The sequence below is a fragment of the Edaphobacter dinghuensis genome (assembly GCF_014640335.1).
In the GTDB taxonomy this organism is placed as follows: domain Bacteria; phylum Acidobacteriota; class Terriglobia; order Terriglobales; family Acidobacteriaceae; genus Edaphobacter; species Edaphobacter dinghuensis.
Window position 1 is genome coordinate 1,267,686 of the sequence record NZ_BMGT01000002.1, and the last position, 57,671, is coordinate 1,325,356.

General features: G+C 56.4%; 55 protein-coding genes and 1 tRNA gene (2 of these 56 cut by a window edge). 28 read left to right on the plus strand and 28 right to left on the minus strand.

Features of this window, described 5'->3' with window-relative positions:
* Positions 1-713, plus strand: partial view of an adenosylhomocysteinase gene (gene ahcY, locus IEW09_RS10940; RefSeq protein WP_188554160.1) — the final stretch only. The gene continues 724 nt to the left of window position 1, outside the view; the window shows 713 of its 1,437 coding nt (coding positions 725-1,437); its start codon lies off the left edge, out of view; its stop codon occupies positions 711-713.
* A gap of 88 nt (positions 714-801) precedes the next feature.
* Here the strand turns inward: ahcY and IEW09_RS10945 are convergent, their stop codons facing one another.
* Positions 802-1,545 (minus strand): DUF4397 domain-containing protein, encoded by a 744-nt coding sequence (locus tag IEW09_RS10945; RefSeq protein ID WP_188554161.1) that lies wholly within the window; start codon positions 1,543-1,545, stop codon positions 802-804.
* A gap of 128 nt (positions 1,546-1,673) precedes the next feature.
* Entirely contained in the window at positions 1,674-1,997 is a 324-nt protein-coding gene (locus IEW09_RS10950; RefSeq protein WP_188554162.1) for a ComEA family DNA-binding protein, read from the minus strand.
* A gap of 211 nt (positions 1,998-2,208) precedes the next feature.
* Between IEW09_RS10950 and IEW09_RS10955 the strand changes: the two genes are divergently transcribed.
* From IEW09_RS10955 to IEW09_RS11010, 12 genes are all read left to right on the plus strand, one after another.
* Positions 2,209-3,855 carry a phospholipase C gene (locus IEW09_RS10955; RefSeq protein ID WP_229739240.1) on the plus strand — a complete coding sequence of 549 codons (1,647 nt, stop codon included), beginning with the start codon at positions 2,209-2,211 and terminating at the stop codon, positions 3,853-3,855.
* Positions 3,852-5,477, plus strand: coding sequence for a multicopper oxidase family protein (locus tag IEW09_RS10960; RefSeq protein WP_229739241.1), 1,626 nt, complete (start codon positions 3,852-3,854; stop codon positions 5,475-5,477). The genes IEW09_RS10955 and IEW09_RS10960 overlap by 4 nt, the downstream gene beginning before the upstream one ends.
* 236 nt (positions 5,478-5,713) lie before the next feature.
* Positions 5,714-6,052 carry a phosphoribosyl-AMP cyclohydrolase gene (gene hisI / locus IEW09_RS10965; protein ID WP_158910147.1) on the plus strand — a complete coding sequence of 113 codons (339 nt, stop codon included), beginning with the start codon at positions 5,714-5,716 and terminating at the stop codon, positions 6,050-6,052.
* Positions 6,052-6,933 carry an ATP phosphoribosyltransferase gene (hisG, locus tag IEW09_RS10970; RefSeq protein ID WP_188554163.1) on the plus strand — a complete coding sequence of 294 codons (882 nt, stop codon included), beginning with the start codon at positions 6,052-6,054 and terminating at the stop codon, positions 6,931-6,933. Before hisI ends, hisG begins: the two co-directional genes overlap by 1 nt.
* Positions 6,934-6,994: 61 nt before the next feature.
* A complete protein-coding gene (gene hisD / locus IEW09_RS10975) occupies positions 6,995-8,254 on the plus strand; it encodes a histidinol dehydrogenase (RefSeq protein WP_188554164.1) in 1,260 nt (419 codons plus the stop codon).
* Positions 8,251-9,381, plus strand: coding sequence for a histidinol-phosphate transaminase (hisC, locus tag IEW09_RS10980; protein ID WP_188554165.1), 1,131 nt, complete (start codon positions 8,251-8,253; stop codon positions 9,379-9,381). The genes hisD and hisC overlap by 4 nt, the downstream gene beginning before the upstream one ends.
* Positions 9,381-9,989, plus strand: coding sequence for an imidazoleglycerol-phosphate dehydratase HisB (gene hisB / locus IEW09_RS10985; RefSeq protein WP_188554166.1), 609 nt, complete (start codon positions 9,381-9,383; stop codon positions 9,987-9,989). The genes hisC and hisB overlap by 1 nt, the downstream gene beginning before the upstream one ends.
* Positions 9,986-10,594 carry an imidazole glycerol phosphate synthase subunit HisH gene (gene hisH, locus IEW09_RS10990; RefSeq protein ID WP_188554167.1) on the plus strand — a complete coding sequence of 203 codons (609 nt, stop codon included), beginning with the start codon at positions 9,986-9,988 and terminating at the stop codon, positions 10,592-10,594. Before hisB ends, hisH begins: the two co-directional genes overlap by 4 nt.
* A 2-nt stretch (positions 10,595-10,596) precedes the next feature.
* Positions 10,597-10,878: a biotin/lipoyl-containing protein gene (locus IEW09_RS10995; protein ID WP_188554168.1), complete on the plus strand. Its 282-nt coding sequence runs from the start codon at positions 10,597-10,599 to the stop codon at positions 10,876-10,878.
* Complete coding sequence (gene hisF / locus IEW09_RS11000; RefSeq protein WP_188554169.1) at positions 10,879-11,649, plus strand: imidazole glycerol phosphate synthase subunit HisF; 771 nt, start codon at positions 10,879-10,881, stop codon at positions 11,647-11,649.
* A 112-nt stretch (positions 11,650-11,761) separates the two neighbouring features.
* Positions 11,762-12,436 (plus strand): 1-(5-phosphoribosyl)-5-[(5-phosphoribosylamino)methylideneamino]imidazole-4-carboxamide isomerase, encoded by a 675-nt coding sequence (locus tag IEW09_RS11005; RefSeq protein ID WP_188554170.1) that lies wholly within the window; start codon positions 11,762-11,764, stop codon positions 12,434-12,436.
* A 62-nt stretch (positions 12,437-12,498) separates the two neighbouring features.
* Positions 12,499-13,632, plus strand: a complete 1,134-nt coding sequence (locus tag IEW09_RS11010) for a lactonase family protein (protein WP_229739242.1) — start codon at positions 12,499-12,501, stop codon at positions 13,630-13,632.
* An 83-nt stretch (positions 13,633-13,715) separates the two neighbouring features.
* Here IEW09_RS11010 and IEW09_RS11015 read toward each other — a convergent pair whose 3' ends face one another.
* On the minus strand, positions 13,716-14,753 hold the full coding sequence (locus IEW09_RS11015; RefSeq protein WP_188554172.1) for a VWA domain-containing protein: 1,038 nt from the start codon (positions 14,751-14,753) through the stop codon (positions 13,716-13,718).
* Positions 14,754-14,984: 231 nt separating this feature from the next.
* Here IEW09_RS11015 and IEW09_RS11020 point away from each other — a divergent pair, with 231 nt between their 5' ends.
* Together IEW09_RS11020 and IEW09_RS11025 are read left to right on the plus strand one after the other, a co-directional pair.
* The gene (locus IEW09_RS11020; RefSeq protein WP_188554173.1) at positions 14,985-16,277 is read left to right on the plus strand and encodes a VWA domain-containing protein; all 1,293 of its coding nucleotides are present in this window, start codon (positions 14,985-14,987) and stop codon (positions 16,275-16,277) included.
* A gap of 10 nt (positions 16,278-16,287) precedes the next feature.
* Positions 16,288-17,166, plus strand: coding sequence for an EamA family transporter (locus tag IEW09_RS11025; RefSeq protein ID WP_229739243.1), 879 nt, complete (start codon positions 16,288-16,290; stop codon positions 17,164-17,166).
* Between the two features lie 172 nt (positions 17,167-17,338).
* On the opposite strand, the gene IEW09_RS11030 is transcribed toward IEW09_RS11025, so the two are convergent.
* Together IEW09_RS11030 and tatA are read right to left on the minus strand one after the other, a co-directional pair.
* On the minus strand, positions 17,339-18,145 hold the full coding sequence (locus IEW09_RS11030) for a polyphosphate kinase 2 family protein (RefSeq protein WP_188554174.1): 807 nt from the start codon (positions 18,143-18,145) through the stop codon (positions 17,339-17,341).
* A gap of 79 nt (positions 18,146-18,224) precedes the next feature.
* On the minus strand, positions 18,225-18,437 hold the full coding sequence (gene tatA / locus IEW09_RS11035) for a twin-arginine translocase TatA/TatE family subunit (protein WP_188554175.1): 213 nt from the start codon (positions 18,435-18,437) through the stop codon (positions 18,225-18,227).
* Positions 18,438-18,627: 190 nt separating this feature from the next.
* On the opposite strand from tatA, the gene IEW09_RS11040 reads away from it, so the two are divergent.
* On the plus strand, positions 18,628-19,326 hold the full coding sequence (locus IEW09_RS11040; protein WP_229739244.1) for a hypothetical protein: 699 nt from the start codon (positions 18,628-18,630) through the stop codon (positions 19,324-19,326).
* A gap of 99 nt (positions 19,327-19,425) precedes the next feature.
* Here IEW09_RS11040 and glgC read toward each other — a convergent pair whose 3' ends face one another.
* From glgC to IEW09_RS11055, 3 genes are all read right to left on the minus strand, one after another.
* Positions 19,426-20,718, minus strand: a complete 1,293-nt coding sequence (glgC, locus tag IEW09_RS11045; RefSeq protein WP_263369129.1) for a glucose-1-phosphate adenylyltransferase — start codon at positions 20,716-20,718, stop codon at positions 19,426-19,428.
* Positions 20,719-20,897: 179 nt separating this feature from the next.
* Positions 20,898-21,233 carry a hypothetical protein gene (locus IEW09_RS11050; protein WP_308420547.1) on the minus strand — a complete coding sequence of 112 codons (336 nt, stop codon included), beginning with the start codon at positions 21,231-21,233 and terminating at the stop codon, positions 20,898-20,900.
* Between the two features lie 133 nt (positions 21,234-21,366).
* Positions 21,367-21,510: a hypothetical protein gene (locus IEW09_RS11055; RefSeq protein WP_188554177.1), complete on the minus strand. Its 144-nt coding sequence runs from the start codon at positions 21,508-21,510 to the stop codon at positions 21,367-21,369.
* Positions 21,511-21,635: 125 nt separating this feature from the next.
* Between IEW09_RS11055 and IEW09_RS11060 the strand changes: the two genes are divergently transcribed.
* From IEW09_RS11060 to IEW09_RS11105, 10 genes are all read left to right on the plus strand, one after another.
* Entirely contained in the window at positions 21,636-22,346 is a 711-nt protein-coding gene (locus tag IEW09_RS11060) for a DJ-1/PfpI family protein (RefSeq protein ID WP_229739245.1), read from the plus strand.
* Between the two features lie 54 nt (positions 22,347-22,400).
* Positions 22,401-22,943 carry a hypothetical protein gene (locus IEW09_RS11065; RefSeq protein WP_188554178.1) on the plus strand — a complete coding sequence of 181 codons (543 nt, stop codon included), beginning with the start codon at positions 22,401-22,403 and terminating at the stop codon, positions 22,941-22,943.
* 31 nt (positions 22,944-22,974) lie between these two features.
* The gene (locus IEW09_RS11070) at positions 22,975-24,576 is read left to right on the plus strand and encodes an acyl-CoA mutase large subunit family protein (protein ID WP_188554179.1); all 1,602 of its coding nucleotides are present in this window, start codon (positions 22,975-22,977) and stop codon (positions 24,574-24,576) included.
* A 107-nt stretch (positions 24,577-24,683) separates the two neighbouring features.
* Positions 24,684-25,814, plus strand: coding sequence for a glycine cleavage system aminomethyltransferase GcvT (gene gcvT, locus IEW09_RS11075; RefSeq protein ID WP_188554180.1), 1,131 nt, complete (start codon positions 24,684-24,686; stop codon positions 25,812-25,814).
* A 41-nt stretch (positions 25,815-25,855) separates the two neighbouring features.
* Positions 25,856-26,146: a muconolactone Delta-isomerase family protein gene (locus IEW09_RS11080; RefSeq protein ID WP_188554181.1), complete on the plus strand. Its 291-nt coding sequence runs from the start codon at positions 25,856-25,858 to the stop codon at positions 26,144-26,146.
* A gap of 69 nt (positions 26,147-26,215) precedes the next feature.
* Positions 26,216-26,605 carry a glycine cleavage system protein GcvH gene (gene gcvH, locus IEW09_RS11085; protein ID WP_188554182.1) on the plus strand — a complete coding sequence of 130 codons (390 nt, stop codon included), beginning with the start codon at positions 26,216-26,218 and terminating at the stop codon, positions 26,603-26,605.
* Between the two features lie 2 nt (positions 26,606-26,607).
* Positions 26,608-27,945 carry an aminomethyl-transferring glycine dehydrogenase subunit GcvPA gene (gene gcvPA, locus IEW09_RS11090; protein ID WP_188554183.1) on the plus strand — a complete coding sequence of 446 codons (1,338 nt, stop codon included), beginning with the start codon at positions 26,608-26,610 and terminating at the stop codon, positions 27,943-27,945.
* Between the two features lie 2 nt (positions 27,946-27,947).
* Entirely contained in the window at positions 27,948-28,292 is a 345-nt protein-coding gene (locus IEW09_RS11095; RefSeq protein WP_188554184.1) for a hypothetical protein, read from the plus strand.
* 2 nt (positions 28,293-28,294) lie between these two features.
* Positions 28,295-29,842, plus strand: a complete 1,548-nt coding sequence (gcvPB, locus tag IEW09_RS11100; RefSeq protein WP_188554185.1) for an aminomethyl-transferring glycine dehydrogenase subunit GcvPB — start codon at positions 28,295-28,297, stop codon at positions 29,840-29,842.
* Positions 29,843-30,109, plus strand: coding sequence for a hypothetical protein (locus tag IEW09_RS11105; protein ID WP_188554186.1), 267 nt, complete (start codon positions 29,843-29,845; stop codon positions 30,107-30,109).
* Between the two features lie 2 nt (positions 30,110-30,111).
* Here IEW09_RS11105 and IEW09_RS11110 read toward each other — a convergent pair whose 3' ends face one another.
* Complete coding sequence (locus IEW09_RS11110; RefSeq protein ID WP_229739246.1) at positions 30,112-30,756, minus strand: DUF2911 domain-containing protein; 645 nt, start codon at positions 30,754-30,756, stop codon at positions 30,112-30,114.
* A gap of 23 nt (positions 30,757-30,779) precedes the next feature.
* Here IEW09_RS11110 and IEW09_RS11115 point away from each other — a divergent pair.
* Positions 30,780-30,856, plus strand: a tRNA-Arg gene (locus IEW09_RS11115).
* A 247-nt stretch (positions 30,857-31,103) separates the two neighbouring features.
* Here the strand turns inward: IEW09_RS11115 and IEW09_RS11120 are convergent.
* From IEW09_RS11120 to rfbF, 14 genes are all read right to left on the minus strand, one after another.
* Positions 31,104-34,970: an outer membrane beta-barrel protein gene (locus tag IEW09_RS11120; RefSeq protein WP_188554187.1), complete on the minus strand. Its 3,867-nt coding sequence runs from the start codon at positions 34,968-34,970 to the stop codon at positions 31,104-31,106.
* A 184-nt stretch (positions 34,971-35,154) separates the two neighbouring features.
* Entirely contained in the window at positions 35,155-36,867 is a 1,713-nt protein-coding gene (locus IEW09_RS11125; protein WP_188554188.1) for a multiheme c-type cytochrome, read from the minus strand.
* A gap of 40 nt (positions 36,868-36,907) precedes the next feature.
* On the minus strand, positions 36,908-37,309 hold the full coding sequence (locus IEW09_RS11130; RefSeq protein ID WP_188554189.1) for a DUF2237 family protein: 402 nt from the start codon (positions 37,307-37,309) through the stop codon (positions 36,908-36,910).
* 8 nt (positions 37,310-37,317) lie between these two features.
* The gene (gene rocD / locus IEW09_RS11135) at positions 37,318-38,559 is read right to left on the minus strand and encodes an ornithine--oxo-acid transaminase (RefSeq protein ID WP_188554190.1); all 1,242 of its coding nucleotides are present in this window, start codon (positions 38,557-38,559) and stop codon (positions 37,318-37,320) included.
* Between the two features lie 136 nt (positions 38,560-38,695).
* Positions 38,696-39,829 carry an alkaline phosphatase family protein gene (locus IEW09_RS11140; RefSeq protein WP_188554191.1) on the minus strand — a complete coding sequence of 378 codons (1,134 nt, stop codon included), beginning with the start codon at positions 39,827-39,829 and terminating at the stop codon, positions 38,696-38,698.
* 75 nt (positions 39,830-39,904) lie between these two features.
* On the minus strand, positions 39,905-41,542 hold the full coding sequence (locus IEW09_RS11145; protein WP_188554192.1) for an ABC-F family ATP-binding cassette domain-containing protein: 1,638 nt from the start codon (positions 41,540-41,542) through the stop codon (positions 39,905-39,907).
* A 60-nt stretch (positions 41,543-41,602) separates the two neighbouring features.
* Complete coding sequence (locus IEW09_RS11150) at positions 41,603-42,118, minus strand: VIT1/CCC1 transporter family protein (protein WP_188554193.1); 516 nt, start codon at positions 42,116-42,118, stop codon at positions 41,603-41,605.
* A 91-nt stretch (positions 42,119-42,209) separates the two neighbouring features.
* Complete coding sequence (locus IEW09_RS11155; RefSeq protein WP_188554194.1) at positions 42,210-43,718, minus strand: DEAD/DEAH box helicase; 1,509 nt, start codon at positions 43,716-43,718, stop codon at positions 42,210-42,212.
* Positions 43,719-44,030: 312 nt separating this feature from the next.
* Positions 44,031-45,092, minus strand: coding sequence for an NAD-dependent epimerase/dehydratase family protein (locus IEW09_RS11160; RefSeq protein WP_188554195.1), 1,062 nt, complete (start codon positions 45,090-45,092; stop codon positions 44,031-44,033).
* A gap of 93 nt (positions 45,093-45,185) precedes the next feature.
* Positions 45,186-46,211, minus strand: coding sequence for an N-acetylneuraminate synthase family protein (locus tag IEW09_RS11165; protein WP_229739247.1), 1,026 nt, complete (start codon positions 46,209-46,211; stop codon positions 45,186-45,188).
* Between the two features lie 70 nt (positions 46,212-46,281).
* Positions 46,282-47,001 (minus strand): HAD family hydrolase, encoded by a 720-nt coding sequence (locus IEW09_RS11170; protein ID WP_188554196.1) that lies wholly within the window; start codon positions 46,999-47,001, stop codon positions 46,282-46,284.
* Between the two features lie 7 nt (positions 47,002-47,008).
* The gene (locus IEW09_RS11175; RefSeq protein WP_188554197.1) at positions 47,009-48,811 is read right to left on the minus strand and encodes a thiamine pyrophosphate-binding protein; all 1,803 of its coding nucleotides are present in this window, start codon (positions 48,809-48,811) and stop codon (positions 47,009-47,011) included.
* An 11-nt stretch (positions 48,812-48,822) separates the two neighbouring features.
* The gene (gene rfbG, locus IEW09_RS11180; protein ID WP_188554198.1) at positions 48,823-49,944 is read right to left on the minus strand and encodes a CDP-glucose 4,6-dehydratase; all 1,122 of its coding nucleotides are present in this window, start codon (positions 49,942-49,944) and stop codon (positions 48,823-48,825) included.
* On the minus strand, positions 49,929-50,699 hold the full coding sequence (gene rfbF / locus IEW09_RS11185) for a glucose-1-phosphate cytidylyltransferase (protein WP_188554199.1): 771 nt from the start codon (positions 50,697-50,699) through the stop codon (positions 49,929-49,931). Before rfbF ends, rfbG begins: the two co-directional genes overlap by 16 nt.
* A gap of 257 nt (positions 50,700-50,956) precedes the next feature.
* Here rfbF and rfbH point away from each other — a divergent pair, with 257 nt between their 5' ends.
* Entirely contained in the window at positions 50,957-52,294 is a 1,338-nt protein-coding gene (gene rfbH, locus IEW09_RS11190) for a lipopolysaccharide biosynthesis protein RfbH (RefSeq protein ID WP_188554200.1), read from the plus strand.
* Positions 52,295-52,341: 47 nt separating this feature from the next.
* Here the strand turns inward: rfbH and IEW09_RS11195 are convergent, their stop codons facing one another.
* The 5 genes from IEW09_RS11195 to scpB all read right to left on the minus strand — a co-directional run.
* Positions 52,342-53,358, minus strand: a complete 1,017-nt coding sequence (locus IEW09_RS11195; protein ID WP_188554201.1) for a glycosyltransferase family 2 protein — start codon at positions 53,356-53,358, stop codon at positions 52,342-52,344.
* Positions 53,351-54,760, minus strand: coding sequence for a polysaccharide biosynthesis protein (locus IEW09_RS11200; RefSeq protein WP_188554202.1), 1,410 nt, complete (start codon positions 54,758-54,760; stop codon positions 53,351-53,353). The genes IEW09_RS11195 and IEW09_RS11200 overlap by 8 nt, the downstream gene beginning before the upstream one ends.
* A 259-nt stretch (positions 54,761-55,019) precedes the next feature.
* Positions 55,020-55,496 (minus strand): peptide-methionine (S)-S-oxide reductase MsrA, encoded by a 477-nt coding sequence (gene msrA, locus IEW09_RS11205; protein ID WP_188554203.1) that lies wholly within the window; start codon positions 55,494-55,496, stop codon positions 55,020-55,022.
* 277 nt (positions 55,497-55,773) lie between these two features.
* A complete protein-coding gene (locus IEW09_RS11210; RefSeq protein ID WP_188554204.1) occupies positions 55,774-56,712 on the minus strand; it encodes a pseudouridine synthase in 939 nt (312 codons plus the stop codon).
* A gap of 158 nt (positions 56,713-56,870) precedes the next feature.
* Positions 56,871-57,671, minus strand: the 3' portion of a protein-coding gene (scpB, locus tag IEW09_RS11215; RefSeq protein WP_188554205.1) for an SMC-Scp complex subunit ScpB. The gene runs 228 nt beyond the window's last position; only the last 801 of its 1,029 coding nucleotides appear in the window; its start codon lies beyond the right edge, outside the window; the stop codon is at positions 56,871-56,873.

Genomic DNA, 57,671 nt, shown 5'->3' on the forward strand with positions numbered 1-57,671 from the left:
AGTCGCTGGTTGACGGCATCAAGCGCGCAACCGACGTGATGGTTGCGGGTAAGACGGCTGTGATCTGCGGTTACGGCGATGTCGGCAAGGGCTCTGCGGCTTCGTTGCGCGGTCTGGGTGCGCGCGTGATCGTCACCGAGATCGATCCGATCAACGCGCTGCAGGCAGCGATGGAAGGATATGAGGTCACGACGCTCGAAGAGACGTTGGGCCGCGGCGACATCTATGTCACCTGCACCGGCAACGTCGACATCATCACCTTCGAGCACATGCAGCAGATGAAGGACCAGGCGATCGTCTGCAACATCGGCCACTTCGACAACGAGATCCAGATGGACCAGCTGAACAGCGCCAAGGGCGTGAACAGACTGAACATCAAGCCTCAGGTCGACAAGTACACCTTCCCCAGCGGCAACAGCATCTTTGTGCTGGCCGAGGGACGTCTGGTGAACCTCGGCTGCGCGACGGGTCACCCGAGCTTCGTGATGAGCAACAGCTTCTCGAACCAGACGCTGGCTGCGCTCGATCTCTGGAAGAACAAGGACACCTACAAGCCGGGCGTTTACATTCTGCCGAAGAAGCTGGACGAAGAAGTAGCGCGTCTGCATCTGGAAAAGATCGGCGTGAAGCTGACGACGCTTTCGCCAAAGCAAGCGGAGTATCTTGGCGTCTCGCCGGATGGGCCTTATAAGGCGGAGCAGTACCGGTACTAAAACATAAGCCGAAATGGAAAAGGCCGCGGAGATCACTCTGCGGCCTTTTTCTGTTGAAGGATTTCGGGTAAATGAGCCGCGAATCTAACTAGCTCGCGCTTGGCGGATCGTAGTCGTCCGCCGTGATGATCTGCAGATGATAGCCGTTGATCTGCCGCTGATCGATAAGAATCATGGTGCGTGCAGAGCCGTCGGCGTAGGAGACCTGGGTGCCTGCATAAGCTGCCGGTGTGGTGCCGATGGAAGGAGACCCGGCAGGCAGCATAACCAGTGTGTAGGTACCCGCCGGGGCGTTCAGGTATCCCGTGTTGCTGCCTAAGCTGACGTTGGCCGCAATGGGCCTTACATCGGCAAGGGTTTGCCCCGAAGGCAAAAGATAGATATCGACTGCGCCCGAGCGCGGAGCTTGGCCGATGAAGCGAAGCGCGATCTGACCAGCGGGTGCGGGCTGACTCTGGTCCTTGAGCGTGAGCGACTGCGGACCCGCGGCAGTATCTCCAATGAGAACGGTGTACTGCGTCGAGGGCAGGAAGGTATTTTTGGCTGAAGAGATGACCTGCGCGGTTCCAGTGGAGTTAGCGGCGATGGTGTACGTGCCGGGCGTGACAGGCACATAGGAAGTAATCGTTCCGAAACCGAGGCTGTAGGCGAGCACATCGTGGCTCTGATAGATGTCGAGGTTAGGAGCGTCCGGAGAGACATCGACGATGCGAACCTGCGAGCTGGACAGAGCGCTGATGAGTCCCTGGCAACCGGAGAGTAGACCGAGGCTCAAGGCCAGGACGGCGAACTGCGCGGCCTGTCGGGCGGATTGAGGGATTTCAAAAGACATTCGCCGTCACTTCAGGGAGAGCTTTTTAATATTAAGGCATCTGCGACAGAATGGACATTCGCGATGAGTAATAAAAACCCATGTCCCGGAGCGAGACATGGGTTTCAATTCTGATCGATCGCCTGAGGCTACTTCTTGGGCTTGCTGGCGATGATCTGGTCCTTGATCTTGTTATAGGTAGCCGAAGGGAGGATGCCGCGAGTGACGAGCTGATTTTTAGCGGTGTAAGGACGCCCATCGATGATGCGCTTCGCATAAGCATCACCGATTCCGTTGAAGGCTTTGAGCTGATCGGGAGTGGCGGTGTTGATGTCGAGCTTGTCGCCGGTTGCAGCGCTGGCCGATGCTGCGGCCTTTGGCGGCGCGGCGAAGGGTGCTGCCGAGGCCATGACCGGCGCAGATAACAGGAGCGCCAATGCGATGGTGAAGGGAGAGCGGAAGAGTTTGAACATTGTGAACGAGACCTCCTGAGATGTGTGCGTGCGATGCAAGAGTAGATGAGCAGAGGCGATTGGTCAAAGGAAAATACAACCGCCAATGAACTGAGATCGAAAAAAATATCTACGCGTATAGCTGAAGATAATAGAGGTCCATGATTGATCAAATCGTGAAGACAAAGTTAGCGCTATCTGAAAGACTACTAGTCAAAAGCCGGAGGATGAATTGAGGATTTTGACTGTTTGCTCGTTTGGGGCTGCGCTACTGGCCCTGGGATGGATGGGTCATGGCTTTGCACAGGCTCGCCGCACCGATATACAGACTACGGCGACGCCTATCAAACATGTAGTCGTCATCTTTGGCGAGAACATCTCGTTCGACCACTACTTCGGGACTTATCCTCATGCATTGAATCCTGCCGGCGAACCGGAGTTTCATGCGAAGCCGGAAACTCCCTCGGTGAACGGACTGACGAAGACGCTACTCGAACACAATCCAAACTTCATCAACACCAAGGTGAACGGCAAGGACGCGACCGCGCCGTTCCGGCTGTCGCGCGCGCAGGCAGCCACCGCCGATGAGAACCATGACTACACCGCCGAGCAGCGCGCCTTCCACTCCGGGCTTCTCGATTCCTTTCCGCGCTACACAGGTATCCTCGGATCGCCGAAGTCGAGAGTGCGACTCGGCAGCGAAAAAGTAGAAGGCGCCAAGGAGTATGCGTTCCAGACCAAGGGCCTTGTGATGGGCTATTTCGATGGCAACACTGTAACGGCGATGTGGAACTACGCACAACGCTACGCGCTGAACGACAACTCGTACGGCACGACGTTTGGGCCTTCGACGCTGGGCGCAATTGAATTGATCTCGGGACAGACCAACGGTGTGACCGACAAGATTAACGCCGGCAATACGGTGATCGAGGGCGGTGACGGCACGTTCACCGAGATCGGTGATGGCGATCCCATTGGCGATATCTGCTCGTCACCGTCAGGCTCCTTGCTGCACTTCAGCGGCAACAACATCGGCACCATGCTCTCGAAGAAAGATGTAACGTGGGGATGGTTCGAAGGCGGCTTCGACCTCACGAAGAAGAATCCCAACGGAACGACGGGTTGCCGCCGCAGCACTTATTCCAACGTAGTAAAGGTGACGGACCTCGATTACAGCCCGCATCACGAGCCCTTTCAGTACTACAAAGAGACGGCGAACCTCAAGCATGTAAGACCGACCTCAGTGCAGATGATCGGACACAACGGCGATGCGGCGAACCATCAATACGACACGGACGACTTCTTCGATGCGGTAAAGGCTGGGAATTTTCCAGCGGTAAGTTTTCTGAAGGCTCCGGCTTATCAGGATGGCCATGCGGGTTACTCCGATCCGTTGGATGAGCAGGCATTCGATGTAAAGGTCATCAACTTTCTTCAGCAGCAATCTGACTGGAAGAGTACGGTAGTAATTCTGGCGTACGACGACTCCGATGGTTGGTATGACCATCAGATGGGCCCGATCGTAAACCAGTCGACGACGCGGGCCGATGCGCTGACCGGGCCGGGACAGTGCGGCGATGGCTCGACTGCGTTGCCAGGACCACATACAGCACATGCACAGGGACGCTGCGGCTATGGGCCGCGGCTACCGCTGCTCGTCGTCTCGCCCTACGCAAAACAGAATTACGTCGACCACAGTCTGACCGACCAGACCTCTGTGCTTCGCTTTATCGAAGATAACTGGCTGGGTGGCGAGCGCGTTGGCGGCGGCTCGTTCGACTCGATTGCAGGGCCGATGACGGGGATGTTCGACTTTGCGCATCCTGATGCGCGGCGCTATCTCCTCGATGACGCGACGGGAGTTGTGGTGAAGCAGTGACGATTACCCGGAGGAGATTTCTGGAGCAGGCCGGAGTCTTTGCAACCGGCCTGCTGCTGACTGAGACCGGCTCTGCGATGGCTCACATGGAAGCCGCGATGAGCGACACCGTGCTGGGGCCGGGAGAGCTGACTCCGTTTGTAGACGCCCTTCCGTTGCCTCCGGTTGCGAAGAGCACGGGAACGCGGGCAAATCCGGAACGCAAGGACGAACAGATTCCTTATTACAGGATCGCCATGCGCGAGATGCATGTGAAGGTGCATCGCGATCTGCCTGCAACGCGAGTGTGGGGATTCAACGACAGCTCGCCGGGGCCTGTATTCGAGACGCGCAGCGGAGAGCCGCTCCTTGTGGAATGGGCGAATGAGCTTCCGCTGAAGCACTTTTTACCAATTGACTACACGCTGCACGGCGCAGGCAAAGATGTTCCCGAGGTACGCAGCGTCGTTCATCTGCATGGAGGAAGAACACCACCCGAGAGCGACGGATATCCCGAAGACTGGTTTGTGCCGGGAAAATCTGCGGTCAATTTCTATCCCAACCGGCAGGATGCGACGGCGTTGTTCTATCACGACCATGCGATGGGAATTAATCGCCTGAATGTCTACGCAGGTTTGCAGGGGATGTTCCTGATTCGCGATGCAGTGGAGGACGCGTTGAATCTGCCCAGCGGTAAGTATGAGGTGCCTCTGGTGATCTACGACCGCTTTCTGCGCAAAGATGGACAACTCGAGTATCCGGTCTCGCCGATACCGGGCAAACCGTGGGTGCCAGAGGTATTCGGCAACGTCGTTCTGGTCAACGGCAAGGCGATGCCGTATCTCGAAGTAGAACCGCGCAAGTACCGGCTGCGAATTCTGAATGGATCGAATGCACGGTTTTATCGGCTGGCATTTGAGGATGAGCACGAGTTTCACGTGATCGGCTCCGATCAGGGACTGCTCGAAAGCCCTGTAGCGTTGCAACGGTTGCAGCTTGCTCCGGCAGAACGCGCCGATGTGATTGTGGACTTCAGCAAATATGCGGGCAAGCGAATGCAGCTTGCGAGCGACTCGCTTCCGGTCATGCAGTTCCGCGTGACTACTCAAGGCGCTCCCGATACAAGCGTATTGCCTGCAAAGCTGCGTGCGGTCGAACGAATCAAAGAGAAGGCCGCAGTCAAGACGCGCCTGCTGACACTCGATGAGCATCTGAATCTCGCCGATCAGTCCATGGACATGATGCTGAACAATACTCCGTGGCATGCACCGATTACGGAGAAGCCGGTGATCGATACAACGGAGATCTGGGAGTTTGTGAATCTCACCGAGGACACGCATCCCATTCACATCCATCTGGTGCGATTCCAAATTCTCGATCGGCAGAGGATCGATACCAATGCGTTCTTCGATAGCAGGTCGCTGGAGTTTATCGGAGATGTGGAACCCGCATCCGGGATTGAAACCGGATGGAAGGACACCGTACGCGCCGATGCCGGCACACTGACACGGATCATTGTGCCCTTCAAGGGATACACGGGCCGCTACGTGTGGCACTGTCATCTGTTGGAGCACGAGGACAACGAGATGATGCGACCGTATGAAATTTTGGCCACAGAACCGCAAAAGCAGGCAAATGATTGACAAGCGAGATCATCGCAGCTACCTTTAAAAGCAATGAGCGTTCGTCTGCAGCATCACGGCCATCACCATCATCATGCGCAAAGCGTGTTGGCGGCTGTGTCCGGTGTGGCGAAGTAACGAACGCATACTAAGGATTGGAAAGGCCCGCTAACGCGCATATCGCGAGCGGGCCTTTTTGCTGCCCGCTTGCCCGATGGCATGTTGGATGACCGAAGAAAGTGATCAAGGAGATGGCAATGGAAGCAGTAAAGATCGATTTTGCGAAGATGGACGGCCTGGTCCCGGGCATCGTGCAGGATGCGAAGACGGGCGAGATGCTGATGCTCGGCTTCTTGAACGAAGTGAGCTACGCGAAGACGCTGGAGACAGGTTTTGTGACCTTCTGGAGCCGGACGCGCAGCAAGCTTTGGATGAAGGGCGAGACCAGCGGCAACCGGCTGAAGGTCATCTCCGCCGCAACGGATTGCGACAACGATGCTCTGCTCTTCAAGGTAGAGGTCGAGGGCGATGGTCTGGTCTGTCACGAGGGCACGGTGAGCTGCTTCACCAAAAATATTGAAACGGAGAAGGCGTAATGTCTGGAGCGAAGAAGCTGAAGCTGGGAATTCCCAAGGGCAGTCTGCAGGATGCGACGATTGCGTTGTTTGAGCGGGCAGGTTGGAGGATCTTCGCCAATGGACGAAGCTACTTCCCTTCCATCGACGATGCCGAGATTGAGTGCATGCTGGTGCGTGCGCAGGAGATGGCACGATACGTCGAGCACGGCGCGCTCGATGCCGGACTGACCGGCAACGACTGGGTTCTCGAAAACGAGACCGATGTGGAGTACGTCACCAGCCTCACCTACAGCAAGCAGAGCCGGCAGAAGGTGAAGTGGGTGCTCGCAGTTCCCGAGGACTCTCCCTTCCAGAAACCCGAAGATCTCGCAGGCAAGATCATCGCCACCGAGCTGGTCGAGTTCACCAAGCGCTACTTCGCCAACAAGAACATTCCCGTAAAGGTGGAGTTTAGCTGGGGCGCGACTGAAGTGAAGCCGCCCACGCTGGCCGATGCCATCGTCGAAGTGACCGAGACGGGAAGCTCGTTGCGTGCGAACCGTCTGCGGATCATCGAGACGCTGATGGAAAGTGAGACGCAGCTCATCGCCAACAAGAATGCGTACAAGGACGACTGGAAGCGCGAGAAGATCGGCAATATCTCTCTTATGCTGAACGCCGCGATTGCCGCCCAGGGCCGCGTTGGTCTGATGCTCAACGCTCGCAAGGATTCGTTGAAGGCAGTGGTCGGTGTGCTGCCCGCATTGAATTCTCCGACGATCTCGCAGCTCAGCGACGAGGGATGGATTGCGCTGAATACGATTCTCGATGAGGCCGAGGTTCGGGATGTGATCCCCAAGCTTAAGGCTGCCGGTGCTACTGGAATCGTGGAGTATCCGTTGAGCAAGGTTGTTCTGTAACGATGGCTTTTCTCGTCCGGCTCTCCATCGAGGGCCGGACGCTGGTACTCGGAGTTCATGAATGAAGCTGGTGCGAACATTTGGACGGAGCAAAGCTGCTGCGGCTGCTCTGATAGAGACGCTGGAGCAACGCGGAGCCTCGAACACAGCGAAGGTAGAGCCGGTAGTGCGGCGGATTCTTGCAGACGTTCGCAAAGGCGGCGATGCTGCGCTGCGAAAATATGCCGCCAAGTTTGATGGGTTGACGAAGAGACAATCTCTGCGGGTCTCATCTGAAGAGATGCAGGCGGCCTGGGATGAGACTGCACCGGAGCTGCAAGCTGCCATGATGGTCGCGCGCGGCAACATTCTTGCGTTTGCCGAGGCGCAGAAACCGTCGGAATGGACGATTGCCCCTTCTGACGGTGTAAAGACCGGGCAGATCGTTCGGCCGCTGGGAAGCGTGGGTTGCTATGTACCGGGTGGGCGGTATCCTCTGCCTTCCACGCTACTGATGACGGTAACTCCAGCACAGGTAGCAGGAGTGGAGCGAATCGTCGTATGTTCGCCTAAGCCTGCGCGGGAGACGATGGCTGCGGCATGGCTTGCCGGAGTAACTGAGTTTTATCGCGTTGGCGGAGCACAGGCGATCGCCGCGATGGCCTACGGCACCGAGGCGATTACTCGCGTCGACAAGATTGTGGGGCCGGGAAATTTATTTGTAACCGCCGCCAAGACAATTGTTTCGAACGAGTGCGGCATCGATATGCCCGCCGGCCCGACCGAGATTGTCGTGACCAGCGAGACCGGAGATGCCTCTGGAATCGCAGCAGACCTCGTAGCACAGGCAGAGCATGATCCAGAGGCTTTGCCTATCCTGATTACAAGCAATGAAGCGCTGGCAAAGAACGTTGCCGGCGAAGTAAAGCTGCAAGCTGCGAAGAACAAGATTGCGAAACAATCACTGGCAGCCCAGGGAGCAATATTTGTAACTTCAACTGTTGCAGAGGCACAAGAGCTGACCAACCGCCTTGCTCCTGAGCATCTGACGGTTGATGCAGCGGCAGACCTGAAGTGGGTTCGCAATGCAGGAAGTGTCTTTGTAGGCGCCTACGCTCCGCAATCAATGGGCGATTACGTCTCGGGACCCAACCATGTGCTGCCAACAGGACGCGTCGGACGTGTACGCGGCGGCTTGAGCGTCATGGACTTCGTCAAGGTAATCACCGTGCAGGAGTACACGCGCAAAGGTCTACGAAAGATTGGCCCCCACGCTATTGCGCTGGCCGAAGCAGAAGGCCTGGTTGGTCACGCAGAGAGTGTTCGAGTGAGGATGCGATGAAGGTTGCTACGGAAGTAAAACCGCGCAGAGCTGTGCTCGAGATGCCGGAGTATCATCCTCCGCTGGCAGGACGTGACGCACTGCGACTGGACTTCAACGAGAACACCTTTGCACCATCGCCAAAGGTGATGGAACGGCTGCGCGAGATAACAGCAGAAGGATTGACCAAATATCCTGAACGCGAGCCGGGAGAGAGGATCGCGGCAAAACACTTTGGACTTAACCCTGACGAAGTATTGCTGACCAATGGCGTGGACGAAGCGATCCACCTGGTATGCTGCGCGTTTCTCGAAGAGGGCGACGAGGCCCTGATCTGTACGCCCGGCTTCTTTATGTACGACGTCAGCATAATGATGATGACTCCCAACCTGCGCAAGGTGCAGGCGGACGAGGCGTTACAGTTCCCCTTTGAAAAATTTCTCGCCGCAATTACCGAGCGGACAAAGCTGATCATTGTCTCTTCGCCAAATAATCCAACAGGCGCTGTCGTAAGCCGGGAGCATCTGCTTGCAATCGCTAAGGCAGCCCCTCAAGCCGTGCTGATGGTCGATGAGGCTTACTACCACTTCCACGGCGAGACGACGATAGGCGACCTACGCGCTGTGCCGAACCTGCTTGTAGCGCGGACGTTCTCGAAGGCTTATGGGCTGGCTAATCTTCGCATTGGAATGCTGGCAGGCAACACGGCGCTAATGAAGTATGTGCGCAAGGTCAGCTCGCCTTACAACGTGAATGGCGTGGCGCTCGATTGCCTGACTGTGGCACTAGCCGATGAGGACTATCTTGCATGGTACGTCGAGCAGGTACGCGTTGGGCGCGATCGCATGATGCGCGGCCTCGATGAGTTGGGAGTTCCCTATTTTTCAAGCCACGCGAACTTCGTACTGATGAAGATCGGGCCGAAGCATAAGGAGCTGGTTACAGCGATGCGCAGCCACGGCATCCTGCTGCGCGATCGTTCCGCCGATCCGGGGTGCAATGGCTTTGTGCGCATCACGATTGGAATCGAAGAGCACGTCCGGCTTGGATTGGCGGCGCTGCGGTCGTCGCTTGAAGAGATTGGATGGAAGCCCACGGATGTGCGAACAGTACAGCAGAGCAGCGAAGGCGAAAGGGAGTTTGAGTAATGGCTAAGAGTTTAAGCAAGGTTCGAATAGGAACGGTGAAGCGCGACACGACAGAGACGCAGATTGCGCTGAAGCTCGTCGTCGACGGGCAAGGCGTCTATAAAGTCTCGACTGGAATACGCTTCTTCGATCACATGCTCGAACTGTTTACGCGGCATGGCGGCTTCGATCTCACGCTGAAGTGCACCGGCGATCTGGATGTCGACCAGCACCACACTGTCGAGGACGTCGGCATTGCATTGGGCGAAGCCTTCAATAAGGCTCTCGGCGATAAGAAGGGCATCATGCGCGCCGGATACTTTGTAATGGCGATGGACGAGACACTCGCGGTTGCCGCTGTCGACCTTAGCGGCCGTGTCGCTTACGTCGTCGACGACAAGGTGAAGGTGCGGCTGGTCGGCGACTTCCAGAGCGAGTTGCTGGCAGACTTCTTCGACGGCTTTGCACGCGGCGCCAAGGCAAATGTCCACGTCAAGACAATGTACGGCCGCTCGAACCATCACAAGATCGAGGCAATCTTCAAAGCATTCGCACGAGCACTGCGTGGAGCCTGCTCACGCGACGAGCGCATGCGCGAGATGCTGCCTTCAACAAAGGGACTGCTGTGATCGCTGTCATTGATTACAAAGCGGGAAATCTTACCAGTGTGGTGAAGGCGCTGACATATCTTGGCGCTGAAACGCAGGTGACTCAAGATCCCAAAGTGGTGCGTTCTGCATCGAAGGTTGTGTTGCCGGGCGTAGGACATTTCCAGGCCACGCAGTTGCTGACCGATCTCGGACTGACCGAAGCTGTGCGCGAGAGTGTAGCAAAGGGCACATGGTTCCTTGGAGTTTGCGTTGGGCTGCAATGGCTGTTTGAAGGCTCGACCGAAGCGCCTGATGTGGCCGGTCTCGGACATTTCGCCGGCATGTGCGAGCGCTTCCCTGCTTCGTTCGAAGGCAGTGAGTTGAAGTCACCGCACGTAGGCTGGAATTCACTCGAGGACGTGCGGCAGGACTCGAAGCTACTGCGCGGCGTGCAGGTTAGAGGGTTTGTCTATTACACCCACTCCTGGCGTGCGCCTGTAGTAAATAGCACCGCTGCAGTTACAAGTTATGGCGGGCCTTTCACAGGCGCGGTAGAGCGTGACAACGTCATGGGTGTGCAGTTTCATCCAGAAAAGTCGAGCAGCGTGGGCTTACAGGTTTTGAAGAACTTCGTGGAGCTATAGCCATGCCATTTATCTATGAGTTGAAGATCGCAGCCAATGAGCCTTCTTACACCTTCGTGCAGCAGTTGGTACCCGCCGGATCGTTGGTAGGCACAGGGCAAGCTGTATGCACTGTGACCGATGGCGCAATGGACTTCCACGTGCCCGCACCGAAACAGGGGCTGCTTGTGGAGTGGTTCGTCGAACATGGGGCCGTGATTGAGAACATGGATTCGCTGGCCCGCATCGTCTGCGAAGGCACTGAGGTTGTAGTTCCGGCGGCTGTGCCGGTGAGGTTGGGATAGATGCTGACGAAACGAATTATTGCCTGCCTCGATGTACGCGGCGGCCGCGTGGTGAAGGGTATTCAGTTTGTAGACATCATCGACGCCGGAGACCCGGCAGAGTTGGCACATCGCCATGCGGCGGCGGGTGCAGACGAGATTGTGCTGCTCGACATTACAGCTACGCATGAAGGACGCGGGACCCTGCTCGATACTGTGAAGCGAACAGCTGCATCACTATTTGTTCCGTTTACTGTCGGCGGCGGCATTCGCAGTGCAGAAGATGCGGCGGCGGTCTTCGATGCGGGTGCCGACAAGGTGAGCATCAACTCCTCTGCTATTGCCCGGCCGGAGTTGATCGGCGAGATCGGCGGCAGCTTCGGAGCGCAGGCAGTCATCGTAGCCATCGATGCTCGTCGCGGCACGGCAGGAGTAGAAGACGCAGAAGTTTATGTGAGTGGTGGCCGAAAGCCCACAGGTCGAAAGGTTGTGGATTGGGCTCGCGAGGCTGAGCAACGCGGTGCGGGAGAGATTCTGTTGACCAGCATGGACACTGATGGCATGCGTAATGGATTCGATTGCGAACTGACTGCGCGCGTAAGCGAAGCAGTGCAGATTCCGGTGATTGCCTCAGGTGGCGCAGGCTCGGCAGCCCACTTTGCCGAGGTCTTCGGCAGAGGCAAAGCCGACGCTGCCTTAGCTGCCAGCATCTTTCATTTTGGAGTTACTGATTCACGAGAGTTGAAAGCAGAGTTGCAACAAGCCGGAGTCTCTGTGCGGCTGCCCTGCTAAAAGCTGAACAGTGATGACACCTATTTAGAACAAACAGCAGTAAGTGCAACCACAGGTCCTTTGACTCGCTCTTCGCGCTCGGATGACATTTTAATAAGGGGATGAAAATCGCATGTTGATACCTTCGATTGATTTGATGGGCGGTCGTATTGTCCAGTTGGTGCAGGGCGAAAAGTTGAAGCTCGCCTTCGATGACTTTGAGTACTGGATCGAGCGCTTCTCGAAGTATCCCGTAGTGCAGTTGATCGACCTCGACGCTGCGATGCGGCAAGGAAATAATCGTGAGCTGATCGAGATGATCTGCAAGCGACTGCCCTGCCAGGTGGGTGGCGGCTTGAAGACCGCTGAAGATGGTCAGGCACTGCTCGATGCTGGCGCAAAGCGAGTGATCTACGGTTCAAGCCTGTTTGGCGCGTCGGGAGTCAACAAAGAGTTCGCCGCCGGGCTAAAGAAAGCTTTGGGTGAAGATGCTCTCGTATTCAGCGTGGACACTAAAGGCGGCAAGGTTGCCGTGAAGGGCTGGAAGGACTCCGTCGATCTAACGCCGGAAGAAGCAGTGACGTGGCTCGAGGATTACTGCGCTGCATTCCTCTACACGCACGTCGATACCGAAGGAACGATGACGGGCTTCCCCATGGACGTCGCCGCCGTACTGCGCGCCACAACAGGCCGCCAGCTCATCGTCGCCGGTGGCATCAAGGAGCGCGCTGAAGTCGACGCTCTCGATGCAATGGGCGTCGATGCCGTAGCAGGCATGGCGGTGTACTCAGGCGCGATGGAAGCATAGACTTTCCGGGTGGCACAATATCAAGGAGTACGTGAATGCAGGGAATGACGAGGCGGAGGTTTATGAAGAGTTCGGCAGCAGCTACATTGGCAGCAAGTGCTTCACTGGCAAGCGCAAACGGCGGCAACAAGAGCGAACTATTGCTGGTGGGAACGCAGACGACAGGCACGAGCAAGGGAATCTACTCGTACTCGTTTGACGAGGCGACAGGCGAGCTGAAGCAGACCGGGCTCGCCGCAGAGCTCGAAACTCCAAGCTTCATGGCACTCGCGCCGGGTGGCCAGAGATTGTTCGCCGTCAGCGAGGTCGATCACTTCGACGGCAAGGAAGGCGGCGGCGTCACTGGATTTACGCTCGACCGGCACAACGGACATCTCACCAAGATCAACGGCGTCTCCACGGTGAGGACTGGCCCCTGCCATGTCGCCGTCGATCACACCGGCCACTGTGTCTTCGTGGCCAACTATACGGGCAGCAGTGCAGGCAGCTTCCATGTAAGCGATGACGGACATCTGAGCGAAGCCGTAAGCTTCTTCGACTACGTAGGCCACGGCCCAAACGCCGAGCGGCAGGAGAAGGCTCACGCCCATCGCGTCACCGTATCTCCCGACAACCGTTTTCTGCTGATCAACGATCTCGGCCTCGACGAAATTCACATCTACAAGCTCGATGCAAAGACAGCGAAGCTGACACCGAACGAGCCTGCCGCGTGGAAGTCTGCTCCCGGCGCTGGCCCTCGCGCGCTTCGTTTCCACCCTAACAACAAATGGGTGTACTGCGTCACCGAGCTCACCTCAACCGTTGTCGTCCTGCACTGGAACGCAGAGGCAGGCACGCTCGAGGCGATTCAGACAGTTGAACTTCTGCCTGCCGGATATACCGGTCCCACGCGCGCCTGCGATATCGTCATCAATCGCAAGGGCGACTTTGCCTATGTCGCGAACCGCGATAACGACTTCATGGCGTCGTTTACGGTCTCTCCGACAGATGGCAAGCTGACGATGATCGAGCGGACCTCGTGCGGTGGCAAGACTCCGCGGCACATCGCGCTCAGCCCCAACGAGCGCTGGCTGCTGGTGGCGAACCAGGACTCGAACAACATCTCCGTCTTCGCACGCGACGCAAAGACAGGCAAGCTGGCAAACTCCGGCAAGAGCTTCGAGCTGGCTGCGCCCCAGTGCCTGGTCTTCGCATAAAAACAAAACTACGCAGAGGCTGCAATAAAGAACCCACGGACAATCCGTGGGTTCTTCGCTTCTGAAACGCGGCGCGAACTAATCTACTCGTCGTTGCCCATCGAATCGGCAAGCGCGTAGTAGCCTTTGCGAGCCTGTACCTTCTGCCCCTTCTGACAAGTGATGTTGAGCGTGCGGAACGTGCCATCGACCTTTAGATTTGTCGGCGTGTAGCTGGCCAGATACTGCGTGCGCAGCTCATCCTGAATCTGGTCAAACGCATCTTCAAGCTTCTTGCCGTTGTTGCCGACGTTGATGACGCGGCCGCCGGTCTCTCTCGCCAGACGGTCCATCGCTGCGGCGCCGGTATCCGCTAGGTTGATTCCAAAGCCGCCACCATAAAATCCACGGTCGGCAATAAGGATGACGTAGATGATTGTGTTCGACTTCTGGGCCGCCTCAATCGAAGACTTCAGCGTCTCCTGGCTTCCCTGGTCGCCGCCGTCCGTGAGCATAACGAGCACCTTGCGTCCGGCCTCTTGCCGCAGCTTGTCGTGAGCCGCAAGATAGACCGCATCGTACAGCAGCGTGCCACGCGGTGTGCCATTGCCAGTCACCGAACCCGTACCAGCCCCCGTGTTGATGGTGGCCTTATCGATGGCGCGCCTCAGCTCCCGCGGATCGTTGGTGTAATCGGAGAGAAGATCGACGTTGATATCGAACGAGATCAGGAAAGCCTCGTCCTTGGGCGTCAGCACATCCTTGAGAAATTCAGCGCCCGACTGCTGCTCCAGCGGAAGAACATTCTGCTGGCTGCCGCTGGTGTCGAGCAGAATGCCGATCGTGAGCGGCAGCTTCTTCTCCTGCGTGAAGTTCTTGATCGTCTGGGGAACCTTGTCCTCAGCGATCTGGCAGTCGTCCTTATGCAGGTTCGTGATGAAGCCGTCCTTATCACGGACGGAGAAATAAACGTTGACAAGGTTGACGTTGACCTTCAGAGTCTCGACGTCCTGATCTTCGCGGGGTTGGGGGGCGGCAGTGCTGGCCGGGGGAGGCCCGTCCGGGGAAGGCGCCTCCTGCGCGTGGACGGGGAGGCAAAGACCGATAGACAGAGCAGCGGCAAGCAAGACCAAAGGACGCATAACTTATTAGACGACGAAGATTCCATGGAGTCAGCGGAAAAATGCCGCCTCCGGGGGTAAAGGCACAACGTCGGGGGTAGGTCGAGCGTCCAACCAAAAGGTTTGGATACGGGGATGGCGGCGCGAGGAGCGCGCTGGTAGTCTGGTAGTTGGCCGGGTTAGTGTCCGGGCTGAAAGATATGGGGGTCGTTCTTGGTGAAGTACAGCATATTGGCGGGGGCTGTGGCATGCATGATGCTGGCACAGCAGGCACAGCAGACGGCAGCACAGGACAAGGCACCGCAGACAGTCGCGCAGCAGCAGGCGATTCCCGATGCCCCCAAGCCACAGCAACCGTCGCCGTTCGACGCGGTTGCGCCGGGCAAGGGCACGCCTGCCGACCTCTCAACATCTTCCAACGATGATTCAGACGCGCCGCCCACCAGCCTGCCGCAGACCGCTGCGGACAAGGCCGCGCAGGGACCTCCGCCTGAGCAGCCCGCCGCAGGACAGGGCCCTGCGGCCTTTACCCTGCACGTCCAGACAAACTTCGTCGAAGTCCCCTTCACTGTTAAGGATTCCAAAGGCCGTCTGGTACCGGGGCTGACCTGGCGCGATGTCCACGTCTACGAGAATGGCCTGCGTCAGCAGATGGCGCTCTTCACCACCGACGCCTTCCCGCTTTCGGTTGCGCTGGTCATCGACCAGAGCATGAGCTACGACGATATGACCAAGGTCAACAACGCACTCGAGGCGTTGCCGGGAGCCTTTGCGGCCTATGACGAGGTCGCGGTCTTTACCTACAACAACGGGCCAAGGATGCAGACAGACTTTACCTCCGCGCAGAGCGCCCGTCTCAGCGCTGTGATCGAGCGGTCGAAGTCGACTGGGCGCGAAGGCGCAATGGCCTACACCAGCGGCCCGCTCTCGCAGAACATCAACATCAACGGCGGCGCGCAGAGCTATATCGATCCCAACACCAACTCGACCCACGGCACCAGTCTGAGCAATACACTGAACGTTCCCAAGGAAGTCCATACGCTCAACGACGCCATCCTCGAGGCGGCGAACCATCTCGCCAAGACCCGTCCCGGTCGGCGGCGTGTGATCTACGTCATCAGCGACGGCAAGGAGTACGGCAGCACGGCCAGCTTCAAGGAAGTGGTGAAGTACCTCCAGACCAACAAGATTGCCGTGTACGGCACGCTGGTAGGCGACTCTTCCCTGCCCGTGGTCGGCTTCCTCGACCGCATCCACCTGCCCTACACCATGCGCGACAACATCCTGCAGGCCTATGCCAAGCAGACCGGCGGCAACTTTGAGGCGGAGTTCCGCCAGCGCGGCATCGAGGACAGTTTCGCCAAGATCGCCGAAGAGGTACGCACGCAGTACACCATCGGCTACTACACGCACGAGCCGTTTATCGACGGCAAGTACCGCACGCTCGAGGTCAAGGTCATGCGTCCGAACCTGACCGTGATCGCCAAGGCAGGGTACTATCCGACGGCGGAGGACACCCGACCGTCGATCGTTCGCGGAAGGTAGGCGCGTCCTGTTGCATCTGAACGCCCTGCTGGCCTTGGCGGCAGCAATTTTATGGGGTGGCGGAGACTTCTCCGGCGGCATGGGCGCAAAGAACGCCGGTGGCACCATGGGCGGCGCACTCCGCGTCATCCTTGTAAGTCACGCCGCCAGCTTTGCTGTGCTGGTCGCCATCGCGCGCTGGCGCGGCGATGCCTTTCCACACGGCGCTCCTCTGGCCTGGGGCATTGCCGCTGGTGTCGCAGGCGGAATCTCCCTGGCCTGTTTTTATGTGGCGCTCTCGCGCGGCGCTATGGGAGCCTCAGCCGCCCTGAGCGGTCTGTTGGCCGCTGCAATCCCTGCTGCGGTCTCAATCGCCTCCGAGGGATCGCCCGGGCTGCTACGGATCGTAGGATTTCTTGTGGCCGGAGGAGCGATCTGGCTGATCGCCGCCGGACCGAACGCCGAGGCACAATCGGCCGACACAGGGACTATCTGGCTGGCCGTAGCGGCGGGCATCGGCTTTGGCATCTACTTTGTTTCCTTGAAGATGGCCGGGGTTGCCGGGGTGGTCTGGCCGATGGCCACGGCGAGAATCGGGAGCCTTAGTACCTGCTCCCTGATGCTGCTGGGGCTCTCGTCCAGTTCCAGGACCACAGAACTTGCCCAAGGCCGCCTGAACCGCACCGCAGTTCGCTGGGCGCTAACGACAGCGCTGCTCGATACCTCGGGTAACCTGCTCTTTATCGCAGCGACAAGGGCCGGACGGCTCGATGTAGCGGCGGTACTGGCTTCCCTCTACCCTGCCTCAACCATTCTGCTCGCAGCCTGGATGCTAAGCGAACGACCAACCCGGCGGCAGAGCCTCGGGATGCTGGTCGCAGCCGCAGCCGTCGTCATGATTACCCTGTAAGCCCTTGACACCACTTACTACAATTAACTTAGACAACTGAAGACACCTCAGCCTTATACCAAGATGTCCTGCTTAACCGGAGTCCATACTCAAGTCCGGACTTATGTCTTTTCTTTGGAATACTTTAGGACTTAAAATATGGGAGGGGGGATACCAGCGACTGCCGAAGCTTTTATAGCTTGATGTGGCTGGGATCAAAGGTCGAGGGCGGATATTTGAGCTTCAGTCCCTGCATAACGTCGACGAGGATCTGGGAGATGGCGACGTTGCGATACCACTTGTGGTTGGAGGGGATGACGAACCAGGGCGCGTGTTTGCGGCTAGTGGAGGAGAGGATGTCGTTGTAAGCCTCTTCGTAGCCCACCCAAAATTTGCGCTCGTGGAAGTCTGCCTCGGAGAGCTTCCAGTGCTTGTCCGGCGTGTCGATACGGGACTTCAGGCGGCTAGTCTGCTCCTGATGGGAGATGTGCAGAAAGAACTTGAGGATGACGACGCCGTTGTCGGTGAGCATCTCCTCGAACCCATTGATGTCATCGAGGCGCTTGCGAACAGTCTTCCCGGAGATGAGCTTGTGCACCCGCGGCGATAGTACGTCCTCGTAGTGCGACCGATTGAAGATGCCGATCATGCCCTTGGGCGGGACAGCACTGTGAGCGCGCCACAGGAAGTCGTGCCGTGCCTCGAGCGGGGTGGGAACCTTGAAGGCAGTGACATCGCAGCCCTGCGGGTTGATACCGGAGAAGATGTGGCGGATGGTGCCGTCTTTGCCCGCCGTATCCATGCCTTGCAGGACGATCAACAGGGCCTTCTGCTGGCTGGCGTAGAGGACTTCCTGCAGGCTGTTGAGCTGGCTGCGGTGCTTGACCAGAACCGGTGCGGCAGACTCCTCCGTCTTGAAGGAACCTGTATCCCCGGCCGGAAGACGGGTAACGCGAACCGTGGAGTGCGGTTTGACGAGGTAGGGCGATTTCAGCTTCATCAGGAGAGCCTGTCAGGACAGAACTACGGAGAAGAAACCCGGAGATGCGGATATCGCGTCATCCGGGCTAGAAATTGCCCTACTTGGTCGATTCTTCAGGCTTCGGCGTGACCGCGTGAGGGGTCTCGGTGGGCTTGTTCATCTCGTCGGTGACGCCCTTCATGCCCTCTTTGAAGCCGCGAAGTCCTTCGCCCAGCCCTTTGCCCAGCTCCGGCAGCTTTTTGCCGCCGAACAGCACGATCACGATGATCGCAAGGATGGCCAGATGCCAAGGTTGAAATAGATCGCCCATAATGAATTCTCCCTACAGCCGGGCGCGTAACGCTCCAGGCAGCTCATATCATTGTCGCACAAACCAAATCTATAAGAGACCACGATTCCGGCCTCTTTGTAGATACGATACCGCGAATCGCGGCAGATGTGCGCCGGACGTTATATCTTGGAAGATGAAGCTAATGCGGAAGAAGGTGTTGGGAAAAAAGATGCAGAGATTGATGTCTGGATTGAAGATGGCCGCGACGTGGAAGAACGGAATACGCACGGCAAGTGGAATGCTGCTGGGAGTCATGTTTGTTGCGGGTACGGCAGCGATGGCACAGGCCACAGGCAAGCTGGCCGCAGCTCCTCCGGTTACCTACGCCAACCGTTATGAGATCTATGGCGGTCTGAACTTTATGAACTTTCAGGCTGGACAGAACCTGCCCACCCGCATGAACCTGGGCGGCGGCGAGATTCTGGGAACCTACTGGCTGACCAAGCGGGTAGGCCTGGCCGCCGACTACCGCGGCGAAGCGGGAACGACGCCGGTCTTCCCCAGCGCTCCGATTCCGCCGAACCCGAACTACATCAACCGGCCGTTGGTGTACATGAACATGGGCATGCTCGGCGCACAGCTGCGCGGGCCGAAGAACCAGTTTGCCGCAATCAACCTGCACGGATACTTCGGCGTATCGCACGGCGTCTTCGACGGCGGCACCGGCGGCGTTCCTCCGCAGGATGTCGGCCTCTACACCAATCGCACCAAGCCGATCGCGGCACTGGGCGGCAGCATCGACATCAACCGCTCCAAGAACTTCGCAATCCGGCTCTCGCCGGATCTGATGCTGGAGCACTTCGGCACGGAGACGCGTGAGTTCTTCGCCATCTCGGCGGGTGTCGTCTACCGTTTCGGCAAGAACTAATTCCAGAAGCTTGTTTGCAAAATAAAACCGGCCGCAAAGAATGCGGCCGGTTTTGTTTGGTCCTTAGAACCTTTATTTCGATAGGTTCTTTGAGTTGGATTACCAGTTTTCGCGTTGTTGGAGGAAGTCGGAAGAGACCGGGTTCTCGTAGACCGAGTAGTCCCTTGTGACCACGGTGATACCGCTGGCGGAGACAAAGTAGTTTTTCTTGTCTTCAGTCGGGTCATACCCGATGACGGTGCCATCGGGAATATGCACGTCACGGTCGAGGATGGCGTGGCGGATGCGACAGTGCCTGCCGATGTTGACGTGGGAGAAGACGATGCTAGAGTCCACATCGGCGTAGGAGTTGACGCGAACGTCGTGAGAGAGCACGCTGTTGCGCACCACGGCGCCCGAGACGATGGAGCCGGAGCAGACGATGGAGTTGATGGCCATGCCTGTACGGCCCGGCTCGCCGAAGACGAACTTGGCTGGGGGGTACTGGTAGGGCCGCGTACGCATGGGCCAGGACTGGTCGTAGAGGTTGAAGGTAGGCGAGACACCGGCGACGTCCATGTTGGCCTCGTAGTAGGCCTCAAGCGTACCTACATCGCGCCAGTACAAAGCCTTGGTCTTGTTCTCGTCGACGAAGTTGAAGGCCTGCACCTTGAAGCGTCCCAGCAGCTTGGGCAGGATATCGTGGCCGAAGTCGTGCTTGGATTCGGGGTTTTCGGCATCCTTAAGCAGTTCGGGGATAAGAACGTCGGTGTTGAAGATGTAGATGCCCATGGAGACGTCGACCATGTCGGGAGTGAAGGGAGAGCGGATGTTGGTCTCCTTCGGCTTTTCGACGAAGCCGGTGACGTCGCCGTTGCGGGCGATCTCGACGACGCCGAAGGCCGAGACCTCGTCGGGCGAGATGGGCAGCGTGGCCAGGGTGACATCGGCTCCCGAGTCCTGATGCTGCTTAAGCATGAGGCCGTAGTTCATCTTGTAAATGTGGTCGCCGGAGAGGATGATGACGTATTTCGGCTCTTCGGAGCCGATGGAGTAGATGTTCTGGTAGACCGCGTCGGCGGTGCCGGTATACCAGTTTTTGCTGACGCGCTGCATGGGCGAGAGGATCTCAATGAACTCGCCGAGCTCATTGGCCACCACAGGCCCCCAGCCTTCGCGGATGTGACGGTTGAGCGAGAGTGCCTTGTACTGGGTGAGGATGTAAACGCGACGCAGATCGGAGTTGATGCAGTTCGACAGCGTGCTATCGATGATGCGGTACTGCCCGGCAAAGGGAACAGCCGGTTTAGCACGATCACGGGTCAGTGGAAACAGCCTTTCACCGGCGCCTCCGGCAAGTAGAACACCAAGCGTATCTCTCATAACTTTGACGACCTCGTACTGATGAACTATGAACTACAACAGTCGGATGCACAAAACCGCGGACAAGCAACCACGGAAACGCGAGTCTATCACTACAAGGATTCGGTATGTTGATTTTTGCGAAATTCTTACCGGCAACTAGAAAAAGCCCGGCGAGGATGCCGGGCCTGACAGAGATGCTAAGGAGGGATGCTGAAGAGGGATGCCAGCTATTCCTGGGCACTCTCTTCGGTGAGGCTGATGCGCAGGGATTTCAAAAAGGTCAGGTCGTTGGGTGTAAACGGACCTTCACCGTTTTCGGCAGGCGACTCGAGCAGGTCGCCCGATTCGTCGGTCTCGGCCTCAACCTCATTGAGGCCGATGGTGGCCTCGAGCATGAGGAGAACATCGAAACCCTGTTCGCGAATATTTTTGACGACGCCGGCAATGTCCTCCGACTCCGATACGGACTCGTGGATTGCTTCGCCTAGTTTCTGGATAAGGTTTTTGACCTTCTGATTCAATGCCACCTCCGGACTGCCCTTTGTATGCAACCAACCGCGCATCGGGTATTCCCGGCCTGACGCGACCGGCGGGAACGGCATTGCGGGTACTGCGGCGTACTTTGAGTACGTTTACACAGAATACGCCCCTGTGAGACGCGCCGCAATCACATTGAAGGGGAATCCGCGGAGATGCCTAAAACGTCGTATGATGGTCGCCCCACGCGACATCGAGTTGCCTGGCCAGCTCCTCGACCGGCTTGATTCGTTTGGGCCCCCAAATCAGGAAACCCACCGACGCGGCACAGAAGGCACCGATCATCCAGAGAAAGCTCTTCATCGTGTTTGCTCCCTTCGTCAGTGCTCGCTTTATACCCTGTTAGATGCGACAGAGCAGAACGGCGTCTATCGCAGCCAATATTTTTCCTCGAAGAATTGGCGTACGGTAAGAACAGAGGACCGCCCTTGACTGATATTGCAAGCAGCAGACACCTTCATATTGGCGCACTGATCTTTCCCCGCATGGACCAGATCGATTTCACTGGGCCATTCGAGGTGCTGTCACAGGTTCCCGACTCGACCTTTCACGTGATTGGAAGGGACAGAAACCCTATTCGAGATATCAATGGGCTGATCCTGACGCCGGAAGAGACTATGGCGGAGGCACCGCAGCTCGACGTGCTGGTCGTTCCCGGCGGCTATGGGCAACAGGAGCTGATGGACGACGAGGCTGTGCTCTCGTTCATCAGGACGCAGGCTGCCGGCGCGGAGTATGTCTTCTCGGTGTGCACCGGAGCCTTGATCTGCGGCGCGGCGGGATTGCTCAGGGGCGTGCGCTCGACGACGCATTGGGCGTCGTTTGATCTGCTTCCTTACTTCGGTGCGGTTCCGGTGGACTCTCGCGTGGTCGTCGACGGCAGGCACGTCAGCGCTGCTGGAGTTACTGCGGGGATTGACGGCGCGCTTACGGTTGCGGCGCTTCTGCGCGGGAACGCCGCGGCACAGAAGATTCAACTGATGATCGAGTACGCACCGGAGCCGGCTTTCCATAGCGGCACGCCGAAGACGGCCCCGCTGGAGGTGTTGAAGGCTGCGCGGGAGCAGGGGCGAGAGATTCTGGCGGCACGGCTTGAAACGGCAATTCGCGTGGCGCGGCGGCTGGAGATCGCAATTTAAAGATTCGTGGCCGGGGCTGTCCGGGGAGTACGGTGAACCGCTACACTTTCTAGTATGGATTCGGTTCGCTTTGGTCGTGCCCTTGGGGTAGGAGCTCGTGCAGCTGCAAAGACGCTGGTGACAGCCGTCGACGCAGCGACTTCGCCAAATCCTTCTGCCCAGGCGGCAAAACCGGCTCCGAGGAGCACAACGCCTTCAGGCGCCGCAACGACTGAACAGCGAGCACAAGCATCAGCCACGCACCCCGCACAACGGACCACGCAGCAGGCAGCACAGAAGGCTGCTCAGACAGTGGTTCAGGCGCGGCAGACCGGGCAGGGGCTGGTTCGCGGCGGCAAGCGCTTTGGAGAGGCGGTCTGGACGCCATTCGTCAAGCTATCGGGCGTTCTGGGGCTGGAGCTCGCGGGTGTGTTCTTTGGGCTCTTCGCCTTCTTCGGCGCAGGGTGGGCGTGGAAGCTGCGCGGTAACCTGCATGAGACGGCCGCCAATCACGATGCTCATGTGCGCTTTCTAGTGTGTGTGATCATGACAGTCGTGTTCACATATTTTCTTGTGAGCAGCTTCGTCAAGGCGAACCGCAGAAGCAACCGAAGATAGTTTCGCGACGCAGCGAGTACACTGCATTGTCATGCCAGAGTCGCCTAAAACCAGTTCTGGAATCCCTGTCGACCTTGTCTATGGAGCAGAGAGCCTTGAGGGCTTCGATGCGGCTGCTGAACTGGGCGATCCGGGTGTATTTCCCTACACGCGCGGGATTCAGCCGACGATGTATCGCGGACGGCTTTGGACGATGCGGCAATATGCAGGCATGGGCGATGCCGAGGAATCGAACCGGCGATATAAATTTCTACTGGCCAATGGAACCAAGGGGCTGTCGGTCGCCTTCGATCTGCCGACGCAGATTGGATATGACTCCGACTCGCCGCTGGCGCTCGGCGAAGTGGGCCGCGTAGGGGTTGCCATCGATTCAATCGAGGATATGCAGCGGCTCTTCGATGGAATTCCGCTGGATACAATTTCGACTTCAATGACGATCAACGCGACAGCGGCGATTCTGCTGGCGCTCTATGTCACAGCAGCGCGACGGGCAGGCGCGGATGTAAAGAAGCTGAGTGGGACGGTACAGAACGACATTCTGAAGGAGTACATCGCTCGCGGCACGTATATCTATCCGGTGCCTCATGCGATGCGACTGGTGACGGATATCTTTGCGTGGGCCGCGGTCGAGCTTCCCGAATGGAATACGATCTCGATCTCGGGTTATCACATGCGCGAGGCAGGCTGCACGGCGGTACAGGAGGTGGCGTTTACGCTGGCTGATGGCATGACCTATGTGCAGGCCGCGATTGACACTGGGTTGGATGTGGATGCCTTTGCCCCACGGCTGAGTTTTTTCTTCAACGCCCACAATAATCTGCTGGAAGAGGTGGCGAAGTTTCGCGCGGCGCGGCGGATGTGGGCGCACCTTATGCGCGATCATTTCGGCGCGAAGAATCCGCGAAGCTGGATGCTGCGGTTTCATACGCAGACCGCCGGATCGACGCTGACGGCACAGCAGCCGGAGAACAATATTGTGCGTACGACCTTGCAGGCTCTGGCCGCTGTGCTAGGCGGAACGCAATCGCTGCATACGAATGGGTTTGACGAGGCGCTAGCTCTGCCGACGGAGCAGGCTGCGCGCATTGCACTGCGGACGCAGCAGATATTGGCACACGAGAGCGGCGTACCGGATACGGTCGATCCGCTGGCGGGGTCGTACTACGTGGAGTCGCTGACCGATGAGATTGAACAGCGTGCAAAGAAATATCTGGCCACGATTGCCGAGTTTGATCGCAGCGGGAAGTATGGGATGCTGCGTGCTATTGAGCAGGGTTACGTACAGCGGGAGATACAGACCGCAGCGTACGCATACCAACGGGCGGTCGATGCCGGGGATGCGCTTGTTGTAGGGGTGAATGCGTTTGCTGCGGACGAAGGCGCTACGGTGCCGATTCAGCGGATGGACGATGCGCTCGAAGCAAGGCAGGTGGAACGAGTGCGAGCGCTGCGGCTGCGGCGCGATGCGGGTGTTCATGCGGCGGCACTGCGGGGCCTTGAGGATGCAGCCAGAGATGGCAGTAATCTCATGCCGCGGATTTTGAATGCCGTTGAAAGTTACGCGACTGTGGGTGAAATTTCCGATGTGCTGCGAGTGGTATTTGGAGAGTACCGGGAGTCGGTAACGGTTTGACTTTCGTATATCTAACGAGTGAGCCGATGGCACGCCGTGCAGATTTCGAATACGGTTGAGTGCTATCGTTTGAGTGGGACACCTACAAGACAGAGAAGGATTCAAAGATGGCTGAGACATCGAGTGAGCTACGCAAGACCGCGCTGAATGCGTCACATCGCGCCGCCAAGGCCAAGATGGTCGACTTTGGCGGATGGGACATGCCGGTGGAGTATTCGGGCCTGATCGCCGAGCATATGGCAGTTCGGACTGCTGTAGGGCTGTTCGATGTCTCTCACATGGGTGATATTCAGTTGCGCGGGCCGGGATCGCTGGCCGCTGTACAGCAGCTTTGCATGAACGATGCCTCGAAGCTGGCGGATGGGCAGGCACAGTACTCGGCGATGCTGTATCCAAATGGAACGTTCGTCGATGATGTGGTCGTGCATAAACTCTCGGGCAATGATTATCTGATCGTGATCAATGCCGGAACGCGCGAGAAGGATGTTCAATGGGTTCGACAGACAATTGGACGTATGCCCGGCGTTCACATCAATGACTTCAGCGACTACTACACGCAGCTTGCGATACAGGGGCCGCGCGCGGCAGAGACTCTGCAAAAGCTGACCTCGACCGACCTGAGCACGATTAAAAATTACTGGTTTACGTGGGGACAGGTCTGCGGGCTGCATAACGTGATGATTGCGCGGACCGGCTACACCGGCGAGGACGGATTCGAGATCTATGTTCCATCAGACGCGCCGACCAGCGAGCGGGTCTGGAATGAGGTGCTTGCGGCTGGAGCTGAGTTCGGCATTCTGCCTTGCGGTCTGGGGGCTCGGAATACGCTGCGACTGGAGTCGGCCATGGCACTGTATGGGCATGAGATCTCAGACACGATCAATGTGTTGGAAGCGGGATTGGGGCGCTATGCAAAGCTGGACAAGCCGGAGTTCGTCGGCCGCGAAGCTCTGCTGGAGGTTCAGGCTGGCGGTGGACCCAAGCGCAAGCTAGTTGGGCTGGAAATGATTGAGCGTGGTATTGGACGGGACGGCTATCCGATATTTTCTTTGGATGGCGTTAAAATTGGCGAAATTACCAGCGGATCACCTGCGCCATTTCTAAAGAAAAATATTGCGCTGGCTTATGTGCCTGTGGAATTTACAGCCGTCGACACGGAGGTCGCGGTTGAGATTCGCGGCCAGAAGGTAAAGGCAAAGGTAGTATCTACACCTTTTTACAAACGGCCCAGAAAATAATCACAACCTGATTGTAAAAATAGATTTCAAGGAGCCTTATCTTGCAATTTCTCGTTTTGACCCGACGTAAGACGGAGCTATTTCCTGCTGAGGCTTGGACTGCGGAACTTCTGGCGAGTGAGTCCCAGCGCGTGCGTGAGCTCTATGCTGCCGGAATAGTTCGCAATATCTGGCGACGAAAGGATATGCCAGGCGCTGCGATTCTGTTTGAGGCAGCAAGCCAGGACGAAGTACAAGCCGCCGTTGCCAGCCTGCCCCTGGCCATGCAGGGCATGCTGGAGATGGCCGCTCTGACCGAACTGGAGCCTTATCCGGGATTTGGGCCTCGTTGAAAACAGGTTTTGCGGCACATTTTTTTCAACCCCGTACCCTCTACAATGGAAAGGGAGAAAACCCAAGACATGTCCTATCCTGCAAATTACAAGTACACCAAGGAACATGAGTGGATTGAAGTTGACGGCGCAAAGGGCACCGTCGGCATAACCGATTATGCGCAAAGCTCACTGGGCGATATCGTCTTCGTCGATCTGCCCAAAGTAGGCGACACGGTTGAGGCGGGCAAGATCTTTGGCTCGGTGGAATCGGTAAAGGCAGTTTCAGACCTGTATGCTCCGGCGTCGGGCACCGTGACTGCGGTGAACGAAGAGCTGGCAAACGCTCCTGAGAAGATTAACGCCGACGCGAACAAAACCTGGATGTTGCGGCTGGATCTGACGGATGGAGCGTCGGCAGATGGCCTTCTGTCGGCTACTGACTATGAGAAGTTCATCAGCGAAGAGACCGGACACTAACGATGCGCTATCTGCCGAAGTCCCCTGCGGACCGCGAGGAGATGCTGGCCGAGATCGGCGCTGCGTCCATCGACGATCTGTTCTCAAGCATCCCTGCGGAGTATCAGCTTAAGCGCGATCTTGCGATTCCACGACAGCATGGTGAGTCGGAGATTCTGGATCGCTTCCGTGCCTTCTCTGAAGGCAATGCGAGCGGATATGCCAGCTTTCTTGGCGCGGGCGCGTATCGTCACTACCGGCCTGTCATCATCGATTCGCTGGTGCAGCGCGGCGAGTTTTTGACCAGCTACACGCCGTATCAGCCGGAGATCGCGCAGGGCACGCTGCAAGCCATGTTCGAGTTCCAGACCATGATCTGCGAGCTGACCGGCATGGAGATTGCCAACGCGTCGATGTATGACGGCTCGACCGGTGCAGCCGAGGCTGTGATGATGGCGGTGCGCGTGACTGGGCGTGATGGTGCTGTGGTGGCGCGGACCGTGCATCCTGAGTATCGCGAGGTGCTGTCGACCTATGCTCAGCATCAGGAGATTCCGGTCACTGAAGTTGACTATGCGTCGAATGGGCGCGTGGACCTGACGGCGCTCGATGCTGCGATCACAAGCGAAACGGCGTGCGTGCTGATTCAGTCGCCGAACTTCTTCGGCACGATTGAAGATGTGGCCGCGATTGCCGAGATTGCTCACAAGAAGGGCGCGCTGCTGATTGTGTCGATCGCCGAGGCGGTGTCGCTGGGAATCGTAAAGCCACCAGCGGAGGCTGACATTGTGTCGCTGGAGGCGCAGTCGTTTGGCGTTGCCGTTGGATATGGCGGCCCATATTGCGGCGTCATCGCGTGCAAGGAAAAGTTCCTGCGCCAGATGCCTGGGCGCCTGATCGGCGAAACGAAAGATATCAATGGTAAGCGTGGATTTGTGCTGACGCTTTCTACGCGCGAGCAGCATATTCGGCGTGAGAAGGCTACCTCAAACATCTGCACCAATCAGGCTCTCGTGGCGCTGATGACGACTATCTTCCTGACTGTCTATGGCAAGCAAGGGATGAAGGAGTTGGCGGAACAAAATCTGGCGAAGGCGCACTACGCGCAGACGGCGTTAGGTTCTGGCACGAAGGTGTTGTTCGATGGAGCGCCGCGCTTCCATGAGTTTGTGCTCGATCTCCCGGAGAGCGCGGAGGCAACGAACGCTGCGCTGCTCGATCAGAAAATTATCGGCGGACTGCCCTTGCAGAAGTGGTATCCGGAGCTGGGGCCGAATGCTTCGCTATGGTGTGCGACCGAGTTGACGACACGGAAGCAGATTGACGCAGCGGCGGCGGTACTCGCGGGTAAGAAGGCCTAATCGTGGACGTATCGGCGATCATCGGCGAAGAGCTTGTAGCGGTGGAGTTTGTAGAGGACTATCTGCAGCTCCGCTTTGCCGCGCCTCTGTTCACGTTGTATACGTGGCCCCATGTTCTGTTTCCCGATTTCTCGCTCGCGTATGGAGAGCCGGAGTACCGCAATGCGCTCTGTGCGCAGATCGGCGAAAAAGTTGAGGCGGCGGCGTTCGAAGAGGGCGATGCACTGACGATTGAATTTGAAAACGGCACGGTCTTTGGCCTCTCATTGCGCGAGGAAGATGTGGATGGACCGGAGTCCGGAAGCTACTCCGAGACCGGCAGCGCAGTCGATGCGCAGGAGTTTTAACGATGGCAGATGAAAGATTCGCAGGTACGCCAAAGAAGGCGACAACCCATGTCAATCAGAACGAAGATCTCATCTTTGAGAAGTCTTCGCCAGGCAAGAAAGCTTATCGTCTGGCGGAGCTGGATGTGCCGGCGGTAGATGCTGCTTCCCTGCTGGGCGCGGCGGCGCGTACCGATCTGGGTGTGATGCCGGAGCTGAGCGAGATCGAGATCATCCGCCACTTCACGCGGCTTTCGACGTGGAACTACGCGATTGACCTGGGCATGTATCCGCTGGGCAGCTGCACAATGAAGTACAACCCTCGCGTGAATGAGGCGGTGGCGCGGCTGGAAGGAATTGCCGAGGCACATCCTTATCAACCTGAGTCGTTGTCGCAGGGCTGCCTTGGCATCATGAAGCTGTTGCAGGACTGCCTGACCGAAATTACCGGCATGGATGCAATTACGCTGCAACCAGCCGCGGGTGCGCATGGCGAGTTTACCGGCATCCTGTTGGTGCGGGCTTATCACGAGAGCAAAGGCAATGCGCGGAAGAAGATCCTGATTCCTGACTCGGCGCATGGCACGAATCCTGCTACGGCTGCGGTTTGTGGATATGAGGTTGCGAATCTGAAGTCGAACGCTCAGGGCATGGTCGATATTGCCGAGTTGGAGCGCATGGTCGATGAGGATACTGCAGCGTTGATGCTGACCAATCCTTCGACCATCGGCGTCTTCGAGAGCGAGATTCACAAGATTGCGGACATCCTTCATGCGAAGGGCGCGCTGCTCTATATGGATGGCGCGAATATGAACGCGCTGGTCGGCAAGACGCGTCCGGGCGACTTCGGTGTGGATGTAATGCACCTTAATCTGCACAAGACTTTTTCCACTCCACATGGTGGGGGTGGACCGGGATCGGGACCGGTGGCGTGCAAGAAGATTCTGGAGCCGTTTCTGCCGACGCCGGTTGTGGTCACTCGCGACAATGGAACTCTGGGATTGGAGTATGACCGTCCGCAGACTGTGGGCCGGGTGCGAATGTTCTACGGCAACTTCGGCATGTTCGTGCGTGCGCTTGCTTATATTCTGGCTAATGGCCCGGATGGGTTGCGACAGACGACTGAGGATGCCGTGCTCAATGCCAACTATTTGCGATCAAAGTTGCTGGACACCTTCGATCTGCCTTATACCGCTCCTTCGCTGCATGAGGTTGTCTTCTCCGACCGGAGGCAGGCGAAGAACGGCGTGAAGACCGGCGACATGGGCAAGCGGCTTATCGACTATGGCTTCCACGCTTATACCGTGAGCTTCCCTCTGGTTGTGCCGGGAGCAATGATGATTGAGCCGACCGAGAGCGAGTCTCGTGAAGAACTTGATCTGCTGGCCGATGCGCTGAAGCAGATCGCACGCGAGGCAGAGGAGAATCCGGAGCTGGTGCAAACGGCTCCGCATACGACGCGGGTGCAGCGCCTCGACGAGACGACGGCTGCGCGTAAGCCTGTACTCCGTTGGAAAGGGCCGGTGGCTTCGTCCCCTTTAGTGACGGACACTGCCGCGAAGGAGTGGTAAGTGTCCATCTTCTATGACCGCCAGCAGGAACTTGAAAAGTACGAGTTCATGATGGGCGAGGCGCGGGGACGGCTGGCCGTTACTCTTGATGCGCTGACGGATGCACTGATTTTGGTGGGGCAGCATGGCGTCTACTGCGCGAGCAACCGGAACCCGATGGTTCCGGCGCTCGATCTGCAGGCTGTTCTGGCTAATATCACCGGAGCGAAAGAGCTGGTCTCTTCCGTGATGGAGAAGTTGCGGCTGGAAAAAGAAGCCGCAGAGTAGTTTTACTCTGCGGTGACATCGACGTACTCGTCGGTCTTCTCCCATTTGACGTGCAGTTCGGTGCTGTTTCTCTTGGTGTGCTCGAAGGAGATGGACATCTTTTCCTGCGCTGCGGGCAAGGTATTGCCTTTCATGGGGGTGCGGCCGAAATCCTGGTTCTCGTTATAGACAGTACCCCACTGGCCGGTCTGCTTGTTGACAATGAGCAGCCACTGGTCAGTGTTAGGCAGCGTGTAGATCGTGTAAGTTCCGGCAGGAACGTCGAGGGTTCCGATCTTCAGATTGGCTTTGGTAATGAGGGTGGTGGCAGGATTGGCTCCGGTACGCCAGACCTTGCCGTAAGGAACGAGTTCCCCCATGATCTTGCGGCCACGCATCGAAGGAGTGTTGTAGTGAATGACGATCTGCTTGCCGTTGAGGGTGACTTGGGCAACGGCGGCGGGGCTGGCGAGCGGCTTGGCGGAATCGGGCGCGGGCATATCGTTCATGCGATCCGGCATTTGAGCGGTGAGGCTGGCGGTGGCAAGTAGGGCCGTACAGGCCAGCGTTGCGATAGAACGGAAGAACATGGATTTGTCTCTCTTTCCCGGATTTCCGGATGGTGGTTCGATGTTGTACTGCGGCGGCGAACCTGTCAACCAGCACAACGATCATGCTACGCTAGAGGAACGCACCCGTAGCTCAGCTGGATAGAGCGGCAGCCTCCGAAGCTGTAGGTCAGAAGTTCGAATCTTCTCGGGTGCACCAACATTAGCGCATCGTTCACTCCCACAGAGGAATAACGATGCGAGAAGTAATATGCACGGTTTCAGGTTAGAGCACCGAAACCAGATCCAACACAATAAGCATTACCAATAACAGGAGCAATCACCCACATTACGGGGCGAAAAACCTTCTGTCTGATTTGGCCTTCAAACAGTCTGAGCGGCCCATTGCATGGGGCCGCTCAGACTGTTGCTAATAGAGTGAGAACCACTCTGGATTCGTTCTCCGGTTAGAAGATGATCTTCCCAGTAAGCTGCATATTGCGTGGGCCATAATCAACAGCAGTAGGAATACCAAATCCTGTGCTTTGCGACGAGTCGTTCGGCGCAAGATCCGGAAGAGCCATCCGATGCCGGTTGAAGAGGTCGAACGCCTCCCCTTTCAACTGGAACCGAACCTTCTCCGTAACGTGGAAGTCCTTCAGGAGACTAAGGTCTTCAGCGAGATAGGCAGGGCCTGTGATCGCTTCGGTAACTCGGGTAATGTTGCCGAGCGCAAACGGAGCGAAGGAGCATGGTTGTGCGGTTGTTCCGCAGTTAGCCGAATATGGACGCGCCCAGCCAACGCCTTCGCGGTTCTGATCGACAAACGCAGCCTGCGACATCGGAACGCCGGGATCGCTGGCTCCATTTGTTCCCGGGACGCGATAGGCCGGCTTGAACCAGGACTGCCCGTTGAAGACGCTGGGACCGTTCTTGTTCGCCTTGTATGCTGTGCTCGCAAAGCCATTTCCGCTAAGCGATGCGGGACCTGCCGTAAACATGATGCAATTCTGGTAGTAAGGTATTCCCGTAGCGCAACCGAAGCCTATCGGTTGACCACTGGAGTAGCGTTGGATCGCGCCTACCTCCCACCCCCCGACGAGCAAGTCCAGGGCGCGGTTATGATTCAGCCACTTGCGTCCTTCACCAAACGGTAGCTGGTAAAGATAACTAAGCGAAAACTGGTGCTTGAGATCCTGAACGCTGACGGCTTTATCGCCTTTCAGGTTCTGGGAGTATTGTGCTTGTTCACGCTGATTGTTCGAGGTATAGCTGAAAGGAATCAGCGAGTCCGCGTCGGTAAGCGTCTTGGCCCACGTATAGGAGACCTGCAGGTTAAGACCATTGCGGAATCGACGCTCCAATGAGGAGATCATCGCATTGTAGGAGGAGTGACCAAGATTCTCCAGGCAGCAATCGTCCGCAATGTAGTCGTATTGGGGGAACGGACGCAGCGATTGACCGATGGGGCCAGTAAAGGTTGAGTATGGTGCCTGGTATCCGTTGCTGCTTCCACCAAGCGGGATGTTGTATTGCGAGTTGCTCAGCAAATCGCCCAGACCAAAGTATTTGGTATCGATGTTGTTGAAATTGGTAAGGAAGCCGGAACGAAGGTTCTGCGATACCTGACCGATATATCCAATCGTAAAGATCAGATCTTGCGCAAGCTGGTCCTGCAACTGGAGACTCCAGTTGCTCGTCATCGAGGGCCGACCGTCTCTTGGCAAGATCAGATCGCCGCCAACAGCCTGAAACGAGCCAGGTCCGTTCTGCGCGGTCAACTGGGTTGGATCGGTATTGGGAGCATAGCTATAGTTCGGGAAGCCGATGTTGGAGTTCTGAGGATCGGCAGGCGAACCCGAATCGAGCCGAAATGCCGGGGTGAACGCACCGCCCTGTGTGGCCGTTCCACCCAACGCTACGCTCTTGCTGATGTTGTATCCCTGCAACATGCTGCCACCGAAGTCGTTGTATTGCAGCGGACCGTAAATAATCGCGCCGCCGCCACGCAAGGCAGCTTTGCCATTAGTACCCGGCAGCACATAGGCAAAACCAAGGCGTGGAGCGATGTCCTTATACCAGGTGTCTGCCCATGCTGTGTTGCACTTGTTGCATGTGGTGCCGAAGACCAGCGCGCCAGGCAGACCGCCGGCAGCGGCATCCGGAGCGGTAAAGCTGAAGTTTGACGTGCGATTCAGAGCCTCATGGCGCGGCAGATCGATGTCGTAGCGCAGACCAGCGTTAATCGTCAGATTGCTGGTGACCTTGATATCGTCCTGAACGAAACCGGCGATGTACCAGGACTTCCAGCGCGGATTTACGTTGTATACCGTCTGGCCGGCTTCGCCGACCTCACCCAGCAGATAGCTTGCATACGGATTACCCGAACCGCAGCAGGAATTGCTCACACCTGCCGTCTGGTCACGGTAGAAGTTGAAGTTATCCACGTTGTAAAGATTGGTGGAGTACCGTTGATTGCGATAGTCCACACCGAACCGGACGCTGTGCCTACCCTTCACCCAGCTCACAATGTCGTTAACGCGAATGCCATTGTCGATATTGATGCCGTTCTGCTGCTGGCCCCAAGTCGAAGGTGCATCCGGACTGGGGAATGCGATGGAGGGAAAGAATTTCGAATAATCATTCGCAAGACCCGCCGCCGCCGCTGTATTGGTCGTATTGAATTCTGAGGACAAATTCACACTGTTCGTGCGGTTGTACCCCAGGTTCAGGTGGTTCAACAGGGTAGGCGTAAAATCGAAATCCCATCCGGTACGAACGTAGTGAGTGGTGAAGGTCTGTACGTATCCGTTGTTATTGAACGGCTCAGGTAAACTTGGCGCTGCCGTCAGTTTGAAGTTCTGACGCGTGTTGTAGGATACGAAAATCTTATTCCGTTGCCCCAGACTCTGATCGATACGGATTGTGTAGGTCGTATTGTCGTTAGGCGCAACACCGGTCTGAGCATAGTTTCCGAGATAGCCAAATACGTCAGTGCTCTGCGGAGTCTGATTGGGCAGAGGAAGTCCGTTACCCAACTTCTGGGCGGTTGAACTAAAGAGAGTCGTCGGTACCTGGTTGTTGGCAAAAGGCGTACGGCAGAAGACACCAGGACTTACTTGTTTTGTAGTGCGCGGATCGTAGACCTGGTTGTACTGCACCGGAAGGCCCGTGCACGGGTTCAGCAGAACATTCTGCCCGTTGTAAGGTGTTCCGCCAGGGATGTAACCTCCCAGAACGTCGCTGAAGTCGCCGCCGCGCTCCGCGGCAGTGGGTACTGTGGAGACAATTACGGTACCAGGGCGATATTGATACTTCTCCCACGCAAAGAGGAAGAACGACCGATTGTGGCCGTCGTAGACGTGGGGAATCCAGACGGGACCGCTAAATACCCCGCCGTAGTCGTATTTGCTGTCTTGAGGCTTCTTGTAATTGCAATTGATCTCGGAGATACCGGTACAATTAAGAGCTTTGTATCCATCATTGAACCAATTATTCGCGTCGAAGATGCGGTTCTTGACTATGGCATAAGCCGTACCGTGAAAATCGTTCGTCCCGGATTTGGTGGAGAAGCTTTCAATACCGGATGTCGTACGCCCGAACTCAGCCGAAGGGGTAGAAGTTGTTACCTTGAACTCCTGCAGGGCTTCGATCGAGGGCGAGGTTTCATCGAAAGACGATCCGTTCTCGCTGCGTTGAATACTGGCGCCATCCAGCAGCACCTCGGCACCATAGGCCTGCCCGCCGCTCAACCTTGAGAAGAAGACGCCATTGCCGGTGTTTCCTGAAGTACCGCTGCCGGGACCGGTGGTGCCCGGAAGCAGGAAGACGAACGTCTCGGGCGAACGCAGTCCGCCAATACCGGCTGCGAGTGACAGTGGAAGGTCTTCGATCTGTTTATTAGAGACGTTACCGCTGATATCGGACGACTCCGTCTGCAACAGTTCGCCGCTGGCGTCGACGGTAACAACCTGATTCACCGCGCCAGAGCTGAGCGATACGTTTAAGCCAGTAGTATTGTTGACCTGCACAAGGACACCGGTATTGGTCTTGGTCTGAAAACCCTCTGCCGAAACCGTTACGGTATAAGTCCCAATGGGGAGATCCTGAAAGCTATAGACGCCCGCACCTGTTGTATGCGAGGTAGTTTTTCCACCTGTCTCCTGATTCGTCGCTGTGATAGTGGCGTTCGGGATCACTGCTCCGGTCGAATCTGTGACGCTACCACCAATAGCGCCGCGCACTGACTGTGCCAGCATCGGGCTTCCGGCGACAGCAATCAGCAACAATGTAAATAGGGAAACGCAGAGGTATTTTACAAATGACTTAGACATTGTGGACTCTCCAAAAACCTGCTCTACTTGCGTCTGTTGGCGACGCTCTATGAAATCCATTACAAACCCTTCGGTAAGCGTTTTCTCGGGCATCAGTAAAGCTAAATATCCCAAACATCGTATGTCAACATAAAAATTGGCCCTGCAGGAATTGCAGCATGCCTGGCGCGGAGCCGAATCATTCTTATTTCGTATGAGTTGCAACGCACGAACTCGTCTGTTGCAGCCGATTGGTCAGTTCCCGCGATCCTGGGTTGAATTTGAGCGCTGTCTCAATCGTGGAGCGAGCCGCCTCGCCATCGCCCAGCAGACATTCGACGGCGGCAAGATTGGTGGCTAGTCCAAGCGAATCCTGATTGCGGTTGAAGGCCGGCTGCAACAGCGTGAGGGCGCATTGCAGGTCTCCTGTTTTCGCCTCGAACACAGCAAGATCTGACGCCGCGGTCTGGTCGGTCGGGCTTAGCTTCAACACATTGCGAAAGAGCGAGCCGGCGAGTTGAGAGTCTCCGCTCATGCCTGCGAATATGCCCAGCGACCGCATCACTTCCACATCGTCGGGATCGCTCTGATGCGCTGCGGTCAACATGGCGTATGCCCGCTCGCGGTCGCCACTGTGCCCTTCCATTGCGGCTGCGTAATATGCGAGAGCTGTATCTCGCTGCGTCGTCGAGGGAGAGAAGATGGGCATCAGCGTATCGCTATGAATAGGGTTTGCATCGGCTAAATTCATCATGGGCTGACGCAGAATGCGATGGTCCGTCCATGCCACGTGAGGAATATTTTCAGCCCTACTGCGCGGCATATGGCAACTGGTGCAGTCCTGATTTTCTGGATGGTGTTCTCTGACGAACGCGGGCTGATTGTGGCAGGCGAGGCACTTGGCCCGATAGAAAACGGCACGCTCGGCAGCCGGAGGTGTGTAGTGCGGATCGTGGCAGTTGGTGCAGGACATCTTGCTTCCGCTTGCACGCTTGCACATGCTGGTGTTGAACTGCTCTACCTCGCTTACGCCGCGGGCGGTTGCGCCTGCGCTGGCATAGACAAAGTAGGAAAGATAGCGGGAGATAGACTCGCCGGGTTTAAAGTCTACCGGCGAGCGTCCTTCTTTTTCGACGGAGACGTCTCCCTCAAGATGGCAACTCATGCATATTGAGTCGCGGCGATCTGCATCGAGCTTCGCTGGATTGATAACAGCCGCCTTGCCTGCGCTCAGCACATGCGCCTTTGTGTCGCCGTGGCAGCTCTCGCAGGTGATGCCACCATAGAGAAAGGGCTCTTGAGAGTAGTGGTTCACGCTGCCGACATCGCTGTGCCGGACACCGCTCATGTGGCAACGGAGGCAGTTTGCCTCCATGGGAATTGCAGGCGGCATCTCGCGCAGTCCACCAAAGCCGGGCTTCATGTCATAGCCGTTTGCGCTGGCATAGTAAGCTACCGGCGACTCCAGCAGATACTTGTCTAACGTGTAGAGGTAGGTGATACCTAGATGGCCCGAACCTAAAAAGTAGTCCAGCTTCATGCGGCCCTTTGCCGGAGGAGTCTGCGGGTCGTCGTAGTCCAACCATGCTGTGCCGTCTTCTGCATGCACACGATACTTTGTGCCAGAGGTTGCGCTGATAAAGTTACCAGGGATAAGGTGATCCATCGCCAGACCACTGGCGTTTGCCATCGGCGTATTCAGGTATTTTTGAAATATCTCCGCATGGCATTCGGCGCATACAGCGTCGGCCTGCTTTACGGGAACGGCCGCATGCAAAGTCTGAGCTAAGAGCCCTGCGGAAAGAAAGAGCAGCCATAGCGACCAGGTTTGCCACCGTCGAGTCGAACGCTTTTGTGTACTGCCTGCTCGCAACCAGCCTCTCACGCCATCCTCGCGCAGCCTAATCAATCTCTCCATACTAACCGCAGGCTGGCTAGCTCTCTGCGATGCGAAGGAGTTAGTGGAGCTGGTCTGGAATGACGGCGTACTGGATCAGGAGCTCAAAGGGAACAATCTTCAACGTGTTCTCGTGCGTTGCTTCGAGGACGACCGGGCAGGCTGCTCCTGCCTGCTGCACCTGGAGCCAGCGGGCGGCACAGACACACCAGCGGTCTCCAGGTTTGAGGCCGCTGAAGCCGTACTGCGGCATCGGCGTCGAGAGATCGTTGCCCAGCGCCTTACTGGCAGCTAAAAATTTTTCGTCGACGACACAGCAGATCGTGTGCACGCCGAGGTCGGCGGGGCCGGTATTGCAGCAGCCATCGCGGAAGAAACCGGTCATAGGGTTGCAGCCGCAAACCGCAAGCGGTTGACCGAGAACGTTTTTTCCAGCAGATTTTGCGGGTTCAGCTTCGAGCATGACGTTCCTTAAAGACTTTCGAGGACAGACTGGATACGGTCGAGCGCCCAGAGGAGGTCCTGCTCTTCGATGATGAGCGGCGGCGCGAGTCGGATGACGTTGTCGTGCGTCTCCTTGGCCAAGATGCCTTCGCGCATCAGCGCCTCGCAGACGGGGCGCGCGGGGCCATCAAGCTCGATGGCTGCCCAGAGGCCGCGGCCACGAATCTCGCGAATGTGCGGGTTCGAGATCTGGCGCAGGCGCTTGAACATGATTTCACCGAGTTCGGCGGAGCGGCCGGCAAGATCTTCTTCGACGATGACCTGAAGCGATGCGCGAGCGACGGCGCAGGCCAGTGGATTGCCGCCGAAGGTGCTGCCGTGGTCGCCGGGATGCAGAAGACCGAGAACTTCGCGCGAGCTGAGAACGGCGGAGACAGGATAGAAGCCTCCGGCGAGCGCCTTGCCGACGATGAGCATGTCGGGCTTGATGCCCTCGTGCTCGTAGGCGAAGAGCTTGCCGGTGCGGCCGAGACCGGACTGAATCTCATCGGCGATGAGCAGGACGCGGTTCTGCTTGCAGATGGCTGCGGCTTCTTTAAGGAAGCCATCGGGTGGCATCAGAACCCCTGCTTCGCCTTGAATCGGCTCGACGAGGAAGGCAGCGGTGTTCGGCGTAATGGCGGCGCGAAGGGCGGCAGCATCGCCAAAGGGGATGATCTTGAAGCCGGGCAAGAAGGGGCCGAAGCCGTCGCGATATTGAGCGTCGGTAGAGAAGCTGACGATGGAGATGGTGCGGCCATGGAAGTTGTTGGCGCAGACGATGATCTCGGCCCGATTCTCAGGAACTCCTTTGACCTTGTAGGCCCACTTGCGTGCGAGCTTAAGGGCAGACTCAACGGCCTCGGTACCGGAGTTCATCGGCAGGGTCATATCGAAGCCGGTGAGGTCGTGAATCTCCTTGTAGAAGAGCGGAAGTTGATCGTTGCGGAAGGCGCGCGAGGTAAGCGTGACGCGTTGTGCCTGCTCAAGCATGGCGGCGAGGATGCGCGGGTGGCAGTGGCCCTGGTTGACGGCAGAGTAGGCCGCGAGGAAGTCGAGGTAACGGCGTCCCTCGACGTCGTAGACCCAGACGCCCTGGGCGCGCTCGACGACGACATCTAGCGGCTTGTAATTTTTGGTGCCGTACTGGTCTTCGAGCCGGATGTATTCGGCGGTGGGGAGCTTCTGCTGCTCGCTCTGGGTGTCGTGCTGTAGGGTGCTGGCTGCCATGACTTTCGCCCTTTTTGTCTCTGGTATATGCCTATTATTTCACGCGGGACACAAACAGTGCTTCGCGTGAGCGATCTGACCGCCAATGGCTCCGATCGCTCTATCGCGAAGATGCTGAAAGCAGGCGATATCGTGCTCAGTGGCTGACCGTAATGCCGGACAGTGGCTGACCCGCGGCAGGTGTCTCTCTATTCCAGTCTTTTCCTACCAGTTTGGCTACTGTGGCGGCAATCTGGTTCTGGGTAACGGGTTTACCGCTAACGACCTCTCTATTGCGCGGAATGCCTGGGCCCATGGCCGCGATAAAGATGTACTTGGAAGCGGGAACCTTCTGGCCGTGGCTCTTCCACTCGACTGGTGCGTCACCACGGCCATGGTCAGTGAGCAGAATTAACGTGGTGTGGCCGCGATAGTCGGGGTTGGCCTGCACAAACTCCCAAAGGCGTTGCAGATATATGTCGACACGATTGGCGGCCTTCAGATAGCGGCCATAGTTGCCGGCGTGCGCCCAGTCGTCGGTTTCGCCGAGCGAAAGGTAAAACAGCCGTGGATGTTTCGCTTCGAGATATTCGAGCGAGGTGTAAAAGGTGGGAGCGTCGAAGGTCTCGTCGTCCCAGATCCGCGGCGTCTCCGCCTTGAGATGGTTGAGCAGGTCGAGCCGCGGCGTCATCGGAATCGAGGTAAGCGGATCGAAGCCTGCATTGTCGGTAAAGCCGCAACGCTGGCGGTTAAAGGCTTCGCCGATCACACTCCACGCGCCAAAGGCAGCAGTCTTGCCAGCTAGACCGGGCTGCTTGTTCAGCCACTCAAAGACAGTGATATTGGGATTGGGCACAGGATCGTTGGAGTTGATACGAGGATCGGCATGGCCGGTGAGGGTTTCGCTGTAGCCCGGATAAGAAAAATTCAAGCCATTGGTGACGTGGGCGTCAGAGCCCTTATCGCGGTTGCCATAGATCTCTCCTTCTGGAACGATGTGGCTCCAGAGAAACGGCATCAACGCAGCACGGCTTTGCTGTGGAGTCGAACGCACATATTGGCGCACCAACTGGTCCACAGGACGATCGTCGTTGTTAGCCTTGGTCAGCAGCGAAGGGTCGGCGCCGCGAAAGACCTCCTGCCAGCGCAGGCCATCGGTCATCACAAGAAAAACATGCTCGTTGGCGGGATCGGCGGGTTGAGCGGCAGACTGCGCCCGCAACGGCATTACCGCTGCGAACGCACCAGCCAGAGCAAAAAAGAGGAAGAGATTTTTCAGGCAGAATTTCATGCCGCTATGCTAGTTCAGCTTTTGCTGAAATGAACATGTTTCGAAATCTTAAATTCAAGCGGCGTTTGGCTGCGTCTACTTCGCGGCCATCTGAAGCTTCTGCTGGTATTCCTCATAGGGCCCCTTATGGTCCGTGATATGGAAGTTATCGGGGCCGCCCTCAAAGTGCCAGATGCGGGTACCGGCTTCTTCAATCAGGTCCTGGTCGTGGGTGACAAGAAAGACCGTGCCTTCATACTTCTGAATGGCCTGGTTGAGCGCGTTGATGCTCTCAAGGTCGAGGTGGTTGGTAGGCTCGTCGAGAACAAGGACGTTAGGCTTCTGCAGCATGATCTTGCAGAAGAGCAGTCTCGCTGCCTCACCGCCGGAGAGCGCGTCGGTCTTCTTGAGGCCCTCTTCGCCGCGAAAGAGCATCTGGCCGAGGATGCCACGGATATCTTCCTTCGTGGCCTGCGGATCGAACTGGTGCAGCCAGTCGTTAACGGTCGTACCGAGTTGGATGCTGCCCTTATGGTCCTGCGCAAAGTAGCCGATCTGCGCCTCATGACCCCATTTGACGGTGCCGGAGTCGATGGAGACATCAGTCTCTTCAATGCCGGGGCCGTTGGCCAGCAGTGCCTTCAGCAGCGTGGTCTTGCCTTGGCCGTTGCGGCCGATGAGGACGACCTTGTCGCCGCGCATGACCGAGGCGGTGAAGTTGTTAATGACGTGTTCGGTTTTGCCGTCCTTCTGAACATAAGACTTGTTTACGTTCTCGAATTCGAGAACATGCTTGCCGGACGGACGGATCATGTCGAAGCGGATGTAAGGACGCTGAATGTTTGAGCGGGCCAACTCGGTTGTAGCGAGGCGCTCGACTTCTTTTTTGCGCGAGTTGACCTGCGAGCTTCGCGTACCGGCAGAGAAGCGGGCAATAAAGTCATTGAGTTGGGCGATCTTCTTTTCGCGCTGCTCGTTCTGGCTCTCGATGCGAGTGCGGATGCTGGTCTTTTGCAGCACCATGTCGTCGTAGCCGCCGTTGTAAATAATGATGGTCTCGTAGTCGATGTCGGCGGTGTGGGTGCAGACGTTGTTGAGGAAGTGACGGTCGTGCGAGATGGTAATGACAGTGCCGTTGTAGCGATTGAGGAAGTCCTGAAGCCAGTGGATGGATTCGAGGTCGAGATAGTTGGTAGGTTCGTCGAGCAGCAGCGCCTGGGGGTTGCCGAAGAGGGCCTGAGCGAGCAAGACGCGGACCTTCTGACCGCCTTGAAGCTCGGACATGTGCCGCTCGTGGAGCGAGTCGGGGATGTCGAGGCCCTGAAGGAGAACGGCGGCGTTAGCTTCGGCTTCGTAACCGTCTTCATCACCGACGATGCCTTCGAGCTCGCCAAGGCGGCTGCCGTCTTCGTCGGTCATCTCGGGCTTGGCATAAATGATCTCTCGCTCTTCAAGCGCAGCCCACAGGGCCTTGTTGCCCATGATGACGGTGTCGATGACGCGGTAGGCATCGAAGGCGTACTGGTCCTGCGAGAGAACGCCGATCTTTTTGGGGCGGACGACATTGCCTTTCTGAGCGTCGATCTCACCGGTAAGCACCTTCATGAAGGTGGACTTCCCTGCCCCGTTGGGGCCGGTGAGGCCGTAGCGGCGGCCCTGAGTGAAGGTGACAGAGACATCCTCGAAGAGCAGCTTCGAGCCGTAGCGCATGGTGACATTAGAGACAGAGATCATGAGATTCCTTCTATTTTACAGGGGTTTGCATTGCGGCGTGGTGAATGACGCGGAGCCCGATCACGATTGCCCAATCAGAACTCCCGCAGCAAAGACAAGCCCTCCACCGACGATGACTTGCAAGCAGGAGAGAGCGAAGCTCGTCTTGAAGTAACGGTGACGGATAAGGGCGATAACGACTAATTCGATGCCGACCACGGCGTAAGCCCAGGTAAGAGCAGTGTGAACGTTTGCAATAAGGAACGGGAGCGTGTGCAGAAAACCGCCGATGAAGGTCATCAGGCCAGTGACGAGGCCGCGAAAGATGGGATTACCGCGGCCCGTAAGCGATCCGTCGTCGGAGAGCCCTTCGGAGAAGGCCATGGAGATGCCCGCTCCCACGGCAGAGGCTGCACCGATCAAAAAGACGGTGCGCGAGTTGTGCGTGGCAAATGCAGTCGCGAAGATTGGCGCGAGCGTAGAGACAGAGCCATCCATAAGCCCCGCAAGTCCGGGTTGCACGATGCGCAGGACAAAGCTCTTGTCGTTTTCGACTATGTCAGAGAGTTCGCTTAGATTGGGAATATTTTCAGACATGTGTCAGCGAAAGTTGAGATAGCAAAACAAGAAACGCGGCTCCGTCTCTGCGGCTGGTTAGCACGCAGAGACAGAGCGCGATCGGAGGTTGTTATTGGCCGCGGCGAGCCGGACCGGGGCGGTTGCCGGGACGGCTATGAGGACGATTGCCCGAGCCGGGCCCACGGCCACCGGAGTTGCGTCCACCTGAGAAGCCGCCGTTGCTCTTGCCGCGGCTGCGGAAGCCACCGCCGCTTCCCTTCGCCTTATAAGAGTTGGAAGGTGCAGCCATGGGAGTAACAGGATCGTTACCACGCCACGAGCGGCTTTCAAGCTGCAACAAATTCTGCCCCTGAGCTGTTGTGTCAACGGGCTGATTGCGCACTTCCTTCTCGAGGTTCTTATCGGCCTCGCGCCACTCGAACTTTATCTTCAGCTCGCGCTCCAGTTTGCGGGCGTCGTGCTTCTCTTGCGGCATCACGAAGGTCGTAGCGACGCCTTTCTTGCCGGCGCGACCGGTGCGACCGATGCGATGAACGAAGTCTTCTGAGGCATTGGGCAGGTCGTAGTTGACGACGTGCGCGATGTCATTGACGTCGATGCCGCGTGCTGCAACGTCGGTGGCAACCAGGACGCGGTGCTTGCCATTGGCAAACCCCTTCAGAGCTGCCGTACGCTGCGACTGGCTGCGATCTCCATGAATCACGTCGGAGTCGTGGCCGAGCCTCTCCAGCTTCTTCGAGATGCGGTCGGCGCCATGCTTGGTGCGGGAGAAGACGAGGAAGGTCCCCTCTTCTTCGCGCAGCATCTGGTCGAGCAGCCCAAGCTTCTGGTCCTGCATGACGGTGTAGACGCGAAGCTCAACCCGATCAGAGGGCTTGGAGGTGGTTCCAATCTCAACGCGAACTGGCTTGTTGACGTAGTCACGAACGATCTCGCGGATATTGGCATCGAGCGTCGCGGAGTAGCACATCGTCTGCCGGGTCTTCGGCACCGCACCAACGATGCGGCGGATAGCAGGCAGAAAGCCCATGTCCAACATGCGATCCACTTCGTCGAGCACGAGCATCTCAACGGCGTTGATGTTGATCTCGCGGCGACGAAGAAAGTCCTCAAGCCGTCCCGGCGTAGCCACAACGAGGCGTGGGCCACGATCGAGCTGGTCGAGTTGATTGTTCTCTGACAGGCCGCCGCATACCAGCACGGCGTCATTCTTCGAGCCGGGAACCAGCTTCCAATAGGCTTCGAGTACCTGCATGGCAAGCTCGCGAGTCGGCAGCAAGATAAGGGCGCGAATCGGACCGCGCTTACCACGTGTGCTGGGTACGGAGTTGGCATCCATGCGCTCGATCATTGGAACGAGGAAGCTAAGAGTCTTGCCGGTGCCAGTGGAGGCAGTGGCAAGGATGTCCGAGCCTTCAAGCGCGGGAGGAATGGCCTTGGCCTGAACCGGTGTCGGAGTTGTGAATCCGGCGTTGGTGAGGCGATTCTTTAATGAGTCGGAGATATCAAAGTCGGTAAAGCGAACGTTATTGGAGGGGGGAAGACTGGTTGGATTTGTATCGGTGTTGATGGCAGTCTGGGGTGTAACTGTCTGTGGTTCAAGAGTTGCGGTAGTCAAGAATGGTCCTTTTAAGCAGTTGAAAAGATCGACGGAGGAATGCAGCGGCACCGAAGTACCATGGATTCTGATATCAGCATTGCTGTCGGTTATCGAAGCGCTGCTGCTGCGCGGCGAGACCTGTCCTGTGACGGGCCTTCCAGCCAGAGCAACCAGCGCGGCTTCCGATTTTTTCGAAGGAAGATAAGCGGTGGGAAGAGGCAAATCGCAGTCTCTGGCCAAACCCCGAATTCCATGGAGGGTCTTTGCCTGCGATACCCGTACTCAGTCTTTCTAGAGTACATAGTTAGTCTAACACACAAAAGTTCTCTTTTACGACACTTGTCGAGAATCCAGCTTGTCATACCAGGCGGCTGTACGACGAATCGCTTCCCGTAGATCTACGGTTTGCTCAAGACCAAGAACTTGCTTTGCACGTCCGACAGCGGGAACGTAGCGCAAGGGTGGAGCGCCAGGAACAGGCTGTCCTGCGATATGAATCACGGTATCGGGATTGAGTGTCGCAGCGACCGTTTGGGCGAGTTCGCTGATGCTGACGCTGCTGGAAGAGCCTACATTGATGGGAAGCAGTGAAGGAGCACGGAAGAGGATCGTCCAAAGCCAGGAAGCCAGATCGGACGCGTAAAGATAGGATCGCCGAGGAGTGCCATCGCCTCCGATGTGAATAGGACGCCCGGCGAGAACATCTCCAATAAAGTTGCCGATTGCAAAGTGCGCGTCCAAAGGAAGATGCGGCCCGACAAACGCAAAACAGCGAGCAATCTTGATCTCCATCTTCGAGTGCTTTGCGTAAAGCGCGCACATCTGCTCGGACACGCGCTTGCCTTCTGCGTAAACCGAGGACGGATCAAGAGGATCAGGGGCGCCGCGATAGTCTTCCCCAACATGATCGACATCCGAAGGCTGCGGACCGTAGACGGCGCCGGAGCTGGTCAGAAGCAGTTTTCTTGTGCCGTGACTGGCGGCGAATTTGAGAGTGCGCTCAGTACCGGCAAGTATTGTAGACAGCATCTCCAATGGTTCCTTGGCAGCCTGTCTCGCGCTTGCCTCGGTTGCGGCGTGAATCACGAAAGCAAATTCGCCTTCAGGAAAGTCAAAGTCGCGAACGTCGCCCGTGAGCAGAGTTATTGTACAGTTGGCAGCGAGGTGAGGACACTTGGCAGCAAAAACAGCCGGGTTGCGTGTAAGAACCGTGACCTCTGCATTGAGTTCAAGGGCCTGATTAATATGGGCAAAGCTCTCAAGCAGCCAGCAGCCAAAAAAGCCCGTGCCCCCAGTAAAGAAAATACGCCGGTTCCGCATCTCCTCCCAAAGTGGCTTGGTCTGGTCGAGGATGCTGTTGAGATCGGTAATAGGTAGACGCCGCTCTGTCATATCTTCGGCAAATCTTTCGGTCGCGCCCTCGACTCATACTAAAAACTTATGTCACCAAAGAGGTTCTATCCAACTTGTCCTTGGCCTGAGAAGCTACACGCCCTTGCCGTTGACATCCAATCCTCTGTTGTAGATGGTCTTGCGCAAGGAAGGAACCTGGGCGTAAGGGCTGTCGATATCGTCGATACTGATTGCCTGGTTCTTTTTTACCGGCTTCAATAACGTCTCACCGTTCATCAGCTCGCGACATGAGAGCTGCCCACGCTGAAGAGGAATCGCCAGATAGACATCCTCATCGGTCAGAGCATGCCCTTCGGGAAGATCCTCCTTCGCGTAGACACCGCGAACAAGTGCATCAAGATACTCGATTTCCTTTTTGGGCGGCATGCGTTTTTGTGTTCCCGGTGCGCCGCACATCTCTTTCGCCTTATGGAATGCTTTGAACCATTCATCGATCTGATGGGGCAGGCTGCAATAGGGTGAAACTTTGACTCCACCGTCCGGAATATCAATGTGACGTTCAAAAGTCCTCGCCCCCTTGGCGTAGGCAATCATCATCGAATTCGACCAGTCAGTGTATTCATGCGTTGAATAACCGATCGTGTTGTTCGGGTAGCGGTTTCTCAAGAAATCAATCTGGTTGATCTCAAGCTCCGAATCTTCCGCTGGATAAATAGACACACAGTGATTGATCGCGAGAGGGATATTGCGATTTGTGAAGAAGGTAACGATATCGTCCATATCTTTGAGGGACGACCCGCCAGTCGAAACCACCACAGGCTTCTTGGTCTTTGCGATCTTCTCCAGCAGTATCCAATCGTTAAGATCAGAACTGGCAATTTTGAGAATGGGAATGCCGAGCTCGACGCAGAGATCGACCGAACGCTCGTCGAAGGGCGTTGCCGTGGCAGTGCATCCTGCCTGACGAATAGCCTTAACCAGAGTTGCGTATTGATCATCGGTCAAGCGCGTATCGAGAGTCTTTTTGACATAGCGGAGATCCGCCCTATCTACGAAGTCCTTATGGATAAACCGCTCGACATCGCGGAACTGGAGCTTGATGGTAGCGCGCACATTATTGAAGCGCACAACCTGCGCAAACTCCTGAATGATCTTCAATCCCCGCTCTACACTTCCAAGATGGTTGTTGGCCATCTCCAGGACGAAGAGGTCTTCGAAAATATCCTTATCAATCAACCCGGTGCTCCTTCTCCAACATCAGGATCGATCGATCCGTCCATTGCATTAAATTGGCAAAACTATCCAAGCGTAAAGCCACCGGCACATTGCTGTTCTGAGGAACATCTCCGTAGCCATGCGCCATGAGACAAAATTGCATTCCAGCAGCCGCGGCTGCCTCTGCGTCCTCCATTGTATCGCCCACCATCAGGCAATCTCCCGGCTGTATCATTTGCTCCGTCAATACATAGCGGATCATTTCATACTTGCCTGCATATCGCGGCTCACGTGAATCACGAGTGATGATCTGATCGAAATACTTGAGCGTGCCCTCTTTCTCGAGGATCTTCAGTGAGACATGCCGCGGCTTATTCGAGACGACAAATAGCCGTAGGCCTTGCTCGTTCATCTGTTTGAGCATGGCGGCGGCATCAGCGTAGTGATATGTCTTCTGCCAGCCCTCACTATCGTAACTAGCTCGAAAGGCGCGCTCGAGGCAATCAAGATGTTGTTCACTCACTTGGACTGAAGTCTCCACAATCAAATGCGAGAGGATTGTTCGGATGGGTGGACCGATCAGAGAACGCAGATCAATATCCGCCATAGGCAAACCGCAGACATGAAACGCCTCGACGATGGAGTATCGAATGCCGGGCAAAGAATTCAACAGCGTCCCATCAAGATCGAAGAGCACCGTGACCGGCGGCTGAAATAAATGGTCCTGTGCCATCGTGGACTTACTCTTTCTCAGAGACGAGCATATTCGAGGCAAGCTCTTCCGGCGAGAGGAATGGATACATATCCTCGAGGTTGGGAGTCTGAATTTTTCCGTCAGGTAGGATGCGAGAACGAAGTCGTGGCTCGAACTCCTGGGCGACATCGAACTGTACATCAAAGAGCGTCGGCCCGGGTTTGGCCAACTCTTCCCTGACCATATCGAGATCGCTAAGCTTCTCTACCGAAAAAGAAGGAATGCCATATGCCGCACCTACCTTCAACATGTCAGGGAAGGTGATCCCACTGCTCGCGCCGGTGCCAATGAGCCGCCCCTGGAAGAAGCCGTTTTGGGTCTGACGAATGGACAGATAGCCGCCGTTATTCAGAACGAAGATCTTTATCGGCAGATGATGCGTCACAACGGTCTGCAGCTCCTGAACATTCATCTGCAAACTACCGTCTCCCGCGAGACAGATGACACGGCTACCTTTGGCTACAGCAGCTCCAATGGAGGCAGGGAGATCGTAGCCCATCGATGCCGAGCCTGAATTCGAGATGAGACGCTGACCACGCTTCAGCTTGCCTGCCTGATAAGGGACGATACAGGCAGTTGCATTTCCGCAGACGACCACATCTTCTTCATCGAGCAGCGCAAAGAGGCGATCAATAAAATAATAAGGGTTAAGTGGCGGCCCTTCGGTCTTCTGTTTCTCTTGGACAACCGGATACTTTGCCTTGCGCTCCACGGCCCAGGCCAGCCACTTTGCATGTGCCGGCGACGTTCCTGCTTCTGCATCGAGTTGACGCAGCATCTCTGCCAGGAATAGCTTTACATCGCTGTGAATCGCGATATCCGGCTTATGAGTGGGTTTCTCAAACTCTGCCGCATCGACGTCTACCTGAATCTTGGTCGCAAAGCGTGCAAAGGATGCCCAGTTATAGCTGGTCTGTCGAATGTTCAGGCGCGAGCCGAGGACCAACAGGACATCTGAATTCTGAACCGTGAAGTTGCCCGCGCGCTCGCCGATGGTACCAGGTCGCCCGCAGAACAACTCATCGTCTGACGCAATCAGATCATGCGTCCACGCGGTAACTACAGGGATACGCAGCTTTCGGATAACAGCCTCGAACTCCGGCAGCGCATCGGCTAGACGTACTCCCGTTCCGGCAAAGATAACTGGGCGTTCAGCTCGCTTGATGCGTGCGAGCACGTCAGCTACATCTGTGGCAATCTTTCCCTCGTCCCATTGCAATGCATCTTCCTGAGGGTCGTAATGCTTCAAAGTTGTCTCGTCGATCAGTGTGGATTGCACGTCGACTGGGATATCGAGCCAGCATGGACCCGGGCGCCCATGCTGTGCCAGATACCATGCTCGCTCCAGATGATATGCAATCGATTCGGGCTCGTTGATCCATACCGAATATTTGGTGATGCCACCCACCATGCGGATGATATCGACCTCCTGGTCGCCAAGCTGCCGCATGTTGGTGATGCCATAGGTGCGCATGCAGGTTTCGCGCTTCACCTGCCCCGAGATGATCAACATCGGAATCGAGTCGGTCCACGCACCGAAGACACCGTTCAAAGCATTAATGCCGCCCGGTCCTGTGGTTACATTCAACAGTCCCGGAGTATTGGTAACGCGCGCATATCCTTCAGCGGCCATTGCCGCTGCCTGCTCGTGATGCGTGCAGATATAGTGCAGGCCTGAGGTTCCGATAGAGTCATTCAGGTGCATGGCTCCGCCGCCGGTTACGAGGAAGATGTGTTGTGCGCCCCATTCCTTCAGTCGCGCCAAGATGTAGTCGGAAAGCTTGATCATGTGATATTGAGTTACCCTTTGATCCGTATCAATGAATCGTATTGTGCGATTTGAGAGAGCGTAAAGGCTTGCATGGAGTCGGGCGCGGACTGCCAGTTGCGATACCAGCTGACCAGCCAGTCCAATGCAGTTTCAAGACGAAGTCTGGGCTTCCACTGAAGGTCATGGCAGGCACGAGAGATATCGAGTTTGAGATAGTTCGCCTCGTGCGGGCTATTCGGATCCTCATCAAGTACCCACGAACTACCATCGCCCCAAAATCCTGTCATACGGTCGGCAATCCACGAGACAGGGCGCGCATCGTCCGTGTTAGGTCCGAAGTTAAAAGCAGTGGCAAAATGAGCGGCCTCTGGCCCTGGCGTGAGAAGCTTCTCGGCCAAAGTGAGATAGCCGCAGAGCGGTTCGAGAACATGTTGCCACGGGCGAATCGCGTGTGGTCGGCGAATGCGTACAGGGGCACCAGAGAGAAAGCCGCGCACCAGATCGGGAATGAGCCTGTCCGTGGACCAGTCGCCACCACCAATCACGTTGCCTGCACGCGCTGTGGCGATCGCTACCTGATGTCCACCCGGTTGACGAAGCTGCTCAACAGGAAAGAAAGACTGTCGATAACTCGCCGACACAATTTCAGCACAAGCCTTCGAAGCCGAGTAAGGATCATAGCCACCGAGCGGATCGATCTCGCGATAAGGCCAGCTCCATTCCTTATTCTCATAACACTTATCGGTTGTGACCGAGACAACGGCCCGCACAGACGGTGTGCGGCGAACGGCGTCGAGCAAACGTGCCGTGCCGATAACATTCGTCTCATAGGTACCGATCGGGTCCTGATAGGAGAGGCGCACCAATGGTTGCGCCGCCATATGAAAGACGACTTCAGGGGCAAACTCCTGTATGGCGCGATCAAGGCTCGCAGCGTCGCGAATATCGCCACGAATGTCCTCAACTACCGAACCAATGTTTGCGTCATTGAAGAGACTGGGGGACGTAGCAGGATCGAGGGCATAGCCGCGAACACTAGCGCCAAGCGAAGAAAGCCAAAGCGCCAACCAGCCACCCTTGAAGCCGGTGTGCCCGGTAAGAAAAACCCGGCGGTTGCGCCAGGGTGTGTCAGGAGCTACCAGGTCTTCCATGGGGCCTTTCCTTTACTCCAAAGATCCTCGAGATGCTGCTTGTCGCGCAATGTGTCCATAGCCTGCCAGAAGCCATGGTGAAAGAACGCATGGACCTCGCTCCGGGCAACAAGAGACTCAATGGGTTCGCGCTCGAACATCTGCGAATCATCCGTGACAGCATCAATAACTGTTGGGTCAAGAACGAAAAAACCGCCGTTGATCCAGCCACCTTCATCGGATGGCTTTTCCTGAAAGGCGTAGATCTGGGTATCCTTGAGGCCAAGCGCTCCGAAACGCGCGGGAGGCTGAACACTGGTAAGCGTTGCAAGCTTGCCATGAGCCTTATGAAAAGCAATCGATGCCGTGATATCGACATTGGCGACACCGTCGCCATACGTCATGCAGAAAGGTTCGTTAGCTGGAAGATGCTGGCGTACTCGGCGCAGGCGTCCACCGGTGCCTGTCGATTCTCCGGTATCGACCAAAGTGACGCGCCATGGCTCAACCACAGAATTATGCACAATCATCTTGTTTTCGGTCATGTCAAAAGTAACGTCGGACGTATGCAGAAAGTAGTTGGCAAAGAACTCCTTGATGACATAGCCCTTATAGCCGCAGCAGATAACGAAGTCGTTGATGCCGTGCTGGGAATAGATTTTTAGGATGTGCCAGAGGATAGGTCGACCGCCAATCTCGACCATCGGCTTGGGCCGTAGACCAGTCTCTTCACTGATGCGTGTGCCGAGACCACCGGCAAGGATGACAGCTTTCATCGATTGTCCAATCTAATACTGTAAAAGTGCATCAAAGCAAATCCAACTTCCTGCTATATTTTTCAGAAAAGCGCCTGCCCATTCCAACAAGAATCCCTCAATCTTACAAGCTTTGCTGGAATGAACGACTTACCGCAAAATAATCCCTCCGAGCAAGGATACTGTTACAACACAAAACTTTTGGAGACGATAGCTCCGGCGGCCCAAAACAAGACATTCCACTGAGATAGACGAGTTGTGTATCCTTAAATCTCTATATGAATGAAAAAGCAACAGCGCTTCGGCAGCGAATATTGGAACTAACAGCAGAGTTTCATGCTGAGGCTTTTCCCGCAAAGCAATTTGTTCCTGGAACCTCATCAGTTCCCGTTTCGGGCAAGGTCATCGGGCCGGATGATATCTGTTCCGTAGTGGATTCAGCACTGGATGGATGGTTTACAACCGGAAGGTTTGCTAAAGACTTTGAGAGGAAGCTGGCCAGATTCTTCGGTGTGAGGTCGGCTTCGCTTGTGAATTCCGGCTCCAGCGCCAATCTCGTTGCGCTGAGTGCGTTGACTTCACCCAAGCTCGGAGCCCGGCAACTCAAACCCGGGGATGAGGTCATCACCGTCGCTGCCGGATTCCCTACAACGGTGAATCCTATTCTGCAAAATCGACTCGTGCCCGTCTTCCTCGACGTAACGATACCGACTTATGAGATTGATGTAACCCAGCTCGAAGAGGCGTATAGCAATAAAACCAAGGCTGTCATGATCGCTCACACCCTGGGTAATGTCTTCAATCTGGATGCGATTACAACCTTTTGCAAGAAGTACGATCTCTGGCTGATTGAAGACTGCTGTGATGCCTTGGGGTCGACCTACAAAGGGCAAAAGGTAGGCACCTTCGGCGACATCGCCACCGTAAGCTTTTATCCTGCACACCACATTACAACCGGGGAAGGTGGTGCGGTATTAACGGATAAACCGGCGTTACAAGTCTTGATTGATAGCTTCCGCGATTGGGGTCGAGATTGCTGGTGCGAGCCGGGAGTCGACAATACTTGCGGAAAGCGCTTCGAATGGCAACTGGGAACACTACCCTGCGGCTATGACCATAAGTACACGTACTCCCATGTGGGTTACAACCTGAAGGCAACCGATATGCAGGCAGCGCTTGGGGTCTCTCAGATCGCAAAGCTGCCAGCGTTTATTGCACGACGCAAAGAGAACTTCGCCTATCTGAAGGCTGCCCTCAGGCCGTTGGAAGAGTTTCTGATCTTACCGGTCGCCGGCAAAGATGCCGATCCAAGCTGGTTCGGCTTTCCCATAGCAGTCAAACCGGATGCGCCCTTCACCCGCGACCAGATGACTCGCTCTCTGGAAGCCAACAAGATTGGCACTCGCATGCTCTTCGCTGGCAATCTGCTGCGTCAACCGGCTTATGAGGGCTATCCCCATCGCGTGGTTGGCACCTTAGCCAACACTGATTTCGTTATGAATCAGGTGTTCTGGATCGGCGTGTACCCCGGCCTCACCAATGAGATGCTCGACTATATCGCACAGTCTATGATCCAGTTTGCCAATACAGTAAAGGCTGGCTTGCTGGTTGTATAAGCTCTGATTTTTCCAACAAGCGATTCACTTCGTGAAGGAAACCAGATTCAAATCTCCTTCTTCCAAAAATTAGGAATGAGCACCATATAAAGAGCCTTACTAACTAGCACCCCACCCTTGAACCAGAGGTGAGCGAGAGGTAAAGGTAGCTTAATCACAGGCCATGTAAATAACCAATAACGAAAATTATTTCCATAGCAAGAACGCAGGATAGTCTCTGCCTCCTCCAAGCGAAGATTTTGGTTTCCGGAAGATCTGATATCGTCGATCGTCGAGGGGAACCAGCGTCGAAGAGTGAAATTCGTAATAATGCGAACAAGGTCAGGACGACCTTGCAGACATTGCACGAGCATATAGGTAAGCTTTTCGCCGAAGACTGAGCCGACGGAATAGCCGCCCGCAGCACCCTGTCGTCCCGCAATCGGCCGATCCCACATCACAAGAGATTGGCGATGATGCAATAAAAGTGGAAGTACCCAACTGAGTTGGACAAGATTCGTCTTCAGGAAAACCGAGGGATCTTCGTGGGGGATCTCATCAAGTCGTTCCTTATTGACGATGATGCCGCTGATGAAAGTAAACATGATATTGATTACACGGGCCACTCGCCGTGCGTTGGTAATGGTATGGAAGCGGCGCCCCAAAGGGTCGCCCATGCGTTCGGCAAGATAATCATCGCGGAAACCGTAGCTAGTGGCGTAAATGATATCGAAGTCACCACGGGTAATATGAGAGAGAAGATTATCGATTGTGCCGAGAAGAATAATATCGTCATCACCGAAGAGCCAGAAATACTTTCCCCGCGCCGCTTGATAGCAGGAAACAAAATTGGCATCGGAACCGATATTTTCCGAGTGCCGGTGATACCGAACGACAAGACCTTCAGCTTGAAAACGCTGTACTAATGCCGGCGTGCCATCGGGCGAAGCATTGTCGGAGATGTAAAGCTCAATCTCGGGATGGTTGGTGAGCTGGGGAGCAAGAACACTAAGAAGCAACCCCAGTTCTTTACTCCGGTTATAGGTTGGAATTGCAATCGTAAGCAGCGGACGTGTTTCAACCATGCCAAAGCTTTCTATATTTGAAGAATGTAAAGCTTCCAGAGCCGATACCGATAACAAGAGTGGCAAGGAAGTAAGTGACTGCGATACCAATCGCTCCATAACTTCGACCAAAGATAAACGAAGTCGGCGCGATCCATAAAGCTCCAGCTATAGAGTTCCACATGAACTTCTCCTGTTTGTGAGCTCGGAGATAAATGGCAAAGCCGAAAACGACAATGTTGGCAATGGTGGCTGCCAGCAGCAAGGCAAATGGCAAAGGTGGCAATAACCTCAGTGCGAACCGGATGTGGTGAGCACGAAGAAAGATAGTGGCTCCCAAAACTGCAGAGCAGGCGAGGATTGCAGCTGTGGTGGACTGAATCAAGGTGCGAAAAAAAACCGTATCAAGTAGCTTGAAGTCACGCAGGGCGATCATGCGGCCAAAGGGGGCGGACTTGGTGTTCATCCAGGAGATCGTCAAAGCGGAAAGAGTTCCGCAGATGTTCATGGACATTCCCATCTGCCCAGCTTCAACCGGTCCCCGATAGGCGAACAGAATTGGGTTAAATATCTGGAAGGTGAAGTAACCGCAGAGCCAACTGACGGCAATGCGCCATTGGAAAGGCCAGATCTCCGCACCCCAGTCAATACGATAGCTTCCGACCGCACGACGGAAAAGCGGGACAAGCAGATGACGCTTGTGAACAACATAAAAACCGCCTGCAATGGCTTGCCCAAGAATGATCAGTCCAGGCGCGTAGAGTCCATGGTGCAGCAGAAGGGCAGTCCAGCCAAGCGCTGTACCCAGCATGACCTGTGTAAGCCGCGTGCGGGCAACGTTGGAAACATAACCACACCCTTCAAGAAAAGAGAACGTTGGATCGATTTGGAAGGTGCAACTGGTAGCAAGGACGACGAGCAGCCAGGGAAAGAACCATGACACCGCATCGCCGCCGGGATGTTTCGCACTCTGAACTGAAAAGAAGTGAATGCCGACAGGCAACAGAATCGTCACCATAAGAAGAGCAGCCACGGTGTACCATCGAATCGATTTCTGGAGTACCGATGCAAGCCGGGCATGCGAAGATTCCGGCCCGGTGATCGTGCCATCGGGCGAAATCGTAAGATGCGCCGCCTCGTGGCTTGCAGTCTGCAGTATGACGACTGAGAAGCCTAATTCAAAGACGACTTGAAGTGCGACCAAAGAATAAAAGGTGTAGTAATAACCCTGCTCGATTGGTGAAAGCGAGTGAGCAATCAGCGTGAGCGTTCCGATTCCAGCTAGGGAAGACCATCCACGGGCAAGAATCGTAAAAGCAACAGCCTTGTCAATCCCTAGCGTAGAACTGATCCAGGCAAGAAGACGTTCAAAGCGCGTAGTAGCTGCCGAAGTATCATCGACCTGCGGCTGCTCAGGCAGCACATCGAGAGGTGTAGTGGGATCAGTTCCCGTAAATGGCGCTAGCGTAGTCTCTGGAAGCGGCTCGGGGTGAGAAGGTCTCGGCATCAAGAATAAGAATTTAGCCTCAACTGCTATATTGCATTCACTCAGTTGATTAGCTTATTCAAAAGGTTATCACCAAATTCAAGGACAACTCCCAGCCATCTTTTCTCCAAAATCCGATGCGCCACAATATTGTGGCGCACCGGATACAGGAAATTATCAAGGTTATTAACCAGAATTAAATGTGACAGCTCACCATGCCGCGTTTCTCCAAATAACGCTGGTGATATTCCTCAGCCTTCCAGAAGGCCTTTGAAGGTTCTACCTTGGTGGCGATCGGCTGACGATAGGTACCGGAGGCGCTCAGTTCGGCGATCTTCGCTCGTGCCTCGGCTGCCTGCTGTTCGTTATGAGTGAAGATGACGCTGCGATATTGCGTTCCCCAATCCGGCCCCTGGCGGTTCACCTGGGTTGGGTCATGGAGCGCGAAGAATGCGTCAAGGAGTGCCTCGTAAGAGAGGCGGGACGGGTCAAATGTAACTTGTACGACTTCCGCGTGGCCGGTGCGGTCGCTACAGACTTCCTGATAGGTTGGGTGCTCGAGGTCTCCGCCTTCGTATCCTACTGCTGTATCAATTACGCCTGTGAGTTCACTAAAACGGGTCTCTACACCCCAAAAACATCCTGCTCCAAATGTTGCCTTTTCGATTGCCACGAATTACTCCTTTGCTGATTCATTGGATGCGCGCCACACGACTTTGTCATCGTCACCACCTGTGAATAGCTCGAGTATTTTGTGCCTTGAGCGATACCTGCGTCAAGCACGTCGAATGACGCAAAAGGAGCAGCAGCGAAGTTGCGCTGCGAGACTGGCACGCCAGTCTTTACTGCAACTTAGACACAACTCTTCTTCGCTCACGACAATGTAGTCGGTAAAGCCAGCAGCAAGCTGACTTACCCAGAGCAAGCGCAAGAGTGATGATGAAAAGAAGTTAAATTGGTCTTCGTCGCGGGGCTGTGGATTTCCCAATCGGGGAACGCCTCGGCTTATGCGCCTTTGGCTTCGCTGGTGCTTTCAACTGCGCAAACTCCGGCGTCTTCTTCTTCGGAACGACCTTCTGCCCCTTAGCTGCGCGTCCCAGCGCAGTTACCTCACCGGGGGTCAACTCGCGGAACTCGCCCGGTGGCACATCCAGCCGAAGCGCCCCATAGCCGATGCGGCGAATCTTCTCGACGTGATGCCCAATCTCCTCAAACATCTTGCGCAGTTGCCGGTTGCGCCCTTCGGTAAGTGTCAGTTCGTACCAGGGATTGTCTCCCCCGCGCACCAGCTCCACTTTGGCGGGAGCGGTGATGATGCGGTCGCGGCGTCCGCTACGGACCTCGTTCAGGCGACCACGATCGATCATGATGCCGCGGCGAATCTGTTCGAGCCCGCTGGCTGACGGCTGCCCGCTGACCTTCACCAAGTATGTCTTCTCTACGCCGGCGGCAGCCTTCGAGAGTGAGTTGGCCAGCTCTCCATCATTGGTCATCAATAACAGGCCTTCGGAGAGATAGTCCAGCCGCCCCACAGGATATAGCCGCACGTGATCGCCATGCGGCCCCTTCTGCTTCGTCATCAGTTCCATGACCGTCGGCCGCTTCTCCGGATCGTCGAGCGTAGTGACATAGCCACGCGGCTTGTTCAGCATGTAATAACGCTGCTGTTCGCGGCCGTGCAATAGCTTTCCGTCGACGCGGATGTGGTCTTTTGAGATGTCGTGTCGGGTGCCGAGTTCCTTTATGACTGTGCCGTTGACCTGCACTCGGCCATCGAGGATGATCTGTTCGGCCTTGCGGCGGCTGGCGACGCCGGCTTGCGCAAGAATCTTCTGGAGACGGTCGCCCTGAGGAGTTTCCTCGGGCTGGGCAATAGGTTTGGCTTTCATGTTCCTGACTTTCTGACTGCGGAGCTGCTCATCGCGGTCGCGGTACTTCTCTATAGATTGTATCTGCTCTTAAAAGAGTTGCACCCGGGCCCACAGCAGTCTGCGAAAGTCCGGATGCAAGTTAGAGATGAAAACCGAGACCAAACTTCCCGGCGATCCTAATTCTCACCTTGGTGTGCGGTCTCTTCAGAAGCTTCGACGGGTGCCTCGTTCTCATTCGCAGATACCGTCTCATCCTTCGCATCGTCTTCAAGCTCCTCGTCGAGCGGATCGTCCTCGATATCGGGGCTGCCATCGGCCTGCGCTTCGTGGGTGTGCCGCTCCGGTTCAAGCTCTGAGGCATTCTCAGGAGCGTGGTGCTCCATAGGAATCTCTTCCTGTTCGGCCAGCTCACCAGCCATCTTTTCGAACTCCTCAATGCTGGGCAGCTCGTTGATGTCCTTCAGCCCAAAGCGGAGCAGAAAATCACGCGTCGTCTTATAGAGAATCGGCCGTCCGATAACTTGTTTGCGTCCGGCAGTGGTGACCAGCTTGCGCGCCATCAGGCTGCCCAGCACACCGCCCGAGTCCACACCTCGAATCTCGGAGATCTCGGGTGCCGTCACTGGCTGCTTGTAGGCAACAACGGCCAACGTCTCCAGCGCCTGAAGCGACAGCTTCAGGGGCGGCTTGAGCGATTTGACGAACCCACGGACGGCATCGTGATACTCAGGCTTGGTGGCCAGCCGATAGCCACTGGCAACCTCGCGAACCTCCAGGCCGCGATCGCCATTAGCGTAATCGCTGATGAGCTGGTCGAGCATGGAGCGGAAGTACTCCCGCAGCCGACGCTCCTTCTCCTTCGTCTCGCGCGAGGCCTTCTTCTCATCCGGCGCAGCCTCGGTTGGGGCACCGCTTCCCTGCTCCGCCGCCTCGGACGAAACAGGCTCGTCTGTAGCTAGCTCCGCAGCAGCTGGCTC

Bases quoted from the DNA above. Each gene is read 5' to 3' on its own strand.
- IEW09_RS11175 (WP_188554197.1), bottom strand. From the start codon at position 48,811: ATGATCAAGCTTTCCGACTACATCTTGGCGCGACTGAAGGAATGGGGC.
- IEW09_RS11125 (WP_188554188.1), bottom strand. From the start codon at position 36,867: ATGGAGAGATTGATTAGGCTGCGCGAGGATGGCGTGAGAGGCTGGTTG.
- IEW09_RS11120 (WP_188554187.1), bottom strand. From the start codon at position 34,970: ATGTCTAAGTCATTTGTAAAATACCTCTGCGTTTCCCTATTTACATTG.
- IEW09_RS11145 (WP_188554192.1), bottom strand. From the start codon at position 41,542: ATGATCTCTGTCTCTAATGTCACCATGCGCTACGGCTCGAAGCTGCTC.
- hisI (WP_158910147.1), top strand. From the start codon at position 5,714: ATGGAAGCAGTAAAGATCGATTTTGCGAAGATGGACGGCCTGGTCCCG.
- gcvPB (WP_188554185.1), top strand. From the start codon at position 28,295: ATGGCAGATGAAAGATTCGCAGGTACGCCAAAGAAGGCGACAACCCAT.
- gcvT (WP_188554180.1), top strand. From the start codon at position 24,684: ATGGCTGAGACATCGAGTGAGCTACGCAAGACCGCGCTGAATGCGTCA.
- IEW09_RS11030 (WP_188554174.1), bottom strand. From the start codon at position 18,145: ATGAAGCTGAAATCGCCCTACCTCGTCAAACCGCACTCCACGGTTCGC.
- IEW09_RS11055 (WP_188554177.1), bottom strand. From the start codon at position 21,510: ATGAAGAGCTTTCTCTGGATGATCGGTGCCTTCTGTGCCGCGTCGGTG.
- hisC (WP_188554165.1), top strand. From the start codon at position 8,251: ATGAAGGTTGCTACGGAAGTAAAACCGCGCAGAGCTGTGCTCGAGATG.
- IEW09_RS10945 (WP_188554161.1), bottom strand. From the start codon at position 1,545: ATGTCTTTTGAAATCCCTCAATCCGCCCGACAGGCCGCGCAGTTCGCC.
- hisB (WP_188554166.1), top strand. From the start codon at position 9,381: ATGGCTAAGAGTTTAAGCAAGGTTCGAATAGGAACGGTGAAGCGCGAC.
- IEW09_RS11005 (WP_188554170.1), top strand. From the start codon at position 11,762: ATGTTGATACCTTCGATTGATTTGATGGGCGGTCGTATTGTCCAGTTG.
- rfbG (WP_188554198.1), bottom strand. From the start codon at position 49,944: ATGGAAGACCTGGTAGCTCCTGACACACCCTGGCGCAACCGCCGGGTT.
- IEW09_RS10995 (WP_188554168.1), top strand. From the start codon at position 10,597: ATGCCATTTATCTATGAGTTGAAGATCGCAGCCAATGAGCCTTCTTAC.
- hisF (WP_188554169.1), top strand. From the start codon at position 10,879: ATGCTGACGAAACGAATTATTGCCTGCCTCGATGTACGCGGCGGCCGC.
- rfbF (WP_188554199.1), bottom strand. From the start codon at position 50,699: ATGAAAGCTGTCATCCTTGCCGGTGGTCTCGGCACACGCATCAGTGAA.
- IEW09_RS11195 (WP_188554201.1), bottom strand. From the start codon at position 53,358: ATGGTTGAAACACGTCCGCTGCTTACGATTGCAATTCCAACCTATAAC.
- IEW09_RS11160 (WP_188554195.1), bottom strand. From the start codon at position 45,092: ATGACAGAGCGGCGTCTACCTATTACCGATCTCAACAGCATCCTCGAC.
- IEW09_RS11050 (WP_308420547.1), bottom strand. From the start codon at position 21,233: ATGCGCGGTTGGTTGCATACAAAGGGCAGTCCGGAGGTGGCATTGAAT.
- IEW09_RS11065 (WP_188554178.1), top strand. From the start codon at position 22,401: ATGGATTCGGTTCGCTTTGGTCGTGCCCTTGGGGTAGGAGCTCGTGCA.
- hisD (WP_188554164.1), top strand. From the start codon at position 6,995: ATGAAGCTGGTGCGAACATTTGGACGGAGCAAAGCTGCTGCGGCTGCT.
- tatA (WP_188554175.1), bottom strand. From the start codon at position 18,437: ATGGGCGATCTATTTCAACCTTGGCATCTGGCCATCCTTGCGATCATC.
- gcvPA (WP_188554183.1), top strand. From the start codon at position 26,608: ATGCGCTATCTGCCGAAGTCCCCTGCGGACCGCGAGGAGATGCTGGCC.
- IEW09_RS11010 (WP_229739242.1), top strand. From the start codon at position 12,499: ATGAAGAGTTCGGCAGCAGCTACATTGGCAGCAAGTGCTTCACTGGCA.
- IEW09_RS11070 (WP_188554179.1), top strand. From the start codon at position 22,975: ATGCCAGAGTCGCCTAAAACCAGTTCTGGAATCCCTGTCGACCTTGTC.
- gcvH (WP_188554182.1), top strand. From the start codon at position 26,216: ATGTCCTATCCTGCAAATTACAAGTACACCAAGGAACATGAGTGGATT.
- IEW09_RS11130 (WP_188554189.1), bottom strand. From the start codon at position 37,309: ATGCTCGAAGCTGAACCCGCAAAATCTGCTGGAAAAAACGTTCTCGGT.
- hisG (WP_188554163.1), top strand. From the start codon at position 6,052: ATGTCTGGAGCGAAGAAGCTGAAGCTGGGAATTCCCAAGGGCAGTCTG.
- IEW09_RS11150 (WP_188554193.1), bottom strand. From the start codon at position 42,118: ATGTCTGAAAATATTCCCAATCTAAGCGAACTCTCTGACATAGTCGAA.
- IEW09_RS10950 (WP_188554162.1), bottom strand. From the start codon at position 1,997: ATGTTCAAACTCTTCCGCTCTCCCTTCACCATCGCATTGGCGCTCCTG.
- rocD (WP_188554190.1), bottom strand. From the start codon at position 38,559: ATGGCAGCCAGCACCCTACAGCACGACACCCAGAGCGAGCAGCAGAAG.
- IEW09_RS11020 (WP_188554173.1), top strand. From the start codon at position 14,985: ATGATGCTGGCACAGCAGGCACAGCAGACGGCAGCACAGGACAAGGCA.
- IEW09_RS11015 (WP_188554172.1), bottom strand. From the start codon at position 14,753: ATGCGTCCTTTGGTCTTGCTTGCCGCTGCTCTGTCTATCGGTCTTTGC.
- rfbH (WP_188554200.1), top strand. From the start codon at position 50,957: ATGAATGAAAAAGCAACAGCGCTTCGGCAGCGAATATTGGAACTAACA.
- IEW09_RS11140 (WP_188554191.1), bottom strand. From the start codon at position 39,829: ATGAAATTCTGCCTGAAAAATCTCTTCCTCTTTTTTGCTCTGGCTGGT.
- IEW09_RS11210 (WP_188554204.1), bottom strand. From the start codon at position 56,712: ATGAAAGCCAAACCTATTGCCCAGCCCGAGGAAACTCCTCAGGGCGAC.
- IEW09_RS11170 (WP_188554196.1), bottom strand. From the start codon at position 47,001: ATGGCACAGGACCATTTATTTCAGCCGCCGGTCACGGTGCTCTTCGAT.
- IEW09_RS11040 (WP_229739244.1), top strand. From the start codon at position 18,628: ATGCAGAGATTGATGTCTGGATTGAAGATGGCCGCGACGTGGAAGAAC.